Origin of the sequence: Brevibacillus panacihumi (assembly GCF_003710985.1) — a bacterium.
Taxonomy (GTDB): domain Bacteria; phylum Bacillota; class Bacilli; order Brevibacillales; family Brevibacillaceae; genus Brevibacillus; species Brevibacillus panacihumi.
In genome coordinates this window covers 114,515-172,185 of sequence record NZ_RHHT01000031.1, presented here as the reverse complement: position 1 = coordinate 172,185, position 57,671 = coordinate 114,515, and the positions used below count along the sequence as shown (strand labels likewise).

General features: G+C 50.3%; 59 protein-coding genes (2 of these 59 running past the window's edge). All 59 read left to right on the top strand.

From position 1 onward, the window contains the following. A protein-coding gene (gene dprA / locus EDM58_RS15840) for a DNA-processing protein DprA (protein ID WP_246000780.1) crosses the window boundary here: on the top strand, positions 1–570 show its 3' portion. It extends 675 nt beyond the left edge of the window; 570 of the gene's 1,245 nt are visible here — the last part of the coding sequence; the start codon falls outside the window, past its left edge; its stop codon occupies positions 568–570. Between the two features lie 106 nt (positions 571–676). Next, a complete protein-coding gene (gene topA / locus EDM58_RS15835) occupies positions 677–2,755 on the top strand; it encodes a type I DNA topoisomerase (protein WP_122914196.1) in 2,079 nt (692 codons plus the stop codon). A 33-nt stretch (positions 2,756–2,788) separates the two neighbouring features. After that, positions 2,789–4,090, top strand: a complete 1,302-nt coding sequence (gene trmFO, locus EDM58_RS15830) for an FADH(2)-oxidizing methylenetetrahydrofolate--tRNA-(uracil(54)-C(5))-methyltransferase TrmFO (RefSeq protein ID WP_122914195.1) — start codon at positions 2,789–2,791, stop codon at positions 4,088–4,090. Between the two features lie 73 nt (positions 4,091–4,163). Continuing rightward, positions 4,164–5,102: a tyrosine recombinase XerC gene (gene xerC, locus EDM58_RS15825; RefSeq protein WP_122914194.1), complete on the top strand. Its 939-nt coding sequence runs from the start codon at positions 4,164–4,166 to the stop codon at positions 5,100–5,102. 19 nt (positions 5,103–5,121) lie between these two features. After that, positions 5,122–5,664, top strand: a complete 543-nt coding sequence (gene hslV / locus EDM58_RS15820) for an ATP-dependent protease subunit HslV (RefSeq protein WP_023557166.1) — start codon at positions 5,122–5,124, stop codon at positions 5,662–5,664. A gap of 19 nt (positions 5,665–5,683) precedes the next feature. Then, positions 5,684–7,081: an ATP-dependent protease ATPase subunit HslU gene (gene hslU / locus EDM58_RS15815; RefSeq protein WP_122914193.1), complete on the top strand. Its 1,398-nt coding sequence runs from the start codon at positions 5,684–5,686 to the stop codon at positions 7,079–7,081. 46 nt (positions 7,082–7,127) lie between these two features. Then, positions 7,128–7,907, top strand: coding sequence for a GTP-sensing pleiotropic transcriptional regulator CodY (gene codY, locus EDM58_RS15810; RefSeq protein WP_122914192.1), 780 nt, complete (start codon positions 7,128–7,130; stop codon positions 7,905–7,907). Between the two features lie 376 nt (positions 7,908–8,283). Then, positions 8,284–8,697, top strand: coding sequence for a flagellar basal body rod protein FlgB (flgB, locus tag EDM58_RS15805; protein WP_122914191.1), 414 nt, complete (start codon positions 8,284–8,286; stop codon positions 8,695–8,697). A gap of 3 nt (positions 8,698–8,700) precedes the next feature. Further along, positions 8,701–9,159, top strand: coding sequence for a flagellar basal body rod protein FlgC (gene flgC, locus EDM58_RS15800; RefSeq protein ID WP_122914190.1), 459 nt, complete (start codon positions 8,701–8,703; stop codon positions 9,157–9,159). Between the two features lie 24 nt (positions 9,160–9,183). After that, positions 9,184–9,480, top strand: coding sequence for a flagellar hook-basal body complex protein FliE (gene fliE, locus EDM58_RS15795; protein ID WP_122914189.1), 297 nt, complete (start codon positions 9,184–9,186; stop codon positions 9,478–9,480). A 30-nt stretch (positions 9,481–9,510) separates the two neighbouring features. Further along, entirely contained in the window at positions 9,511–11,094 is a 1,584-nt protein-coding gene (gene fliF, locus EDM58_RS15790) for a flagellar basal-body MS-ring/collar protein FliF (protein WP_122914188.1), read from the top strand. A gap of 12 nt (positions 11,095–11,106) precedes the next feature. Continuing rightward, complete coding sequence (gene fliG, locus EDM58_RS15785) at positions 11,107–12,120, top strand: flagellar motor switch protein FliG (RefSeq protein WP_023557159.1); 1,014 nt, start codon at positions 11,107–11,109, stop codon at positions 12,118–12,120. Further along, the gene (locus EDM58_RS15780; RefSeq protein ID WP_122914187.1) at positions 12,104–12,922 is read left to right on the top strand and encodes a FliH/SctL family protein; all 819 of its coding nucleotides are present in this window, start codon (positions 12,104–12,106) and stop codon (positions 12,920–12,922) included. The genes fliG and EDM58_RS15780 overlap by 17 nt, the downstream gene beginning before the upstream one ends. Beyond that, a complete protein-coding gene (gene fliI, locus EDM58_RS15775; protein ID WP_122914186.1) occupies positions 12,919–14,238 on the top strand; it encodes a flagellar protein export ATPase FliI in 1,320 nt (439 codons plus the stop codon). The genes EDM58_RS15780 and fliI overlap by 4 nt, the downstream gene beginning before the upstream one ends. A gap of 1 nt (position 14,239) precedes the next feature. After that, entirely contained in the window at positions 14,240–14,686 is a 447-nt protein-coding gene (gene fliJ / locus EDM58_RS15770; protein ID WP_122914185.1) for a flagellar export protein FliJ, read from the top strand. Between the two features lie 11 nt (positions 14,687–14,697). Then, positions 14,698–15,606, top strand: coding sequence for a MotE family protein (locus EDM58_RS15765; protein ID WP_122914184.1), 909 nt, complete (start codon positions 14,698–14,700; stop codon positions 15,604–15,606). A 64-nt stretch (positions 15,607–15,670) separates the two neighbouring features. Then, positions 15,671–16,906: a flagellar hook-length control protein FliK gene (locus tag EDM58_RS15760; protein WP_122914183.1), complete on the top strand. Its 1,236-nt coding sequence runs from the start codon at positions 15,671–15,673 to the stop codon at positions 16,904–16,906. A 24-nt stretch (positions 16,907–16,930) separates the two neighbouring features. Further along, positions 16,931–17,326 carry a TIGR02530 family flagellar biosynthesis protein gene (locus tag EDM58_RS15755; protein ID WP_122914182.1) on the top strand — a complete coding sequence of 132 codons (396 nt, stop codon included), beginning with the start codon at positions 16,931–16,933 and terminating at the stop codon, positions 17,324–17,326. Positions 17,327–17,424: 98 nt separating this feature from the next. Continuing rightward, positions 17,425–18,246: a flagellar basal body rod protein FlgG gene (gene flgG / locus EDM58_RS15750; protein ID WP_031305828.1), complete on the top strand. Its 822-nt coding sequence runs from the start codon at positions 17,425–17,427 to the stop codon at positions 18,244–18,246. Positions 18,247–18,317: 71 nt separating this feature from the next. Further along, positions 18,318–18,539, top strand: coding sequence for a flagellar FlbD family protein (locus EDM58_RS15745; RefSeq protein ID WP_023557151.1), 222 nt, complete (start codon positions 18,318–18,320; stop codon positions 18,537–18,539). A gap of 14 nt (positions 18,540–18,553) precedes the next feature. Continuing rightward, positions 18,554–19,009 carry a flagellar basal body-associated FliL family protein gene (locus EDM58_RS15740; protein WP_023557150.1) on the top strand — a complete coding sequence of 152 codons (456 nt, stop codon included), beginning with the start codon at positions 18,554–18,556 and terminating at the stop codon, positions 19,007–19,009. A 39-nt stretch (positions 19,010–19,048) separates the two neighbouring features. Beyond that, positions 19,049–20,044: a flagellar motor switch protein FliM gene (gene fliM, locus EDM58_RS15735; protein ID WP_122914181.1), complete on the top strand. Its 996-nt coding sequence runs from the start codon at positions 19,049–19,051 to the stop codon at positions 20,042–20,044. Next, positions 20,037–21,383 carry a flagellar motor switch phosphatase FliY gene (fliY, locus tag EDM58_RS15730; RefSeq protein WP_122914180.1) on the top strand — a complete coding sequence of 449 codons (1,347 nt, stop codon included), beginning with the start codon at positions 20,037–20,039 and terminating at the stop codon, positions 21,381–21,383. Before fliM ends, fliY begins: the two co-directional genes overlap by 8 nt. 37 nt (positions 21,384–21,420) lie before the next feature. Continuing rightward, positions 21,421–21,783 carry a response regulator gene (locus EDM58_RS15725; protein ID WP_023557147.1) on the top strand — a complete coding sequence of 121 codons (363 nt, stop codon included), beginning with the start codon at positions 21,421–21,423 and terminating at the stop codon, positions 21,781–21,783. Beyond that, the gene (locus EDM58_RS15720; protein WP_122914179.1) at positions 21,783–22,460 is read left to right on the top strand and encodes a flagellar biosynthetic protein FliO; all 678 of its coding nucleotides are present in this window, start codon (positions 21,783–21,785) and stop codon (positions 22,458–22,460) included. The genes EDM58_RS15725 and EDM58_RS15720 overlap by 1 nt, the downstream gene beginning before the upstream one ends. Further along, positions 22,457–23,221: a flagellar type III secretion system pore protein FliP gene (fliP, locus tag EDM58_RS15715; protein WP_122914178.1), complete on the top strand. Its 765-nt coding sequence runs from the start codon at positions 22,457–22,459 to the stop codon at positions 23,219–23,221. The genes EDM58_RS15720 and fliP overlap by 4 nt, the downstream gene beginning before the upstream one ends. A gap of 28 nt (positions 23,222–23,249) precedes the next feature. After that, positions 23,250–23,519 carry a flagellar biosynthesis protein FliQ gene (gene fliQ, locus EDM58_RS15710; protein ID WP_023557144.1) on the top strand — a complete coding sequence of 90 codons (270 nt, stop codon included), beginning with the start codon at positions 23,250–23,252 and terminating at the stop codon, positions 23,517–23,519. Between the two features lie 3 nt (positions 23,520–23,522). After that, complete coding sequence (fliR, locus tag EDM58_RS15705; protein ID WP_122914177.1) at positions 23,523–24,299, top strand: flagellar biosynthetic protein FliR; 777 nt, start codon at positions 23,523–23,525, stop codon at positions 24,297–24,299. A gap of 2 nt (positions 24,300–24,301) precedes the next feature. Continuing rightward, entirely contained in the window at positions 24,302–25,399 is a 1,098-nt protein-coding gene (flhB, locus tag EDM58_RS15700; RefSeq protein ID WP_122914176.1) for a flagellar biosynthesis protein FlhB, read from the top strand. Positions 25,400–25,417: 18 nt separating this feature from the next. Beyond that, positions 25,418–27,460: a flagellar biosynthesis protein FlhA gene (gene flhA / locus EDM58_RS15695; RefSeq protein ID WP_122914175.1), complete on the top strand. Its 2,043-nt coding sequence runs from the start codon at positions 25,418–25,420 to the stop codon at positions 27,458–27,460. Further along, the gene (gene flhF / locus EDM58_RS15690) at positions 27,457–28,800 is read left to right on the top strand and encodes a flagellar biosynthesis GTPase FlhF (RefSeq protein WP_122914174.1); all 1,344 of its coding nucleotides are present in this window, start codon (positions 27,457–27,459) and stop codon (positions 28,798–28,800) included. Before flhA ends, flhF begins: the two co-directional genes overlap by 4 nt. Positions 28,801–28,802: 2 nt before the next feature. Then, a complete protein-coding gene (locus EDM58_RS15685; RefSeq protein ID WP_122914173.1) occupies positions 28,803–29,666 on the top strand; it encodes a MinD/ParA family protein in 864 nt (287 codons plus the stop codon). A 33-nt stretch (positions 29,667–29,699) separates the two neighbouring features. Continuing rightward, on the top strand, positions 29,700–30,824 hold the full coding sequence (locus EDM58_RS15680) for a protein-glutamate methylesterase/protein-glutamine glutaminase (protein ID WP_122914172.1): 1,125 nt from the start codon (positions 29,700–29,702) through the stop codon (positions 30,822–30,824). A 20-nt stretch (positions 30,825–30,844) separates the two neighbouring features. Further along, on the top strand, positions 30,845–32,896 hold the full coding sequence (locus tag EDM58_RS15675; RefSeq protein ID WP_122914171.1) for a chemotaxis protein CheA: 2,052 nt from the start codon (positions 30,845–30,847) through the stop codon (positions 32,894–32,896). Positions 32,897–32,912: 16 nt separating this feature from the next. Then, positions 32,913–33,389, top strand: coding sequence for a chemotaxis protein CheW (locus EDM58_RS15670; protein WP_122914170.1), 477 nt, complete (start codon positions 32,913–32,915; stop codon positions 33,387–33,389). Positions 33,390–33,394: 5 nt separating this feature from the next. Beyond that, positions 33,395–34,021 (top strand): chemotaxis protein CheC, encoded by a 627-nt coding sequence (locus EDM58_RS15665; protein ID WP_122914169.1) that lies wholly within the window; start codon positions 33,395–33,397, stop codon positions 34,019–34,021. Further along, on the top strand, positions 34,008–34,493 hold the full coding sequence (locus EDM58_RS15660; RefSeq protein ID WP_122914168.1) for a chemotaxis protein CheD: 486 nt from the start codon (positions 34,008–34,010) through the stop codon (positions 34,491–34,493). Before EDM58_RS15665 ends, EDM58_RS15660 begins: the two co-directional genes overlap by 14 nt. Before the next feature lie 2 nt (positions 34,494–34,495). Continuing rightward, complete coding sequence (locus tag EDM58_RS15655) at positions 34,496–34,894, top strand: hypothetical protein (protein WP_122914167.1); 399 nt, start codon at positions 34,496–34,498, stop codon at positions 34,892–34,894. Between the two features lie 17 nt (positions 34,895–34,911). After that, complete coding sequence (locus EDM58_RS15650) at positions 34,912–35,700, top strand: FliA/WhiG family RNA polymerase sigma factor (protein ID WP_122914166.1); 789 nt, start codon at positions 34,912–34,914, stop codon at positions 35,698–35,700. Positions 35,701–35,753: 53 nt separating this feature from the next. Next, the gene (locus EDM58_RS15645; RefSeq protein ID WP_425455624.1) at positions 35,754–37,169 is read left to right on the top strand and encodes a FapA family protein; all 1,416 of its coding nucleotides are present in this window, start codon (positions 35,754–35,756) and stop codon (positions 37,167–37,169) included. Between the two features lie 84 nt (positions 37,170–37,253). After that, the gene (locus tag EDM58_RS15640) at positions 37,254–37,550 is read left to right on the top strand and encodes a hypothetical protein (protein WP_246000778.1); all 297 of its coding nucleotides are present in this window, start codon (positions 37,254–37,256) and stop codon (positions 37,548–37,550) included. A gap of 55 nt (positions 37,551–37,605) precedes the next feature. Further along, positions 37,606–38,118 carry a DUF6115 domain-containing protein gene (locus EDM58_RS15635; RefSeq protein WP_122914163.1) on the top strand — a complete coding sequence of 171 codons (513 nt, stop codon included), beginning with the start codon at positions 37,606–37,608 and terminating at the stop codon, positions 38,116–38,118. After that, positions 38,111–38,719 carry a DNA polymerase III subunit gamma/tau gene (locus EDM58_RS15630; protein ID WP_122914162.1) on the top strand — a complete coding sequence of 203 codons (609 nt, stop codon included), beginning with the start codon at positions 38,111–38,113 and terminating at the stop codon, positions 38,717–38,719. The genes EDM58_RS15635 and EDM58_RS15630 overlap by 8 nt, the downstream gene beginning before the upstream one ends. Positions 38,720–38,913: 194 nt before the next feature. After that, positions 38,914–39,624 carry a 30S ribosomal protein S2 gene (gene rpsB, locus EDM58_RS15625; protein ID WP_023557127.1) on the top strand — a complete coding sequence of 237 codons (711 nt, stop codon included), beginning with the start codon at positions 38,914–38,916 and terminating at the stop codon, positions 39,622–39,624. Between the two features lie 165 nt (positions 39,625–39,789). Further along, entirely contained in the window at positions 39,790–40,677 is an 888-nt protein-coding gene (gene tsf, locus EDM58_RS15620) for a translation elongation factor Ts (RefSeq protein WP_023557126.1), read from the top strand. 156 nt (positions 40,678–40,833) lie between these two features. Further along, positions 40,834–41,559 (top strand): UMP kinase, encoded by a 726-nt coding sequence (gene pyrH, locus EDM58_RS15615; protein WP_122914161.1) that lies wholly within the window; start codon positions 40,834–40,836, stop codon positions 41,557–41,559. Continuing rightward, complete coding sequence (gene frr / locus EDM58_RS15610; protein ID WP_122914160.1) at positions 41,559–42,116, top strand: ribosome recycling factor; 558 nt, start codon at positions 41,559–41,561, stop codon at positions 42,114–42,116. Before pyrH ends, frr begins: the two co-directional genes overlap by 1 nt. 66 nt (positions 42,117–42,182) lie before the next feature. After that, positions 42,183–42,953 carry an undecaprenyl pyrophosphate synthase gene (locus EDM58_RS15605; RefSeq protein ID WP_122914216.1) on the top strand — a complete coding sequence of 257 codons (771 nt, stop codon included), beginning with the start codon at positions 42,183–42,185 and terminating at the stop codon, positions 42,951–42,953. A gap of 17 nt (positions 42,954–42,970) precedes the next feature. Then, positions 42,971–43,756: a phosphatidate cytidylyltransferase gene (locus tag EDM58_RS15600; protein ID WP_122914159.1), complete on the top strand. Its 786-nt coding sequence runs from the start codon at positions 42,971–42,973 to the stop codon at positions 43,754–43,756. 40 nt (positions 43,757–43,796) lie between these two features. Further along, the gene (locus tag EDM58_RS15595) at positions 43,797–44,954 is read left to right on the top strand and encodes a 1-deoxy-D-xylulose-5-phosphate reductoisomerase (protein ID WP_122914215.1); all 1,158 of its coding nucleotides are present in this window, start codon (positions 43,797–43,799) and stop codon (positions 44,952–44,954) included. A gap of 36 nt (positions 44,955–44,990) precedes the next feature. Beyond that, the gene (gene rseP, locus EDM58_RS15590; RefSeq protein WP_122914158.1) at positions 44,991–46,259 is read left to right on the top strand and encodes an RIP metalloprotease RseP; all 1,269 of its coding nucleotides are present in this window, start codon (positions 44,991–44,993) and stop codon (positions 46,257–46,259) included. 51 nt (positions 46,260–46,310) lie between these two features. Next, positions 46,311–47,381, top strand: a complete 1,071-nt coding sequence (gene ispG / locus EDM58_RS15585) for a flavodoxin-dependent (E)-4-hydroxy-3-methylbut-2-enyl-diphosphate synthase (RefSeq protein ID WP_023557119.1) — start codon at positions 46,311–46,313, stop codon at positions 47,379–47,381. Between the two features lie 58 nt (positions 47,382–47,439). Beyond that, the gene (locus tag EDM58_RS15580; RefSeq protein ID WP_148039333.1) at positions 47,440–49,185 is read left to right on the top strand and encodes a proline--tRNA ligase; all 1,746 of its coding nucleotides are present in this window, start codon (positions 47,440–47,442) and stop codon (positions 49,183–49,185) included. Positions 49,186–49,288: 103 nt separating this feature from the next. Further along, positions 49,289–53,599, top strand: coding sequence for a PolC-type DNA polymerase III (locus tag EDM58_RS15575; RefSeq protein ID WP_122914156.1), 4,311 nt, complete (start codon positions 49,289–49,291; stop codon positions 53,597–53,599). Between the two features lie 173 nt (positions 53,600–53,772). Beyond that, positions 53,773–54,231 carry a ribosome maturation factor RimP gene (gene rimP / locus EDM58_RS15570; RefSeq protein WP_122914155.1) on the top strand — a complete coding sequence of 153 codons (459 nt, stop codon included), beginning with the start codon at positions 53,773–53,775 and terminating at the stop codon, positions 54,229–54,231. Positions 54,232–54,273: 42 nt separating this feature from the next. Further along, positions 54,274–55,365, top strand: coding sequence for a transcription termination factor NusA (gene nusA, locus EDM58_RS15565; protein WP_122914154.1), 1,092 nt, complete (start codon positions 54,274–54,276; stop codon positions 55,363–55,365). Positions 55,366–55,367: 2 nt separating this feature from the next. Continuing rightward, entirely contained in the window at positions 55,368–55,658 is a 291-nt protein-coding gene (gene rnpM / locus EDM58_RS15560; RefSeq protein ID WP_122914153.1) for an RNase P modulator RnpM, read from the top strand. Further along, the gene (locus EDM58_RS15555; protein ID WP_023557113.1) at positions 55,655–55,954 is read left to right on the top strand and encodes a YlxQ family RNA-binding protein; all 300 of its coding nucleotides are present in this window, start codon (positions 55,655–55,657) and stop codon (positions 55,952–55,954) included. Before rnpM ends, EDM58_RS15555 begins: the two co-directional genes overlap by 4 nt. A 21-nt stretch (positions 55,955–55,975) precedes the next feature. Further along, a protein-coding gene (gene infB / locus EDM58_RS15550; RefSeq protein WP_122914152.1) for a translation initiation factor IF-2 crosses the window boundary here: on the top strand, positions 55,976–57,671 show its 5' portion. The gene runs 830 nt beyond the window's last position; the window shows 1,696 of its 2,526 coding nt (coding positions 1–1,696); the start codon lies at positions 55,976–55,978; the stop codon falls past the right edge of the window.

The window sequence follows — 57,671 nt, the reverse complement described above, 5'->3', positions numbered from 1 at the left end:
GATCAGATCTATCCGGCAGGACATAGGCACCTGTACCACAAAATGGAGTCGATGAACCTGCTCATCTCGGAATATCCTCCTGGTACTCGGGCGACGCCGGGGCTATTTCCGGAGCGCAACCGAATCATCAGTGGATTGAGTGCTGGCGTACTGATCGTGGAAGCAGCGGAGCGTAGCGGTTCCCTAATCACGGCAGACTGTGCGCTTGAGCAAGGGAAGGATGTGTATGCAGTCCCGGGACCGATTTTTTCAGAGTTGAGTGCAGGACCGCATAATTTGTTGAAGCAAGGTGCCAAGCTTGTGACAAAAGTCAGTGACATTCTGGAAGAGTGGGAGCATATTTTATCCCCATTCGGAGCAGATAATAATATAGAAGGAACACGAATCTTGTCGATGTCAAAGGAAGAGATGAGTGTATACCAGAGACTTACGGAAGAAGGCGTTCACACTGATGAGTTGCTGCTGGCAGTCCCCGTATCCGAGAGAGGAATGCTGCATCAGACACTTCTGATTTTGGAGGCGAAAGGGCATATTGCCAGTCTCCCGGGCGGGTATTATGCCCGCAGGTAGCTCCCCATTCTCATTCTGATGCGCTATTGCGCGTTCAAGTGTTTGACAAATCTAATTGGCATCATTAATAATAGGGGAGATTCCTTACTAAAAGGGGAGGAAAAAAATGGCTGACACGCTCGTAATCGTAGAATCCCCTGCGAAAGCGAAAACCATCGGGAAATACCTAGGCAGCAAATATATCGTAAAAGCATCAATGGGCCATGTGCGCGACCTTCCCAAAAGCCAAATGGGTGTGGACGTCACACGTGCTTTTGAACCGAAATACATAACCATTCGCGGCAAGGGTGACGTATTAAAAAGCCTGAAGGACGCTGCAAAAAAGGTAAAGAAAGTCTATCTGGCGGCTGACCCGGATCGCGAAGGGGAAGCAATTGCTTGGCATTTGGCGCAGTACTTGGGGCTGGATATGAGCCAGCCGTTGCGCGTCGTCTTCAACGAGATTACCAAGGATGCGATCAAAGAGGCATTCAAGCATCCGCGTCACATCAACATGGACCTGGTCAATGCGCAGCAGGCAAGGCGCATTCTGGATCGGCTTGTCGGATACAACATCAGCCCGATCCTATGGAAAAAAGTACGAAAAGGCCTGAGCGCAGGACGTGTACAGTCCGTTACTGTGAAGCTGATCATGGATCGCGAGCGGGAGATTCAGCAGTTTGTCCCGGAAGAATACTGGACAATCGCAAGCAAGCTGTTGAGCAACGGCAAAGAATTTGAGGCTAAGTTTTATGGCTATGGGGAAGAGAAGGTAGAGCTTTCCTCTGAAGATGATGTGAAGCAGGTCTTCGAACGAATCAAGGACCAGTCCTTTACCGTTCAGAAGGTGACCAAGCGGGAGCGCAAACGCAACCCGGCTGCCCCTTTCATCACCAGCTCGTTGCAGCAGGAAGCAGCCCGCAAATTGAACTTCCGTACGGCCAAAACCATGCGAATCGCGCAAGAGCTGTACGAGGGGATCGATGTCGGCGGCAAGGAAGGCGCAGTCGGTTTGATTACGTACATGCGCACCGACTCGACACGCATCTCCGAGACGGCACAAAAGGAAGCGAAAGAGTACATTCTTGAAAAGTATGGCCAAGACTACATCTTGACCGAACCTCGCGTCCAAGCCAAGAAAGAGAATACACAAGATGCGCACGAAGCGATTCGTCCTACATCTGTGAGTCGTACGCCGGATGAGATCAAACAATTCCTGTCCCGTGACCAGCTACGTTTGTATCGATTAATCTGGGAGCGTTTCCTCGCCAGCCAAATGGCTTCTGCCGTATTGGATACGATGAGCGTCGACATTGAAGCGGGAGGAGTTCTCTTCCGGGCTACGGGTTCCAAGGTAAAATTCCCGGGTTTTATGAAAGTATATATTGAAGGAAATGATGATGGCGCGGAAGAGGAAAGCTTCTTGCCGCCGATCGAGGAAGGACAGGTTCTGGAATGTCTTGAATTGGAGCCGAATCAGCACTTCACTCAGCCGCCGCCGCGGTATTCGGAGGCCCGACTCGTCAAGACTTTGGAAGAACTGGGGATCGGACGGCCTTCCACGTATGCGCCAACGCTAGAGACTGTTCAGAAACGTGGCTATGTCGCACTGGAAGAAAAGCGATTCGTCCCCACTGAACTTGGCGAAATCATCATTACGCTGATCGAGGAGTTCTTCCCGGAGATCCTCGACGTGGAATTCACGGCGAAGATGGAATCAGGTCTGGATGCCGTGGAGGAGGGGATCACGGACTGGGTAAAGGTTCTGGATTCGTTCTATGATGATTTTGCCAAGCGAGTCGCTTACGCAGAGGAAGAGATGAAGGAAGTCGAACTCAAGGATGAAGAGTCCGACGAGAATTGCGAGCTCTGCGGCAGTGTGATGGTCTACAAGCTTGGCCGGTTTGGAAAGTTTCTGGCATGCTCGGGCTTCCCGGATTGCAGAAATACGAAAGCAATTGTCAAAGAAATTGGCGTAAAGTGCCCGCTTTGTGAAACTGGATCCATTATTGAACGTAAATCTAAGAAGAGTAGAATTTTCTACGGATGCAATCGATATCCGGAGTGTGATTTCGTTTCTTGGGACAAACCGATTGCCCGTCCTTGTCCGAAATGCTCGCATATGCTTGTTGAGAAGAAACGCAAAAAACAGGGTGTCAGTATCGTATGTACGAATTGTGACTATCAGGAGGAAGCAGATTCCTGATGTGATTTTCAGTAGGCTTGGAGGAATGACAGCATGACACTAGCAGCGATAACCGTCGTCGGAGCCGGCTTGGCTGGGAGTGAAGCCGCTTGGCAGATCGCCCAGGCCGGGGTTCCGGTTCGCTTATATGAAATGAGACCAAAGACCCAGACGCCTGCGCATCATACAGACAAGTTTGCGGAATTGGTCTGCAGCAACTCACTGCGTGCCAATGCACTGACCAACGCAGTCGGAGTTTTAAAGGAAGAAATGCGTCGATTCAAATCTGTAATTATCGGTGCAGCCGATCGCTGTGCGGTCCCGGCAGGCGGGGCCTTGGCGGTTGATCGGCATGAATTTGCGGACTATGTGACCAATGCCGTCCGCAATCATCCTTTGATTGAAGTCATGACAGAGGAGATCACTCACATTCCAGACGGCATCGTCGTTATTGCGACAGGCCCGCTTACCTCTCCCGCATTGTCGGAGGAGTTGAAGCGTTTGACAGGTGAGGATTATCTGTACTTCTATGATGCCGCAGCCCCGATCATCGAAAAAGAATCGATCGATATGAACAAGGTTTTCATGGCTTCCCGCTATGACAAGGGAGAGGCTGCTTACCTGAACTGTCCGATGACGGAAGAGGAGTTCAATCGCTTTTACGACGAGTTGATCGCAGCAGAGGCAGTCCCGCTGAAGGAGTTTGAAAAAGAGATCTTCTTTGAAGGCTGCATGCCAATCGAAGTAATGGCAAAGCGAGGACGCCAAACCATGCTGTTCGGTCCGATGAAGCCTGTCGGATTGACCGATCCGCATACTGGCAGAAAACCGTATGCTGTTGTGCAGCTTCGACAGGACAATGGCGCAGCAACGCTTTATAACATCGTCGGTTTTCAAACCCACCTGAAATGGCCAGAGCAAAAGCGGGTCTTCTCTCTGATCCCTGGATTGGAGAACTGTGAAATCGTCCGCTACGGGGTAATGCATCGCAATACCTTTATCAACTCGCCGAAGCTGTTGAAGCCGACCTATCAATATAAGGATCGCGATACCTTGTTCTTTGCAGGTCAAATGACAGGGGTCGAAGGATATGTGGAGTCCGCTGCCTCCGGTCTCCTGGCTGGGATGAACGCAGCCAGACTGGCCAAGGGTGAGGAGCTGCTAGTCCTTCCGCCGGAGACAATCATGGGAAGTATGGCAAAGTACATCACCACCGCAGATCCGAACCATTTTCAACCGATGAATGCCAATTTCGGACTGGTCCCCGAGTGGCCGGAGCGGATTCGCAACAAACGGGAGAAAAACGAAAAACTCGCTGAGCGGGCGCTAGATACAATTCAGAATTTTACACAATAACGACACAATTTACATTGAAATCTGATTTTCCACTGTGTTACTATATAGGTGCTTCGAGGAGGGTGCATCCCATATGGACACTTCGCCGCAATTTCAAGCTGAGATCTTGATGTTTACTCGCTATTTGCGAATCGAAAAAAACGCCTCTCCTCATACGGTGAAGCAATACGTGGCAGATATCCGAGAATTTGTCGCTTTTATGGAACAGCACCAAATCACTGCATTTGCTGCTGTTTCTTATTTGCATGGTCGCTCCTTCCTAGCGCACTTGGCAAAAAAGGGGCTTTCCCGTCGCAGTATTGCCCGCAAGCTGTCCAGTTTGCGCAGCCTTTGTCGTTTTCTAATGCGTGAAGGTCAGTTGGAACAAAATCCATTTCAAATGGTCTCGACTCCAAAGATGGAGAAGAAGCTCCCTTCCTTTTTGTATCCACAAGAAGTGCAGGAGTTTTTTGATCTTCCCGACATGACTACTCCTTTAGGAATTCGTGATCGACTGATTTTTGAACTGCTTTATGCAAGCGGCATGCGCGTGTCCGAATTGGTCATGCTAACGATAAAGGATGTCAATCTCTCTATGGGAGTCGCCTTGGTGTATGGTAAGGGCGCAAAAGAACGATATGTTCCAATCGGAAGTTATGCTTGTGACATTCTTCGGCAATACCTAGAATATGGAAGAAATAAGCTGATGGCGGGCAAAGAAGACCACGGCAGACTGATCGTGAACTACCGGGGAGAGCCGTTATCGGATCGAAGTGTTCGCCGGATCGTGGACAAATATGTCGATACCTATGCGCTTCATCTGCGTGTATCGCCCCACACATTTCGTCACACATTTGCGACTCATATGCTGAATGGAGGAGCGGATCTTCGCGTTGTTCAGGAGTTGCTGGGGCACGTCAATATTTCGACAACACAGGTATACACACATGTGACCAAGGAGCGGCTTCGCGATGTATACGACACCGCTCATCCGCGCGCATCGATGCGCAATTCCGGTTCCACCAATACGTAATCGGGAGGAAGCCGATAATATGGAACAGTTTCATGCGACAACCATTTTTGCCGTGCATCACAATGGCTCCGTCGCGATGGCCGGGGATGGCCAGGTTACCTTTGGCCAAAGCACAGTCATGAAGCACGGAGCAAAAAAAGTAAGACGTCTCTATCGGGGCGAAGTTCTTGCCGGTTTTGCCGGATCTGTTGCAGATGCGATCACTCTCTTTGAAAAGTTTGAAGGCAAACTGGAGGAGTATCATGGCAATCTGCAGCGGGCGGCGGTCGAACTGACAAAGGAATGGCGAATGGATAAGGTCCTCCGCAGGCTCGAAGCAATGATGATTGTGGTCAACAAGGAGCACATCCTCTTGCTGTCGGGAAACGGGGAAATCATCGAACCGGATGACGGCATCTTGGCGATTGGCTCCGGAGGCAGTTTTGCGCTGGCTGCAGGTCGCGCTTTGAAAAAATATGCCCCGCATCTGAGTGCCCGCGAAATAGCAGAGGCGTCATTGCATACGGCTGCCGATATTTGCGTCTTCACGAACCATAATCTAGTAGTGGATGAGTTGAACTGATCAAAAGGGAGGTTTATCCGTGCGAAATGATGAGCAGTTAACCCCGCGAAAGATCGTCGAACATCTAGACAAATACATTGTCGGACAGGCGCAAGCAAAGAAGGCGATTGCCGTTGCGCTTCGCAATCGCTATCGAAGAAGCAGGCTGCCTGAGCAGATGAAAGACGATGTCGTGCCCAAAAATATTCTCATGATCGGGCCGACTGGGGTAGGGAAAACAGAGATCGCTCGCAGGATTGCCAAGCTGACGGGAGCTCCCTTTATCAAGGTGGAAGCGACCAAATTTACGGAAGTGGGCTATGTCGGCCGCGATGTGGAGTCCATGGTGCGCGACCTTGTTGAAGCCTCCATTCGCACAGTAAAGCAGGAAAAGATGGAAGAGGTAAAGGAAAAAGCAGAAAAGCTTGCGAACGAAGCGATCGTAAATGTTCTGGTTCCTTCTCGCAAGCAGCAAAATTCCTTTAAAAATCCACTTGAAATGTTTTTTGGCGGACAGCAGCAGCAACAACAAAACAATCCGGACCCGGATGAAGCGTCTGTGCAGCAACAAAAAAGGCAGGTTGCTTGGCAACTGGCCAACGGACAGCTGGAGGACCAGGTCATCGAGATCGACGTAGAGGACCAGTCACCCACGATGTTCGACATGTTTCAGGTTCCGGGCAGCGAGCAAATGGGCATGCAAATGCAGGATATGCTCGGCAACCTCTTGCCCAAACGGACGAAGAAACGAAAATTGCGAATTAAAGATGCCCGAAAGGTATTAATTCAGCAGGAAGCGCAAAAACTGGTGGATATGGATGAAGTAACGCAAGAATCCATTCGCCGCGCAGAGAATCACGGGATTATTTTCATAGACGAGATCGACAAAATCGCGGGAAAAGACGGACGCGGCCCGGATGTTTCCAGAGAAGGTGTGCAACGCGATATCTTGCCGATAGTGGAAGGCTCGACGATCATGACCAAGTATGGTCCGGTCAAAACCGATTACGTGCTGTTCATTGCCGCGGGAGCTTTTCATATTGCCAAACCGTCTGATTTGATTCCGGAGCTGCAAGGGCGTTTCCCCATCCGTGTAGAATTGACCAGCTTGCTCGTCGAAGATTTCGTCAGAATTTTGACGGAGCCCAAAAACGCCTTGCTCAAACAATACACGGCGCTATTGGAAACAGAAGGGGTACGTGTCGAGTTTACACCGGAAGCGATTCAGGAAATTGCGCGCTTGGCAGCTGAGGTCAACCAATCGACCGATAACATCGGTGCGAGAAGATTGCACACGATCCTGGAAAAGCTGCTTGAAGACTTGTCTTTTGAAGCGCCGGACATTCATCTCGAGGTTGTCCAAATCACGCCAGATTACGTTCAGCAAAAATTGGGAACGATTGCTGGAAATAAAGATTTAAGCCAATATATCTTGTAATAGCACGCTGGGCAGCGATGATCTGCCCATGGGAGGAAAAATACCAATGGATCTTTTATCAAAAACAAGAAGAATTAACCGCATGCTGCAGAAATCTGCAGGTCATGCCGTGAACTTCAATGAGATGGCACAAGTTTTGAGCGATGTCATTGAAGCCAACACATTTGTCGTGAGCAGAAAAGGAAAACTGCTTGGCTTTGCCATTCACCAGGAAATGAACAACGCGCGTATGCGCAAAATGCTGGAGGAGCGCCGTTTTCCAGAAGCGTACAGCCAAGGTCTGTTGAAGGTGGAAGAGACATCAGCAAACCTGGACGTCGACAGCCCGTACACGATTTTCCCGGAAGAAATGAAAGAAGTATTCCGTACCGGATGGACCACTCTCGTACCGATTATCGGTGGAGGGGATCGTTTGGGTACCCTGATTCTGGGCAGAATCAATGATCAATTTGTCGATGATGACATGATTCTCGCAGAAGTTGGGGCGACTGTAGTAGGCATGGAGATTTTGCGTGAGCGTTCGGAAGCGATCGAAGAAGAAGCACGCAGCAAAGCTGTTGTGCAAATGGCGATCGGCTCGCTTTCGTACAGTGAACTCGAAGCTGTTGAACATATCTTTGAAGAGTTGGAAGGCAAAGAAGGCTTGCTCGTAGCGTCTAAAATTGCAGACCGTGTCGGAATCACTCGATCTGTCATCGTCAATGCGTTGCGCAAGCTGGAGAGTGCAGGCGTGATTGAATCCCGTTCATTGGGGATGAAAGGTACTTTCATCAAAGTGCTGAATGAAAAACTGTTGCCTGAACTGGAGAAATTAAAAAGCTCTTAAATTGGAAGTCTAAAATAGAGATGTATCTTACCATAAGGACGTGGCAGCTCCGGCTGCCCCGTCTTTTTTACTGGGTATAAAGTCCTATACGAGAAAATGATATTACCTAAAAAATACCAAATTTCATAGATTTTACAGGATGATTTATCCTGTGAAAATCTGACAGTTGCAATGAACAAACTGGAAATAACGCAATTATGACAAGTGTTCACGCTGATTAGTCCCATTGAATCATTTTATGGAAGAACAAGAAATAGGGGCTTTTTGAATAATAGCGATTTTGCTATGATGGTTACGTAATAATGTCGAAAATAGAGGAATTATTGGTGCATTTGTGGAATTTGCACAAACGAGATCAGATTATGGGGGGAGAAACATGCTGAACAGCAATCATTTGCAGATCTTGGAACGATCATTGGATGCTGCAACACTGAGGCATCGGACAATCGCAAATAATATTGCGAACATAGATACCCCTCAATACAAAAGCAAACAAGTTGTGTTTGAAGAATTCTTGCAACAAGAATTGGCCGGGATTCAAGGAACACGGAAGCTTGAAGCGTATCGTACAGATGCGCGGCATATTCCATTTTCGAACAGCGGGTCAGGCTTATTGCCGCAGATCATATCCAACCCTGATCAGATTGTGCAGAATAATGGGAATGATGTCGACATGGAATCCGAGATGAATCAATTGGCAAAAAACACGATTTGGTACAACGGTTTGACCCAGCTTACAGCAGGTTCATTCCAAAAGCTGAAAAATGTGATTCAAGGTGGGGGGAAATAGGTCATGAACTTGTTTCACGGTCTTAACACCAGTGCCTCGGCACTGACGGCCAATCGACTTCGCCTGGACACCATTGCCGCCAACGTCGCCAACTATGAATCGACTCGAGCAAACTTTGTGGATGGGGCATGGCAGCCGTACAAGCGAAAAATGGTTGAGCTTTCTCCGAAGTCTCAACAAAGCTTCGACAATTTTCTGCAAGCAGCTGTAGGAACGGTTACGGGGCAAGGAACCGAGCAAGGAGTGCGCGTAACAGCCATTCGCGAGGACAATACGCCTTTCAAGCGGGTATATGAACCGACACATCCTGACGCGGATGCGGAAGGATACGTATTGAAGCCAAACGTTGACTTGATGAAGGAAATGGTAGACATGATCTCTGCTTCCCGCGCCTACGAGGCAAACGTTACGGTCCTCAATGCAACGAAAAGCATGATGATGAAAGCACTGGAAATCAGATAAGACTAAGGCAGGTGAAAAAGAAGAATGGACATCAACGCGCTCCCGCAAATTAGTCCGATCCGGACGCAATCGATGCAGAACCTCCAAACTCCTGCAGAGGTGACGAAAGGTTTTTCTGCGTTTCTTACAGATGCCCTGAATCAAGTCAATCAGGCTCAGGTCGACTCTGCCAATATGGCTGATCGTTTTGCTGCAGGTAATGTGGAGATCCATCAGGTTACAATCGCAAGTCAAAAGGCATCTGTCATGCTTGATTTGACCATGCAAGTGAGAAACAAGGTCATTGAATCCTATCAAGAGATCATGCGGATGTCTATTTAAGTGCTGTTGGTATCCTTCGAGAGGTGAATCATGAACGAGCGCATAGCTTTATACAGAGAAAAGCTGGGGGCAAAATGGAACCAGTTTTCAAAAAAACAAAAGTGGATGATCGCAGGGATTTCCTTGTTTTTGCTCCTGTCACTCGGACTATACATATTCATTGCTTCTCAACCAGTATACAAGCCCCTATACAATCAGCGGCTGAGTGAACAGGAAATCGGAGCAATCAAGGCAGAGCTGGATAATCAGAAAATCCCATACAAAATCACGGGCAACGGTACAGGCATTGAAGTGCCGGAAAAAATGGCGCAGGACGTGATCGTTGACCTGGCGGCACAAGGAATTCCGAGTGAAGCAGGCTTCAACACGGAATTGTTTTCCAGTACGTTGGGCATGACAGATCGTCAATTTGACGTCATGAAAAAAGAAGCCTTGCAGCAAGAATTGAAAAAATTGCTGGAGCGCGTGAAAGGCGTAAGAAGCGCGCAGGTAATGCTGACTCTTCCCCAGGAAAGCCTGTGGGTAACCCAAACGGCAGATACCGCCACAGCTTCTGTCGTCGTTGACGTAGAGCCAGGGACAACCCTGGATCAAAAGCAGATCAACTCGCTGTACTTGCTCGTCTCCCGAAGTGTTCCCAAGCTGCCGATGGAAGCAATTGCAATCATGGATCAATACTCCAATCCATTGGAGCGGACCGACGGGAATGACAATGAAGCGTCCATTAGCAATTTCAAGCAGCAAGAAGAGATCAAGGCGGAGATCGAAAAGAAAATCCAGCAGAATCTCTACAACCTGCTCGGCACGATTATGGGCAGAGACAAAGTGATCGTCCATACGTTTATTAATATGAACTTTGACAAGGAGAACCGCGTAGAAAATATCGTGGAGGCTCCTGATAAAGAAAATAACGAAGGACTTATCATCTCTTCCCAACGTTTATCCAAAGCGTTTTCCGGACAAGGCGCACCTCCAGGGGGAATTGCCGGTACAGGCGACAATGCAGTGCCGAGTTATCCTGGCGCCAACCCGCAAGGAACAAACAGTCAATACGAGGAACTGAACGATACCATCAACCGGGAAGTGAACCGGATCACCCGAAATGTTGTCATGAGCCCTTACAAGATCGACGACATTACTATCAACGTAGGTGTCGAACCCCCGGCTGGCGGACAACTGGATGATGCGACAATCGAAAGCATCAAGCAAGTTCTTCGCAATGTCGTGCGTGTTACGTTGAGCAACAGTGGATTGGAATTGACCCAAGAAGAATTAGATCAGCATATTTCTGTTTTGCCACGTGAATTCTCGGGTAAAGTCAATGTAGCGGATTCTACATCGCTCAATCCTGCTCTCCTTTGGACTGTAGGCGGAATCGCGGCTTTGGCTCTTGCGGCAGTAGCCTTTCTGCTTATTCGCAGACGGCGTCAGAATCAACTTCAGGAGGCTGATGATCCAGAACTGATGGATGCACAGCAACCTTTGGAAATCCCTGATTTGATGTATCAAGAGGATAATGATCAGGTTGTCGTCAGAAAACAGCTTGAGAAGTTGGCGCGAAGCAAGCCAGATGAATTCGTAGTACTGCTTCGTACATGGTTAGCAGAAGATTAAGGAGTGAAAGGTATGGCTCGCGGCGCTAAAGAGTTGACTGGACGACAGAAGGCGGCTATCCTGCTCATCTCGCTGGGGCCCGAAATCTCAGCACAGGTGTTCAAGCACTTGCGTGAAGATGAGATTGAACAATTGACGTTGGAGATTGCCAATGTCCGTAAAGTGGATACCGACGAGAAAGATAAGATCTTATCCGAGTTTCATCAAATCGCTGTCGCAAAAGAGGTTATTTCTCAAGGTGGTATTACGTACGCCAAGGAGATTTTGCAAAAAGCGCTTGGTGAAACCAAAGCAATGGATATCATCAATCGCTTGACGGCCAACTTGCAGGTAAGGCCGTTCGATTTTGCAAGGAAAGCGGACCCTGGACAAATTCTCAACTTTATCCAGAACGAGCATCCGCAGACGATTGCACTGGTGCTGTCCTATCTGGAAGCGCAGCAAGCTGCAATGATCCTATCCGCATTGCCGCAAGAGCGTCAGGCAGAAGTCGCCAAACGGATCGCCGTGATGGACAGCACTTCACCGGAAGTGATCGCTCAAGTCGAGCAAGTATTGGAGCAGAAGCTTTCTGCGACAGTGACGCATGATTATACGCAGGCTGGCGGTATCGAAGCAATTGTTGCGGTTCTCAACGGTGTAGACCGCGGGACAGAGCGCACGATTCTCGATTCCCTGGAAATTCAAGATCCCGAGCTGGCTGAGGAAATCAAGAAGCGTATGTTCGTCTTCGAGGATATTGCTACTTTGGACAATCGTTCCATTCAACGCGTCATCCGCGATGTGGAAAATGCCGATCTGCAGCTCTCCCTCAAGGTATCGAGCGAAGAAGTGCGTGAAGTCATTTTCCGCAACATGTCGAAACGCATGGCGGACACCTTCAAGGAAGAAATGGAGTTCATGGGGCCTGTCCGACTTCGTGATGTCGAAGAAGCGCAATCCCGCATTGTTGCGATTATCCGTCGCCTAGAAGAGGCGGGTGAAATCATCATCGCACGCGGTGGAGGAGATGATATCATTGTCTAGGATCATCAAGAGCGCTACGTATCAGCCCTCGGAAGATTCTGTTCTCCTCTCCGTGAAGCCTGTACTCTTACAGACGGAGATTGATCCGGAAAGGTTGCAAAAAAATCAACAAATTTTGCATCAAGCTGAAGAAGAAGCAAAAACAATCATTCAGGACGCGGAAGAATCCGCTCAAAATATTCTTCGACAGGCTGTTGAAGAAGCCGAGTCGCTCAAGCAGCAGGCGATGCAGGAGATCGAGGATTGGTGGCAGCAGAAGCGCGCCGAGGCAGATGCCCTGTTCCAGGATGTGCGCATGAATGCTTCCCGAGAGGGGCACGAAGAGGGGCGCATCGAAGGACGACGCCAAGCCTATGAGGAAGAGACTGCGGCTGTCATGCAGGCACGTGAAGTACTTGAAAAAGCGTTTGCCGAAAAGGACAGGGTCATCGCAGAGGCAGAGCCATTTTTGGTGGAGCTCAGCATGGAGGTAGCGCAAAAGGTTATCGGACTGGAATTGGAGCAAAAGCCCGACCACGTGGTGGAAATAGCCAAAAAAGTTCTGCGCCGATCAAGGGTACATGGAAATGTGACCATCTGTGTCAACCATCGCTACTTTGAACTCGTCCAGGATAGCCGCGCACAATTGCTCGCTTTGCTGGATGGACAAGCTGAGTTGTCCATCTACCCGGACTATACCGTACAGGACGGAGGATGCGTGATTCGGACTCCTCTCGGAAGTGTCGATGCAAGAATCGATACTCAACTCACTGAAATCAAACAGGTGCTTCTGGAGATCGCCCGAGGAAGTGAACAGAGATGACGATTCTCGATTTGTCCAGGTACAAGCAGGCATTGCAAGCGTTGGACCCGATGAGGGTGAATGGGAAAGTGACGCAGGTCGTCGGCCTGACGATCGAATCCGAGGGACCTGAAGTCAAGCTCGGAGAAATCTGCCACATCACCCCTCATCACAGTCAGGAACCGATCATCGCAGAGGTTGTCGGTTTCCGGGAGAACAAGGTGCTGTTGATGCCCCTCGGGGAACTGACGGAAATCGGGCCGGGATGTGATGTTGTTGCGACAGGACGTGCGCTGGACGTCAAAGTGGGCCCGGAAATATTGGGTAGGATTCTCGATGGTTTGGGACGGCCGTATCAAGGGGCGCTGCCATTTGGGCTGACCTCTTACCCGACGAACAATATGCCGCCCAACCCCATTCTTCGTCCGCGCATCAAAGAACCACTTAGTGTAGGCGTGAGAGCGATAGACGGACTCTTGACGATTGGGAAGGGACAGCGCGTAGGGATTTTCGCCGGTTCGGGGGTCGGAAAAAGTACGCTGATGGGGATGATCGCCCGCAATACCACAGCTGATATCAACGTGATCGCGCTGATCGGAGAGCGTGGCCGCGAGGTAATGGAGTTTATCGAGCGTGATTTGGGGGAAGAAGGCTTAAAGCGATCCGTTGTGGTTGTCGCTACCTCTGATCAACCTGCAATGATCCGGATCAAGGGTGCGATGATTGCGACTTCTATCGCCGAATATTTCCGCGACCGCGGGATGAACGTCATGCTGATGATGGATTCGGTCACCCGATTTGCCATGGCGCAGCGTGAGATTGGACTCGCGATCGGGGAACCACCAGCTACAAGGGGTTACACGCCATCGGTTTTTGCGCTTTTGCCCAAACTGCTGGAACGAGCAGGGACGGCGGACCGGGGCAGTATTACAGCTTTTTACACGGTGCTGGTTGATTCAGACGACATGAATGACCCTATCGCAGATGCTGTGCGCGGGATTTTGGACGGACACATCGTGCTGGACCGTAAAATTGCCCAAAAAGGTCATTTTCCTTCCATCGATATTTTGCAAAGTGTAAGCCGCGTTATGACCGAGATCGTGAGCGACGATCATCAGGAGGCGGCAAGGCAGCTGAAGCGGCATATGGCGACTTTCCGGGAAGCGGAAGATCTCATCAACATTGGCGCTTACAAAGCGGGAACAAATCGCGATATCGACGCCGCGATTCGCTATCGTGACATCATTCGCGACTTTACGGCTCAAGGCACCCATGAGCCATCTGATCTCGCAAGTACGATCAAGGCTTTGACAGCTCATTTTGGAGGAGTGAACTAAGATGAAAATGTTCCAGTTTCATCTCCAAAAGGTTCTGGATCTGAAAGAAAAAGAAAAAGAACAGGCGGAGTGGGCTTTTGGCAAGTCGATTCAGCAGAAAAACGAAGCAGAGTGGATGCTGTATCAAATGTACGAACACCACGATGCAATGACGTTAAAGCTTGAAGAGGTTCAAAATCAATCATGCAGTGCTGCTGAACTGATCATGATCAGCCAGTATAGGCAGTCCGTAGAACGCTCAATCAACCATCAGAAACAAACGCTGCGGGGTTGTGAGCAGGAAGTGGAACGCTGCCAATCCAGCTTGAGAGAGCGAATGAAGGAATCGGAGCTGTGGCAGCGACTGCGCGAACGTTCACTCACGCAATTCCTCGAGGCTCAAAAGCTGAAGGAACAAAAAGAGATGGACGAGATCGGCACCCAGCTCTATCTTCGCAGAAGCAACTGAGGAGGTACCACATGGAAGAGATCCAAGAAGAACGGGAATACAGCAGGTGGGAATGGTTCTTTTACATGATCGTCATCCCTGCATTGTTTGCCAGCCTCCTTGGTGGCGTGCTCCTCAGCTTTTTAGGTGTCAATGTGCTGGGGAACGTCCTCCAATGGGCAAATAAGATCCCGTACGTGGAGAAAATTGTGCCGGATGACTATGCGGCTCCCTCGAATGTGGATGAAAAAGAAGAGTTGAGCGAAAAAGTGGTCAGCCTGCAAGCTGAACAGGCAAATAAACACCAGGAAATCGCCGCTCTGCAGGGTGAGGCCGCCAAAAAAGATGCTGCAATCCAAGCCCTGGAAAAACAGGTGCAGGACTTAAGCAAGCTTTTGGAAGACAAACGGGCTACAGAGGCCGAACGCCAGCAGCAGTATCAGGATTTGGCGAAGGTTTACACGACGATGTCAGCCAAGAATGCAGCCGCAATCATTGAAAATTTGAGTTTGGATGAATCTGTCACAGTGATGACGAAAATGAAGCCCAATCAGCGGGCAGAGATTCTGGCCAAAATGAATCCGAAGCTGGCTGCCGATATATCGATCCTTTTGAAAGACTCAGTCGTGAACAAGGACGACGACATTGCAGCGTTGCAAGAACGCGTACAGCTTTTGACGAAAGCGCTGAGTGAAACGAGAGATGGAGCTGGCTCGAATAGCGAAGAAGACTTCGCCAAAACGTTTGCCCAGATGCCGGCTGAGGATACGGCAGCCGTCATCCGCTCCATGATGACTACTAACAAGAAAAAGGCCTTATCCCTCCTTTCGGCGATGCCGGAAGACAGACGCGCCCAAACCTTGTCAGCCATTGCCAAGGAAGACAAGAAAAGCAGTGATAATTTAGCGGCGCGTATCTCAGAGGAGTTGCTGCGACAATAGAGTGTCCCCTTGACACTCGAGTCGATTCTATAAGCAACCATACATAATCAGGGAGGTGAATGAAATGAATGTAGCCAATCTTTCCCTGCCGAACGGTGCTTCCGGCACTGTGACGGCACAGGTGGGAACGGCAGCGGGCAGTACCTCTGCCGCAAACGGTTTGGGGGAATTGTTTTCCCTGCAAATGGGCTTTGCTCTGCAAAACCTGCAGGGAGAAGAGAAGGATGCTTTATTGGGTCAAGGCATGAGCGAGGAAGAGATGAAAGCATTGGAAGAACTATTGGCTCTCATCCAGCAGATGTTCGCAGCACAAGACCAAGGGAATGAGGAGATGGAATCCTTCCTCGCGAACAACGGCAAAGCGATCGAGCAATTGATTCAGAAGGTTCAGGTTCCTCTGCCGCAGGTAGCCGTGGATGTGAAACAGCTCCTTGCCAAGCTTGACCAAAACGAGCCAGTATCCGACGAAATGCAAAAGCTTGCTGAGCTTCTCGCCAAGTTGAAAAATGAGCAGGCAGATCTCGGCAACAAGAGAAATCAATCATTGGTTCGCGGTGAAGCCTTTGCGGCAAAAGCATTGATTCAGGATGATTCGAGCAAAGCAATTCAACCGCTTCGCATCAGTCAAGGTTTGTCGGCCTATAAGGCAGAGGCAGGGATCCAGTCCCAAACCGTTCAAGCCAGTGTGCAAACATCCGGCATGATGTTGAATCAGGACAATAGCGAGAGTGGCAATCTGCCTCAATTCGGAGGACAAGCTCCAGTCGCAACGCCTGCTACTGTCCAGTCAGGACAACCATTCCAGCGTGCGGATGTGCCAACTCATCAGGTGACAGCCAATCAATTGCCCGAACAAGTGACGCAGATCTTTGTCAAGCAGATGAACTTGACACAAGTGAACGGCGTGCATACGGCAAAATTGATTCTGAATCCGCAATCGCTCGGGAAGGTAGACGTGACGATTACCTCCAAGAACGGCGTCATTACAGCCCAATTCGCTGCTGAGACGCAAGCGGGCAAGGACATGCTGGACAATCAGCTTGGAACGCTGCGTGCAGCTTTGAGCCAGCAGGGGTTGCAGGTAGAGCGTCTGGAAGTGACGGCGCATCAGCAGTCGGAAAGTTTTAGCTTCCAACAGCAGCGAGAACAGGCGAAGCAGCAGCAGGAGCAACAGTCACAGCAAAAACAACAGGATGAGCAAGCCGAATTTTCTCTGGAGGCCTTGGTTGAAGAGGCTGAAGCTGCCAACCAATGGAACAGACCGAATATGCCATCCCGCGAAATCGATGATATCGCCTAGGATTGGATGAAGGGAGGAAGCAGCATGAACCAATTTCATGTGGGGCAAACCTACTTTCCTCCGAAAACGAATCACGTACCAAAAGCTGCACCACAAGCTGCAACAGGAAGTGGCGTATCCTTTCAGCAGTATCTGACGGAATCGCTTGGCCAGACTGCGAGAAGCAAATCGCTGACTTTTAGCCAGCACGCCATGAACCGATTGCGTGAACGGGGCATATCGCTTGAGAGCCCGCAGCTAGAACGACTGGAATCAGCCGTACAAAAAGCGGCTTCCAAGGGAGCAAAAGAATCGTTGATCTTGATGGACAATGTGGCTTACGTCGTGAGCATCGTAAATCGGAAGATCATTACGGCTGTAGACGAAGGAAGCATGAGGGACAACGTGTTTACCAATATCGACAGCGCCATCTTTGTCTGATGAAAGATGGGATCGTACAGGCTGGACCACGATGATGGGGGCCTGCGGCTGCTGAATGACAGAAGCAGCCAAACCATTTGCAAAAGGAGGAAACACTCATGTTGCGTTCCATGTATTCCGGTATTTCCGGGCTTCGAGGATTTCAAACAAAATTGGATGTGATCGGCAACAACATCGCCAACGTCAACACGGTAGGCTATAAAAAAGGCCGTGTCATGTTTCAGGACATCCTCAGTCAAAACATTCAAGGGGCTGGCGCACCATCCGAGGATGGAGGAAAAGGCGGTACGAATCCGACTCAGATCGGTCTTGGTTCCTCCATCGCTTCCATTGATACCGTGTTTAACGCTGGAAGCCCGATGACGACCAACCTTCCTACGGATTTGTCGATCGAGGGTGACGCTTTCTTCATGGTGAGCCCGGATGAGGGAGAAACAATCTACTATACTCGTGCAGGAAACTTCACGCGTGACGCACAAGGCTTCCTGGTGAATCCGCAGGGACTCAAGCTTCTCGATTCCGGCGGAGGAGCGATCCAAATCAACCAGGCAGACGGCATCATCTCCTATTCGATCGGAAAAGACGGTTCCATCACCACTGTGGATGATACGGGCGCGCTCGATACGCCTTATACCATCGGTTTGATGACCTTCAACAACCCGGGCGGTCTGAAAAAAATCGGAAACTCTCTCTACGAGAATACCGTGAACGCCGGTCCGCGTGATGATGACCCGATGACGCCTACGACAGCAGCAGAAGCGCGTGTCAGCGTGATTGCAGGGCAATTGGAGATGTCCAACGTTGACCTGTCGGAGGAATTTACAGAGATGATCGTAGCTCAGCGCGGATTCCAGGCGAACTCCCGCATCATTACGACATCCGATACAGTACTGGAAGAATTGGTAAACCTGAAGCGTTAATCGGATAGTGGCTGAATAGGAGGAGGAGAGAGTCTCTCCTTCTCCACAGCCAGCAAAAAGGAGCTGTCAATGTGATCAAGTTGACGCGGTTTAACGGGTCTGTCTTTTATTTGAATGCGACGCATATCGAGACTGTCGAGGCGACTCCCGATACGGTAATCACACTCTTCAACGACAGAAAATACATCGTCAAGGATTCTGCGGAGTCTGTCGCGAACCGTGTTCAAGCGTTTTATCAAAATGTTCATCCGGCGACAGGAATACCCAGAATCCCGGATGATGCAAATGAATAGCGGGGGGCATTGCGATGTTTCAAAATCGGTTGTTTAACATGGCACTTATTATTATCATCGCGATTTCTCTTCTGGGTGTCATCTCTTTCGTACTTTGGCAAACGTTTCTTTCGCCTACCTCCCAGACAGCCAATCAGGATGTAAAGGAAGTAAAAGTGCTATCTGCGAAAGAAATGCAGGAATACTCAGTCGATACGGGAGAAATTACGACCAATCTACTCACCAATAACTACATGATTATCCGCTTTACCATTACGGCTGAGGACAAAAATGCCAAGGCAGAGCTGGAGCAGCGTCTCCCGCAAGTAAATCAGGTGATCATTAAGACATTGGCTGGATTGACGCCGGAAGACATCAAGGGGACGGAAGGCGTAAACAAGCTGGAGGCCAAGATCATGAATGAGATCAGCTCCTTGATGCAGGAAGGCAAGATTGTTCAAGTCATTACCACCAAACGTGTCTTGTCATAGAGATTCACGGATGTATACATAGCAAGGAGGTGACGATAGATGGCCGAGGTTCTCTCACAGAGTGAGATTGATGCGTTATTGGCTGCCCTTTCTTCAGGAGAAATGGACGCCAATGAGCTGAAAAAAGAAGAGACTGAGCGCAAGATAAAAGTATACGATTTTAAGCGAGCTTTGCGATTTTCTAAAGATCAGATTCGCGGTCTGACGCGTATCCACGAAAACTACGCGAGACTGTTGACGACATATTTTTCTGCTCAGCTCCGTACCTTCGTGCAAATTACGGTTGCCTCCGTCGATCAATTGCCGTATGACGAGTTTATTCGCTCCATTCCCAAGATGACGATCCTCAATATTTTCGAGGCACCGCCTTTGGAGGGCCGCATGGTTTTGGAAGTGAATCCGAACATCGCCTATACCATGCTGGACCGGCTTTTGGGTGGGCAAGGCGCCATCCCGGACAAGCTGGGGGCACTCACGGAAATTGAAACAACGGTGATGGAAAGAGTGTTTGGAAAGGCGTTGGACACCTTCCACGAGGCATGGAAACAAATCATCGAGTTGGATCCGTACCTGGAAGGCCTGGAGATGAACCCGCAGTTCATGCAGATTGTCTCTCCCAACGAAATTGTTGCGGTTATCTCATTCAGTACAAAAATTGGCGATACAACTGGCATGATCAATTTATGTCTGCCTCACGTCGTGCTGGAACCGATCATGTCCAAGCTTTCAGGACAGTACTGGTTCTCCAAACAAAAGAAGACGCGCGACGAAGAGGAGCGGCTTCGCGTGGAAGAGCGAGTGAAGACAGCCAAGCTGCCAATCATTGCAGAAATGGGAACAGCCACCATTACCGTAGGCGATCTTATGCAATTGCAAAAAGGCGATGTGATTCAACTCGATCAATCGTTGGATAACAAGCTGAAAATCAAGGTAGGCAGCCAATTGAAGTTCCTGGGTCAACCGGGAACGCAAAAAGGACGAATCGCCGTTCAGATCGATGAAGTCATAGAGGAGGGGGAGGAACAAAATGAGTAGAGACATGCTTTCTCAAGACGAGATTGACGCGCTTTTACGCGCAAACAACCTGGTTGAAGATGAAGAGGAAGCCGACGCTGCAGGCAGCACGGACGTCACCGATTATCTGTCCCCATTCGAGCAGGATGCCCTGGGAGAGATCGGAAACATCTCATTCGGGAGTGCTGCTACGGCCTTGTCTACCCTGTTGAGCAGAAAAGTAGACATCACGACCCCAACCGTATCGGTTGTGAACGTGAGTGAACTGGAAAATGAATTTCCGATCCCCCACGTAGCCGTTCACGTCGAATATACAGATGGATTCAAAGGTACCAATGTATTGGTAATCCGCATGGAAGACGCAGCTGTCATCGCCGACCTGATGATGGGGGGCGAAGGACGTCCGGAAAATACGGAGCTTACGGAATTGCACATTAGTGCCGTACAGGAAGCCATGAACCAGATGATGGGTTCCTCTGCTACGTCCATGTCCACGATCTTTAACCAGTTTATCAACATCACTCCACCAGGAATTGATGTGATGGATCTGGCACAAGGAAAGGGTGGGGACAGCTTTACAGAGGACGACAGTCCGCTAGTGAAGGTCTCGTTCCGTTTGAAAGTAGGCGATCAGGGCGAATTAATCGATTCCAACATCATGCAGCTTTTGCCCTTGCATTTTGCCAAGGACATGATTGAGAGGTTAGTGGGCGGGTCCGAGGAAGAAACGGCCGCGGCCGCACCTGTAGCAGAAATGGAGATGCCCGCAATTCCGATTCCTTCGCCACAGGCGGTTCATGCGCAGCCTGAGTCTTCACAAACACCACCTGCAGCACCGCCTAGCGCACCATCTTCGCCTGACCAGATGTACCAACAGCCGCCATCGGGGTATGCACAACCGCCAATGGGTTATCCCGGTCAACCGATGTATCCGGACGCGTATGCTGTTCCTCCCGGCTACGTGCCTTACCCGCCGCCGTATCAAGCGCCTCCTGCACCGCAGGCACCGCAACACTACGGCAATCCGATGGTGAACCAGGCAAATGTCAAACCAGCACAATTTGCCCCACTTGGAGGTGGTCCTATGGGTTACGCAGAAGAGCAGAATCTGAACTTGTTGATGGATATTCCGTTGCAAGTGACCGTTGAGTTGGGACGCACCAAGAAGCTGATCCGGGAAATTCTCGATTTGTCTGCAGGTTCCATCATCCAGTTGGACAAGCTCGCTGGAGAACATGTAGACATCCTGGTGAACAACAAGTTGATTGCCAAAGGGGAAGTTGTTGTCATTGATGAGAACTTTGGTGTTCGTGTGACGGATATCATTAGCCCGATTGATCGTGTTCAAAAGTTGCAATAAAACAAAATTCATTGTCAAGCATTAGGAGGAACGATCCATGTCTAACAAGGTACTAATTGTAGATGACGCTGCTTTCATGCGCATGATGATCAAGGAAATTCTGTCGAAAAACGGCTATACCGTCGTTGGAGAAGCAAGCGATGGAGCACAGGCTGTAGAAAAATACAAAGAACTTGGTCCTGACCTCGTAACCATGGATATCACCATGCCAGAGATGGACGGGATTGCCGCTTTGAAGGAGATCAAAAAAATGGATCCAAACGCTCGTGTCATCATGTGTTCCGCGATGGGGCAACAAGCGATGGTCATTGATGCGATTCAGGCGGGCGCAAAAGATTTCATCGTGAAGCCGTTCCAGGCAGATCGCGTCTTGGAAGCGATCAAAAAGACCTTGAGCTGATGAAACGAATCTGGATTATAGGGACGCGGCTATTTTGGGTTGTCTGTCTCACGATGCTACTCGTCGCCTCCCTTCCGACTTTGGCCATGGCTGAAGGAGGGACCGTATTCGATGAGATCAACAATGGAAAGTCGACATCGAGCAATGCGCCCGCCGGCGAAGTTCAACAGCCGGCGGCCATTCCCGGTAGCGAGACAGGCAGCATGCTTGGTTATCTCGTTCAGGTGATTTTTTCTCTCGGCTTCATCATTGTTTTGATCTATGGAGTACTGCGTTTTTTGGGAAAAAAGCAGCTTGGTCAGACACAAGGCCCCATTAAAATCATCAGTGCTGCGCCGCTCGGCAACGGAAAGACGTTGCAAGTGATCATGATCGGCGATCGGCTCTACATCGTAGGTGTAGGAGAGAACGTGCAATTGCTGAAAGAGATCGAGCCGGGAGAAGAAGCCGATGTCATCCTGGCAGATGCTGAAATCCCTCCGCTACGAAAGACATTTTCTTGGCTGCCATTCGGCAAAAAGAAAGACGTTGAGGAAGAAATGCTGTTTACCGGCCATATGGATGGAAAGTCATTTGAGGAATTACTGAATTCACAGTGGAACGATCAAAAGAAGCGCCCCGTTCAAAAAAAGGAGTGGGGAAGCGAGGAACCACAGGACAGAGGGGACCGGAGATGAAATTTTTTTGGCAGTTGCTGGTGGTTGCCGTTACCTTGCTGGCAATCCCGAATATGGTCTTGGCAGCTCCCGTGGGGACACCGCTTATTCCAACCATTGATTTGCAGATAGGGGGCGGAAACGGTACGCCACAGGAGACATCCTCAGCCATTCAGCTTTTGCTGATCTTGACGGTGTTGTCTGTCGCACCTGCAATTCTGCTCTTGATGACTAGTTTTACGCGCATCATAATCGTGCTCTCCTTCGTTCGCAATGCATTGGCGACGCAGCAGATGCCTCCCAACCAAGTGTTGATTGCGCTCGCGATGTTTATGACCTTTTTTATCATGGCTCCTACCTTTGCCAAAGTAAATGAAGTGGCTGTGCAGCCCTTTATGCAAGGCCAGCTTACGCAAGAGCAGGCGTTTGATGCAGCGGTCATCCCTTTTAAGGAATTCATGGCGAAACAGACCCGGGAAAAAGACTTGAAGCTTTTTCTGGAATATACGAAGGCGGAAAGGCCTACTACGATCGAGGATATTCCTCTTAGTGCGCTTGTACCGGCTTATGCAATCAGTGAATTAAAAACAGCTTTCCAGATCGGCTTTATGATTTTTATCCCGTTTCTCATGATTGATTTGATTATCTCCAGTATCTTGATGGGGATGGGGATGATGATGTTGCCGCCCGTCATGATTTCATTGCCGTTCAAAATCCTGTTGTTCATTATGGTGGACGGATGGTATTTAGTGGTGAAGTCGCTTTTGACGAGCTTTGGCTAATTTGTAAAGGGCAAGAGGAGGTAGAGGGATGACACAAGAACTGCTGATGCAAGTTGCCCAAAATGCTGTTTACACCATCCTTCTGGTGGCTGCCCCTGCACTCGGGATCGCCCTGTTGATCGGTTTGAGTGTAAGTATTTTTCAAGCAACGACACAAATCCAGGAGCAGACTCTCGCATTCATTCCAAAAATTGTGGGTGTCTTCGTTATCATCCTTGCAGTAGGACCATGGATGCTGCAGACCATGCTTGATTTTGCGATGGGTATTCTCGGGAATCTCCATCGGTTTGTAGGGTAGCGTATGGAACTGATTCTCATGCAATTACCTGCTTTCCTACTCGTTTTTGTTCGCATGACGGCGTTTTTTGTTTCTGCACCGTTTTTTAATCTGCGCAATGTGCCAGGCCAATTTAAAATTGCTTTGGGCTTTCTCATGGCGTTGATCAGCTATCAATTCGTACCGGCGATTGGACCTATTCCGATGGATCTGACTTTTGTGATCCATGTACTCAAGGAGGTTCTTGTCGGCATTATCCTCGGGTTAATCTGTGAGATGATGTACACAGCGATACGGGTAGCAGGCGGAATGATGGATTTGCAGATGGGCTTAGCGATGGCGAACGTCGTAGACCCGAATACCGGAGCGTATGTACCCGTTACGGGTAATTTCAAGAACATTCTAGCCACACTATATTTTTTTAGTATAGACGGACATCATATGTTGATTCGTGGGATTATCAGCAGCTACCAGGTTATTCCTCTGGATCGCATGTGGGCTCCGATCGGCAGTGAGCAGGTCATGATGACAGCCGTAAAAGTCTTTTTGCAAATGTTTTTGAGCGCCTTCATGATCGCAGCACCATTGGTCGTTGCCTTGTTCCTGGTCGATGTATCACTTGGGATTGTGGCGAAATCCGTACCGCAATTCAACATCTTTGTTGTCGGCTTGCCGATCAAATTGTTGGCTGGGTTTGCGCTTTTAGTCGTTCTGATGCCGGCATTTCTGCTTACGCTGAATGGCTTGTTTGAAAAAATGTTCCGCGGGCTTGCGGAGATGATGAAATGGCTCGGAGGATAAGCATGAAACGCATACAGTTTGCCTATCCTGTTGACTTGCAGTATTTCAATGGAGAAAAGACAGAAAAAGCAACCCCCAAGAAGCGGGATGACGCCCGAAAAAAAGGACAGGTTGCCAAAAGCTCAGATCTTTCTCCCGCGATTGCCTTGACTGCCTTTTTTGTCCTCTTGCTCATGACTGGCTCCTCCATGCTTGAGACGTTTCAAGGAATCATGCGGGAGTCGCTCGTTACATACAGCGGTTTGCAGCTTACGCCGGATAACCTGAGATTTATCGTCACGCATTTGATCTTTGAGGCTGTTAAGATCGTGGCACCCGTGATGGCAGTCTCTTTTCTTATCGCATTGATCGTCAATTACATGCAAGTGGGATGGTTGTTTACAACCAAACCTCTGGAATTGAAACTGGAGAAGCTCGACCCGATTAAAGGAGCGAAAAAACTATTCTCCCTGCGATCCATTGTTGAACTTTTTAAATCACTATTAAAAATCAGTGCCGGAATTTTTATCGCTTATCTTATTTTATGGGACGCAAAAGAAGAATTGGTACAGCTATCATTGCTCTCCCTTGGAGCTGTTTTGACCTTTGCCGCGGGAAAAGTGGTCAAGCTGGGTGTCTATATAGGTTTGCTGCTTTTCATTTTTGCGGTGCTAGATTACATATACCAGCGATACGAGCATGAGAAAAATCTGCGCATGTCCAAGCAGGACATCAAGGATGAACATAAGCAAGCGGAGGGTGACCCGTTAATTAAAGGAAAAATCCGCGAGAGACAAAGAAGCATGGCCGTCAGACGGATGATGCAGGATTTGCCCAAAGCGGATGTCATCATTACCAACCCTACTCACTTCGCCGTAGCGATACGCTACGATGCGAATGATATGAGTGCCCCTACGGTGATCGCCAAAGGGCAGGACTACCTTGCTTTGAAGATCAGGGAAGTCGCCAAGAAGCACCGTATCATTACAATGGAAAACAAGCCCTTGGCCAGGGCTCTTTATAGTCAGGTCGAGATTGGTCAACAAATTCCCGAAGAGTTGTTTAAAGCGGTCGCGGAAGTTCTCGCGTACGTCTACAAGCTGCAGGGGAAAGTGAAATAAGAGGAAGGAGGATCTACAGTGGGATTTCGTTATAAAGAGCTAGGAACCGTCTTATTTGTTATCAGTATTGTAGTCATGATGGTGATCCCACTCCCTTCAGAGCTGCTTGACTTGCTGCTGATTCTCAATATCTCCCTTGCGTTAACCATTTTGCTTGTTTCGATGTATACAAAGGAAGTTCTGGATTTTTCTATCTTTCCTACCGTGTTGCTCATTACTACACTCTTTCGCCTAGCACTGAACGTATCGACGACGCGCAACATTCTCTCAGAAGGAGAGGGTGGCAAGGTAATCGAGACCTTCGGAAGTTTCGTCGTCGGCGGTAACCAGGTGGTAGGCTTCGTTGTCTTTCTGATCCTCATTATTATTCAATTTATCGTAATCACCAAGGGCTCCGAGCGCGTCGCAGAGGTAGCCGCTCGCTTTACGCTCGATGCGATGCCAGGTAAGCAGATGAGCATCGATGCGGACCTGAATGCCGGAATGATTACGGAAGCGGATGCAAGGGCACGGCGCAAGAAGATCGAAAATGAAGCAGACTTTTACGGCTCGATGGATGGTGCGAGCAAATTCGTTAAAGGGGATGCGATTGCCGGAATTGTCATCTTTATTGTCAACATCATCGGTGGCTTTATCATCGGGATGCTGATTCATGGAATGAGCTTTGCAGAGTCGGCTTCTCGCTTCACCACCATGTCCGTCGGGGATGCTCTAGTCAGCCAGATTCCGGCGTTGCTGATCTCCACGGCTGCCGGTATTATCGTTACCCGCAATACATCGGGAGAAGGTTTGGGTGAGGATATTGCGAAGCAGATGTTTGGCTTCCCACGTTTGCTGTACATCGTATCGGGATGCATCCTGCTGCTTGGCTTGTTCACACCAATTGGCCTTTTGCCGGTCATACCCGTAGTCGGGATCATGGCTTTTGCAGGGTGGAAGCTCGCCAGTAAACAAAAAAACGAGCTGCAGGAATCGGCGGACCTGGTGGAAGAACAGCAGATCGAAGAAGTACGCAGCCCGGAAAGCGTCGTCAATCTTCTGCAGGTCGACCCGATCGAGTTCGAGTTCGGTTATGGCTTGATCCCCTTGGCTGATGTGCGGCAGGGTGGAGACTTGCTGGATCGCGTCATCATGATTCGACGCCAGATCGCCTTGGAGATGGGGATTGTTGTGCCGGTCATTCGGATTCGCGACAATATTCAGCTTCGTCCCAATGAATATATGATTAAAATCAAGGGCAACCAAGTGGCAAAAGGGGAGATCATGCTCGATCATTACCTGGCAATGAGCCCGGGAATCGAGGATGATTCCGTAATTGGAATAGAAACAGTGGAACCCGCGTTTGGATTGCCTGCATTATGGGTAACAGAAGAGAATAAGGAAATAGCTGAGATGTCTGGCTACACCGTAGTCGATCCTCCATCTGTGGTTGCGACCCACCTGACAGAAGTGGTGAAACGCCATGCTCATGAATTGCTGGGCAGACAGGAGACGCGCGCGCTTATCGACAATGTTCGAGAAACTGCGCCTGTGCTGGTGGATGAGCTGATCCCAAGTGCGCTTTCGATTGGCGATGTGCAAAAGGTTCTGCAAAAATTGCTGCGGGAAAAAGTCTCTATCCGCAATCTCCCTGTCATCCTGGAAGCGTTGGCTGATCACGCAATCTACACGAAGGATCCTGAGGTGCTGACGGAATATGTAAGACAGGCGATGTCCCGTCAAATCACCCTGCAGTATACGGAACCGGGGCAACCATTGCGCGTCCTGACCGCAGGGGCGGGTCTTGAGAAAGCGATTTCTGAACGCATCGAACAGTCTGAGCAGGGAAGTTATCTCGCGATGGACCCGGAAACGTCACAACGGATCTACCAGGTGATGTCATCAGAGGTGAGCAAGATGGTGAATTCCGGCCAGCAGCCGATTCTTCTCTCCTCACCAGCGATTCGCATGTATTTGCGCCAATTGCTGGATCGGATGATGCCGGACATCCCCGTGTTGTCGTACAGCGAACTGGAACCTCATGTTGAAGTGCAAAGTGTAGGGATGGTGAACATTTCGTGAGAGTGAAGCGGTACATAGTCGATTCCATGCCGCAAGCGATGGAAAAAATCAGAATGGATCTGGGGAGCGATGCCGTCATCCTGAATTCCAAGCCGATCAAGACGGGTGGCGTATTCGGGATGTTCGGCAAACAAAGAATCGAAGTAATAGCTGCTGTCGAGGAAAAGGCGGCAGAGGAGACAAGAACCCCTGCATTGAATCGGCAAGGTGATGTACCGTCTCACGCTATGGCAGGAACGTACACCGCCAAGCAAGCGTACGGTCGATCGGCGTCAACAGCTGCCGCTGTGCACACAGCAACAAGGACAGTACACCAGGAAGGGCAAACCGCAGCCATCGCGACACCTCCTAGAGAGGACCTTGCTGATAAGGCGGAACAAGCCGGACGAGAAGAGGGCCAGCAGTCTTCCCAACCTGCGGAAGCCGCTGCTCGCGCAAATCGGCAATTTGTACGTCAAGCTGACGCAGCAGCAACGGATCAATTAGCGAACGAAGTGCGGGACATGCGCAAAATGTTCGAAAAGCTGCTGGTTCACGATCTGAGTCAGCAGCTTCCTGAAGCTTTTCAAGCGGTGCGAGGAAGGCTGGTAGAGCAGGAAGTAATCGAGGAGTGGGCCGCCGAGATCATTGGGCGCATGATGGAGTCGACTTCACCCGGTCAAGTATGGACAGAGATGGAAGCGCGCAAGGCGAGCAAGACGATCATTGCAGAAATCTTGCAGAGCAGCGGACAACCTCAAGTCAAGCTAGACAAGCAAATCAAATACGCCTTTTTCTTCGGCCCTACGGGGGTTGGGAAGACGACGACGATCGCCAAGCTTGCCGCTAACAGCATGTTGAAGGACAAAAGAAAAATCGGCTTCATCACTGCCGATACTTACCGGATGGCTGCAGTCGAACAGTTGAAAACCTATGCGAATATCCTGAATGTTCCTTTGGAGGTAGTCTTTTCACCGAAGGAAATGACACAGGCGATGGAACGCCTCAGTGATTGTGATCTGATTTTTGTGGATACGGCAGGGCGCAATTTCCGCAATGATGAGTATGTGCAAGGGATCCGCGAGTTAATTCAACACGGAAAAAACAGCGTGAACTACTTGGTGCTCAGCCTGACATCCAAATACAGTGACATGAAGGCCATTATCCAAAATTTTTCAGAAGTACCCGTCAGTCAGATCATCTTTACAAAAGCGGATGAAACGCATAGCTATGGCAGCATGCTGAATGTAGCCAGGGAGACGGGATTTGCCCTCTCCTACATTACGACAGGACAAAACGTGCCGGATGACATTATGGCGGCCACACCTGAAATGATCGCTGCCATGATCATGGGAGATTGAGGATGCGCGACCAAGCAGAACAACTTCGTGAACGGATGCTACGGACTAACCAGCCGCGTACAACGAAACTGGTGACAGTGACGAGCGGAAAAGGTGGCGTTGGCAAATCCAATTTCAGCCTGAATTTCGGTCTTGGGTTAATAGAAAAAGGTCATCGGACAGTATTGTTCGACGTCGACCTGGGAATGGCCAATCTGGACGTCTTAATGGGAATCACACCAAAGAAACATCTTTTTCATCTGCTGGAGCCAGATACCACAGTATGGGATATTTTGGAAAAAGGGCCGGGAGATCTGGAGTTTATCGCGGGCGGCTCGGGCTTTACGCAAATCATGCAGCTTGAGGACGAGAAGCTGGATCGCTTGTTCTCTCAGCTCGATCCATTGCAGGGGTATGCGGACACGATCATTTTTGATACAGGTGCAGGGCTTTCCCATGAATCGATTCGATTCATGCTAGCATCGGATGAAGTGATTCTGGTGACGACGCCGGAACCACCTGCGATTACGGATGCCTACGCGGTCATCAAAATGCTGCACAGCCGCAATCCAGACATTACCATACGCCTTGTCATCAATCGGGTTACCTCGGAACGTGAAGGAATACAGACCATCGACAAGCTGGCGATGGTGGCAAAGCGTTTTTTGAACATGAACATCCAATCTCTTGGATACGTCACAGACGATCATCATGTATCCAAGGCAGTAAAGCAACAACGTCCGTTTCTCCTTGCATATCCGGATTCGCAAGCCTCGAAGAGCATTCGCAAACTGGTGGGACAATACCTGCACAATTCCCAGGGAGCGCCTGAGCAAACGAGTGGACTCAAGGGGTTTATTGCGAAATTGAAACACTTCATTCGATAGGGCAACAGGAGATAGGAAGGAGATACATAGGGTATGAGCAAAATTCGCGTTCTAGTCACAGATGATTCCGCATTCATGCGAAAAGTGATTTCCGATATCCTCGCTGAAAATCCGGATATCGAGGTCATCGATCGTGCGAGAAATGGCCTTGAATGTATTGAGAAATGCAACAAGCTGAAACCGGATGTGCTGACACTGGACATTGAAATGCCAGTCATGGACGGCTTGGAAGCACTCGAACGTTTGATGCGAGATAATCCCGTTCCTACCGTGATGATCAGCAGTCTGACGAGAGAAGGGGCTGATGCAACGATTCGGGCGTTGGAACTGGGCGCATTTGACTTCGTGACGAAACCCTCCGGTCCGATCTCGCTCGATATTCACAAGGTGGCGGAAAGGCTCGTCGAACGAGTAAGAGCTGCAGCTGCTTCCAAGCCGCGCAAACGAAAGCTTGCAGTAGAGGACACAAGAAGCGAGAAAGCGCCACAGAGTACGCCTCCTGAGGCGAGGGCAGCCAAGCCCCTTGTTTTTACCCCGCCTGCTCCTCCACCAACTCCAGTAACCAGACCGCCACTGCAACGGGGAAAGCAGAAGCTGGTGGTTTTGGGTACCTCGACAGGGGGACCGAAAGCTTTGCAGACAGTGTTGACGAGCTTGCCGGGCAACTTTGATGCTCCGATCGCAATTGTTCAGCACATGCCTGCCGGATTTACGAAATCGCTTGCGCAGCGCCTTAATTCTTTGTCCCAGATTCAGGTGACGGAAGTGAAGGACGGCGAATTCCTGGAGCCGGGAACGGCGTATATCGCACCAGGGGGATATCATTTTGAGGTTCATGCAAACAACGGGCGCTTGCAAGCACATTTACACCAGCAGGAACCGAGAGCCGGTCATCGTCCTTCTGTAGACGTTCTATTTGAATCAGCAAGCAGATTGACAAATGTCGACAAATGGGCAATCATCATGACAGGTATGGGAAATGATGGTACAAAAGGACTACAGCAGATGAAGCAGAGCGGGATCGTGACGAGCATTGTTGAGGATGAATCTACTTGTATCGTCTACGGCATGCCGCGAGCGGCCTTTCAAGCAGGTCTTGCTGATCATGTTGCTCCTTTGGAAAAGATACCAGAGCTGTTGTACAAGCTCTTGCACTGATTTTGGGAGGTGGACCACCTATGGATATGAATCAGTATTTGGACATGTTTATTGAAGAGTCAAAAGAACACTTGCAAGCGATCAACGAAAATCTCCTGATCCTGGAAAACGATCCTGCAAATATCCAGATTGTCAATGAAATTTTCCGATCCGCTCACACGTTAAAGGGAATGTCAGCGACCATGGGCTTCGAAGATATGGCGAGCTTGACACATGAAGCGGAAAATGTGCTGGATCTGATCCGCAATAACAAGCTGACAATCAACAGCGATATAATGGATGTTATTTTTCAGAGTGTGGATTTGATTGAGGGTATGGTCATCCATATTACGGAGGGCGGCGACGGATCGGCAGACGTATCTGATCCTGTCCGTAAGCTTCGCGCAATCGTGGCGGGTGATTTTACGGCGCAGCAGGAGGTAGCTGCAGCTGCTTCCGTAGCAGAGCCAGAGGTGCAGGCAGCGTCTGTCGGCAACGAAGCCGCCAAGCCGGATCTCGATCTGGATGATTATGCCCAAACTGTATTGAAGCAGTCCAAAGATTCGGGCAATAATCTCCTCTGGATCAAAGTGATCTTGAATGAAAACTGCTTGCTAAAGGCTGCCCGTGCGTACATGGTTTTTGATCAACTGGAATCGTTGGGCGAAGTGATCAAAACGACGCCTGCTGTGCAAGAGATTGAAAATGAGCGTTTTGATCTCTCCTTTGAAGTCGTGTTCGTCACGATGCATCCGATTGAAAAAGTACGCACAGCGATTCAGAACATCTCGGAGATTCAAGAGGTTCAGATCGATACGATTGATCTGAAGGCTCCTCAGGCAGAGCCCCCAGCCGTACAGCCCGAAGCGCCTGCCTCGAATGCTGCAGCTCCCAAAAAGGCAGAGACTGCACAGCCTGCCGCTACTCGCAAAGTCGCTGCTGGAGGAAAAACAATCCGCGTTGATATTGAACGCCTTGACATTTTGATGAATCTCTTCAGTGAGCTCGTGATCGACCGTGGGCGCTTGGAGCAATTGGCTCGGGAGATCGGTAAGAGCGAGCTGCAAGAAACAGTTGAGCACATGAGCCGGATCAGCGGGGACTTGCAGAATATTATCTTGACCATGCGAATGGTACCAGTCGAGCAGGTATTCAACCGTTTCCCAAGGATGATTCGCGACCTGGCGAAAGATCTGAATAAAAAAGTGAATCTGGAGATTTTCGGGGCGGAGACAGAACTGGACCGCACCGTTATTGACGAGATTGGCGATCCGCTCGTTCACCTGCTGCGTAATTCCCTCGACCACGGTATCGAATCCGTAACCGATCGCAGGAATGCCGGCAAGCCGGAGGAAGGGACAATTGAGCTTCGCGCCTTCCATAGCGGCAATCATGTCTTTATCGAAGTGAAGGACGATGGTGCCGGAATCAACAAGGAAAAAGTGCTGAAAAAAGCAATCGAGCGCGGCATCGTCTCCCAGGCGGCTGCCGAGACGATGACTGACAAGCAGATCCATGAGCTTTTGTTCGCTTCAGGGTTCAGCACCGCAGATGTCATTTCCGATATTTCCGGCCGCGGTGTAGGGCTGGACGTCGTAAAATCCAAAATCGTAGCGTTGGGCGGCAGTGTCAGTGTTGACTCAGTCCGCGGGAAAGGTACCACGTTCCTCGTGCAGCTGCCGCTGACTCTCTCGATTATCTCGGCGATGCTGGTTCAAGTGAAGAACGAGAAATATGCCGTACCGCTCAGTTCCATTATCGAGACGGCTGTATTCAAAAAAGACCAGATCATGATGGCTCATCGCCAAAAAGTCATCGACTTCCGCGGCCGTGTCGTCCCGCTCGTCTCGCTTGAGGAAATCTTCCAGGTGCCGAGCAATCAGGCAGAGACAGATGACGAGGTTGCAGTAGTCATTGTGCGAAAAGGGGAGAAAATGGCGGGTCTGGTCGTCGACTCCTTTATCGGACAACAGGAAATCGTCTTGAAGTCTCTCGGCAAGTATTTGGTGAATGTTTTCGCGATTTCCGGCGCAACCATTCTCGGGGATGGACAAGTAGCACTGATTATTGATTGCAACGCATTGATCAAGTAGAAGGAGGGGCAGCCACATGCTCGAGCAAAAAGCGATCGTAGGCGAAGTAAAAGTGATTGTCTTTCGGTTACAAGACGAGGAATACGGCGTGGAAGTGCAACAGGTAAAGGCTATCGAAAAGCTGGAACACATCACACGCGTCCCTCGCACTCCGAAGTTTGTCAAAGGAGTCATCAACCTGCGCGGGGTCGTGACTCCGATCATTGACCTGAGAAAGCGGTTTGAACTGGAGGAAAGCGAGTATTCGGACTCTACGAGAACGATTATCGTCGCGGTAGGAGATTTGGAAGTAGGTTTGATTGTAGATGCCGCCAATGATGTGATTGATATACCTGTGGATGCGATCGAACCGCCTCCAGAGGTAGTAGGTGGAGTAGAAGCTGCCTATCTGCGCGGCGTTGCCAAGCTTGACAATCGCCTGTTGATTCTGTTGAACCTCGACAAAGTGTTGAGCACAGAGGAAATCAATCAGTTGGACGCATTAGAGGGATAAGTAACATGGCCTACTTTACAAAATTCGGGGATTTCCAGTTCGACGTTTTGCGTGAGATCGGGAATATCGGTGCCGGACATGCGGCTACGGCTCTGTCGCAACTCATGCAGAAAGCGATCGACATGAAGGTGCCGCAAGTACGGATAATCCCGTTCGATGAAGTAGCTGACTGTGTGGGTGGAGCAGAGAATGTAGTTGTGACTGTCTTTCTTCGCGTGGAGGGAGACAGTCCCGGCAACATGTTCTTTATCCTTGACTTGGATTCAGCCAGACACCTCCTCACGCAGATAACAGGGATCAACAAAGAAGTGGAGGAATGGGATGAACTCCAGGTTTCCGCCTTGCGCGAGGTCGGGAATATCCTCACAGGTTCTTATCTCTCCTCGCTGGCTGATCTGACCAAGTTAAATCTTCAGCCATCTGTTCCTGGACTTGCCGTCGATATGGCAGGTGCGATTCTCAGCTATGGATTGTATGCTTTAGGACAGTCTGGAGATTTTGCGCTCACCATAGATACTGCTTTTTTTGAAGGAAACGAGCAAGTAAAAGGCAACTTCTTTTTGATACCAGATCCGGAATCATTACCGATACTATTTCGTTCACTAGGAGTTCCGTTCGATGGAGATTATTAAGATTGGAATGGCCGATCTCGGTGTGGCGAAACCACCCAGCCGGTTGCGTACCACGGGCTTGGGCTCATGCGTAGGCGTCGTCCTCTACGATCATGTCCACAAGGTCGCCGGTATGGCTCACGTAATGCTCCCTGAATCGTCGTTGGCAAAGGGCGGGGAGCTGTCAGTGGGAAAATACGCGGATACGGCAATTCCCTACTTGATCCAGCAGATGCAAAACGAAGGCGCAGCACCTCGGAATATGGTTGCCAAGTTAGCTGGAGGCGCCCAAATGTTCGCCTTTCTCGGGGGCAATGACATGATGCGAATCGGGCCGCGCAACGTAGAAGCCTGCAAAATGGCTTTACAGGCTGCACAGATTAAGGTTATTGCGGAAGATACGGGAGGAAATTGCGGTAGAACCATCGAGTTTGACTCGACGACAGGCGTCTTGCAGATCCGAACCGTAAATCAAGGTGTGAAGGAAGTATAGGTATGCTGGGAACCATGTGGATTAATACAGGATTGGCCCTTCTTGCATGTGTTGTTACATTCATTGTCGCTATGATGAGCAACGTCTGGCTAGTTTCCTTGGAGCGTGCCGGTTTTGCCTTTCTGCTGTTTTTCCTGGCTGCTTTCCCGATACGCTGGTTGTTTGGGATTATCACGCAGTCAGCAGCTCCAGCTTCAGAGGAAGAGAACATAGACGGAGTGGCGGCTGCGTCTCCCATGACTCCAGCGGGATCGGAAGAAGGGGTGGAAGGGACAGAGGTTTCGGATTCAGATGAGGAGGATTCCTTTACTCCGCTTACATTTTCCCGCCAGGATCACACTCATTTAGCTGAGGATCCCACCACCGTTGCAGAGGTTATTCGGCGCTTATCAGATGAGTAAAGGTTGGTGACTAATTCGTGGCACGGCTAACCAGTCAGGAAAAAGCAAAAGAATTTGATAAATGGGTAATGTGGAAAGAAGAAGGCAGTCGCGAGGCGGAAGTCGATCTGATTACGAAGTTTTTGCCTTTGGTCGACAAAGTGGCAAATCGCTTGGCGATCAACCTTCCTTCCAATGTGGACAAGGACGATTTGATCAGCTATGGGCGTTTTGGTCTATTGGACGCATTGGCCAAGTTCGATCATACGCGAGGTCTCCAGTTCGAAACGTATGCGATGTGGCGGATACGCGGTGCCATGATCGATGGACTGCGTGAGAACGACTGGATTCCGCGTACGGTTCGGGACAAGGCCAAGAAAATCGAAGAAGCATATACCTATTTGGAACAACAGTCACTGCGTATGCCGACCGATGAAGAAGTATCCACGTATCTGGGGATAAGTGAAAAAGAATTGCAGCAGGTGTTCTATGAAACCTCTCTGGCCACGATGGTCTCGATCGATGAGACGGTCGGAGATGAAGAGGAACAAAAAACAGCAAGGCATTCTTATATCGTTGACGAATTCACTCCAAGACCCGAAAATGTTGCTGAGGTATCCAGTTTAAAAGAAGTGTTGATAAATGTGATTGACAAGCTTCCCGAAAAAGAGAGAACGGTGGTTTCGTTGTTCTACTTCGAAGAGATGACCCTATCAGAAATCGCTGAGATCATGTGCTTGTCTCCATCCCGCATTTCTCAACTTCACTCCAAGGCTTTATTCCGACTGCGCTCTACATTATCCAGGTGGAAGTCACAGCTAATCTAACGCCCATGGGAACGACGAAGGATTCTTCCCACAGGCGAAGAGGGGGTAGAATGATGGAAGCGACAAGGCAATTTCAAATCGAAGTAAAAGTATCGCCCGATAAATTGGAAGCCGGAGTCATTCTAAGAGCGGAAGAAAAAGATTTGGAACGCATCCTGATTACGGAAAAGGACGTCTATCAGGCACTGGAACAACATCGGGTGACATTCGGCATCCGAAAAGACGCAATACGAGAACTTTGCTTGGCGCCCGCCAAGTTTGTAAATGCCATGCTGACAGTAGCATGTGGAGAGCCGCCCGTACCCGGGGAGGATGGTACGATTGAGTATCCGTACCTGGCTAGTGTGGGAGAAGAGAATGGCCCCAAGGAAATGGAAGACGGACGAGTTGATTTCTACAACCTGACGAATATCCCGAATGTTGCAAAAGGCCAGCTTTTGGCCCGGAAAAAACCGGCCACATCTGGCAAACCGGGTACGGCAGTTACCGGAGAGCCCATCGCGCCCAAAGCCGGAAAGGAACCCGTATTAAAGCCTGGCAAAAACGTCGTGCAAAATCAGGAGAGAACCATGATTTATGCGGCGATCGACGGCCAGGTCTCATTCACGGATAAGGACAAGCTGAATGTGTTCCCTATATTTGAAGTGAACGGGGATGTGGATTTCGGAGTAGGCAATATTGACTTCGTGGGAACGGTGGTCATTCGCGGGAACGTCCTCAATGGATTTCGGGTAAAAGCATCTGGCGATATCCGTGTACTCGGGAGTGTAGAGGGTGCTGAGCTGGAAGCCCAAGGCTCCATCGAGATCAAGAGCGGAATTGTCGCACAGGACAAGGGCTCGATCAAAGCCGGACACAATGTGCAAACCTCTTTTATACAAAACGCCAATGTCACTGCCGGCAACCAGGTGATCGTCTCGCAAAGCATCATGTTTTCCACTGTCCGCGCAGGCAAACAAATTATCTGCAATGGGCCGAAGGGCATTATTATCGGAGGTGTTCTCCAGGCAGGCGAGAAAATCGTCGCTCGGGTATACGGGAATTCAAATGCTACGCCGACCGTCCTGGAGGTAGGAGTAAAGCCGGAGCTCCGCCAAGAGCTTTCCACGATCCAAAAAGAGCTGCAGAACGTGTATGAAAATTTGCGCAAAACAGATCAGGGGCTTTCGGTCCTCAACCAGATTCTGCAGGCGAGCGGCGAGTTGTCAGCAGACAAGCGCATGATGCAAGTCAAGCTGAAGAATACCCGACTTGTGCTGGAAAAGGAAGTGAAAAACCTGGAGGCACGACGCAAAGAGGTGGAAGCGGAGCTGGTTGGAGATGGACCGGCTGTGATTGAGGTCTATTCAAACATGTATCCGGGAATTAAAATGACATTTGGGAAGCTGGTTCACTTTATCAAGCATGAGTACGGCCGAACGCGTTTTATCGTTTTGGATGGCGAGATTACTGGCGCAACACTGATGTAGCAAGCAAAGCTGGAACGTAACGGGAGAAAGGACTGTAGCCAGATGAGTTTGAAGGCGGTTGAGTTGCAGGTGGCAATACCTCGCATGACAGAAGTAGGCCGAATTCAAGAGCAACAGCAGCAGCGGCCCACTACGGAACAGCTTTTATTGCATGAAGAGCGCAAGCAATTGGACGAGCAGAATCGGCAGCGGCCGCATGTAGTCGATCAGACCGAGAAAAATCAGATACGTGAACGGGAGCAACAACAGAAGAAAAAAGACGAGCCTGCGGTCATCGTCATGTCGACAGAAGGATCAGAGGAGACGCCTGTAGAAAAGGCGAGAGATGCTGTTGATATGCGAGATCCAATGAGAGGCCGTTTTATCGATATTTCGCTATAGGTAAGGCGCAAACATTGTTCTTGATAACAGTTATGCCAAAGCAAGGGTGGCTAAAATGGATCTAGTGTATATCATCTTGATAGGGGCAGGACTTGCAATCATGCTGCTCGCTTTGTTCGTCAGACAAAAAGGGAATGGCAATGAGCCGGAGATCCGGACTCAGCGAAGCGCCCAGAGAGCAGAGCTGGAGCAAGGGATGCAGCGATTTGCCAAGCAGATCAAGCAGGAGCAGGCAGCGGCCTCTGCCAGGATCCAGCGGTCCAATGATGAACTGCTGCAGGAGCTCGAATTGCTCCGCAAGCGTGTCGAGGAGCTGGAGAATCAGCGTCATCTTGCGGCGCAAGCCAAAGCTGAACCCATTCCGGCAAGTGAAGAAGGCAAAGCGGCAAAAGGACCTGAAGAAATCGATATGCTAGCGTTGCGGGAGCGTTACCGCAGAGTGTTTGAATTGCAAGGGGAAGGGCTGTCTCCCGATGAAATCGCGAAGCGGTTGGGTGTCGGGCGTGGCGAGATTGACTTGATCTTCATGCTTGCCGCCAAGCATGAGGGGAGGCAGAATCATGCATAAACGAGAACTTTTGCTCGGCTTTGGTGCGGGGGTCCTGGTCGCTACAGCGGTCATTGGTCTGTTCGTGCCCAAGCCAGCTTCCGTTTCCACACCAATTACGGCGGAGCAGATGAAAGCAGCGGCAGACGGTATGGACATGGTCGTCCTTACAAAAGAAGAGTATGAGCAATTGCAGGGTGAGAAGAAGGTAAGCGTAAAACCTGCCGCTACCCCGCCAACAGCGCCCGAGAAGCCGGAGTCTGCAGATGTCGCAGAGCCAGTGGTGGATCCCGTGTCTGCTCCAGCTGTAACGCAGCCGAAGCATTCTGCCGCCGCCCAGGTGCCGGTTGTGGCTACCGCAGCACCAGCGCCGGCTCCAGCCGAAGCAGTAACACCGGAACAGCCAGTGTTGGCCTCTTTTACAATCCCGTACAAGGCAACAGCGGAAAGCGTGTCAAAGATCCTTGTGCAAGAAAAAATACTTCCGGAGAATAACGGTCTGGTAGACGAACTGCGCTCGCAAAACAAGCTGAATCGGATCCGGGTCGGGACGTATGAAATCGCGGTCCCGGCTACGGAAAAAGACATCGTCAAGCTGATCACAACGCCGCCGAAAAAATAGGCGGCTTTCATTTTGCGAAAAAAGGCATCCCTTTGTTGCAAATGAAAGACCCATATGATATATTCATTAACGGTGTTGAATTCGCACGTCCACCAATTCCAGCAATGGTGCTGCCTGAAGGGCAGTTTTGTCTGGGAGATGCGGTGAGGCGGAGGTAAGCATCACAAAAACCATTCTTGAAGGAGGTGTGAAATATGGCAGTAATTTCGATGAAACAGCTGCTCGAGGCTGGTGTTCACTTCGGTCACCAAACTCGCCGCTGGAACCCGAAAATGGCTCGCTATATCTTCACCGAACGTAACGGTATCTACATTATCGACCTGCAAAAAACCGTGAAAAAAGTGGAGGAAGCGTACAACTTCGTACGTGAACTCTCCCAAAACGGCGGAAAAGTGCTCTTCGTAGGTACGAAGAAACAAGCACAAGAATCCGTAAAAGAAGAAGCAGAACGCACAGGTCACTACTTCATCAACCAACGCTGGTTGGGTGGTACCCTGACAAACTTCACAACCATCAAAAAGCGTACATCTCGCTTGGCTGAGCTGAAACGCATGGAAGAAGATGGCACATTTGAAGTTTTGCCGAAAAAAGAAGTAATCGTTCTTCGCAAAGAAATGGATCGCCTGGAGAAATTCCTCGGCGGTATCGCTCATATGGATCAACTGCCGGACGCTCTGTTCGTCATCGACCCTCGCAAAGAGCGCATTGCTGTTGCAGAAGCTCGTAAATTGGGTATCCCAATCGTTGCGATCGTAGATACAAACTGCGACCCAGACGAGATCGACTACGTGATCCCAGGTAACGACGACGCTATCCGCGCGGTAAAACTGCTTACTGCGAAAATGGCTGACGCCCTGCTTGAAGGCAACCAAGGTACAGAGCAACAAACCACAACAACTGCGTAAGCAAGTGTAAGAGGGTGGACTGAGGGTGTCAGAAACCCCGTCCATCCTTTTTTTCTGAATCAGTCGGCAAGCTGGTTGGCTTTGGCCCAGACTGATGAAGGGTTTACCAGCTGGTTGTAAGGCAGACTATACTTAGAACGTAACTTTTCAAGGAGGTTTCACTCAATGGCAATTAGTGCACAAGCGGTTAAAGAATTGCGCGAGCGTACAGGTGCAGGTATGATGGATTGCAAACGCGCACTGGAAGAAACTGCAGGCGATATGGAAAAAGCAATTGATTTGCTGCGTGAGCGCGGGATCGCGAAAGCGGCGAAAAAATCGGGCCGCATCGCAGCAGAAGGTCTGACTGCAACTGCAGAAGCAGGCAACTTCGCTGCAATCGTAGAAGTGAACTGCGAAACAGACTTCGTAGGGAAAAACCCTGAGTTCCAACAACTGGTGAAAGACGTTGCTGAACACGTAGTGACCCAACGCCCAGCTACCGTTGAGGAAGCTTTGGAACAACCATTCAAAGGCCAAGGCGAAACCCTTGCACATGTCATCAACGAAAAAATCTCCACTATCGGAGAAAACATCACCTTCCGCCGCTTCTTCCTGAGCGAAAAATCGGATGCTGGCACATTTGGTTCCTACCTGCACATGGGCGGTAAAATCGGCGTTCTGGTGACTCTGGAAGGCACCAAAGACGATTCCCTGGCAAAAGACCTGGGCATGCATGCAGCCGCTTCCAACCCTCGCTTTGCAAACCGTGACGAGGTTTCCCAAGACGAGATCGACCGCGAGCGCGAAGTATTGAAAAACCAAGCGCTGGCTGAAGGAAAGCCTGCTAATATCGTAGAAAAAATGGTGGAAGGCCGCCTTTCCAAGTTCTTCGAAGAGTACGTGCTCGTTGAACAGCCATTTGTTAAAGATCCAGACAAGAAAGTGGCTACTCTGCTGAAAGAAGCGGGTGCGACGCTGAAAGAATTCGCTCGTTTCCAAGTGGGCGAAGGAATCGAGAAAAAACAAGAAGATTTCGCTGCTGAGGTTATGGCGCAAGTAAATAAGCAGTAATAAGGGAATAGGGAACACCTTCGTGTTCCCTATTTTCGAACTGAGAGTTTCACATAAAGTGAAACTCTCCTGTACGTAAAAAGCGATAGCGCCCGCGTGTGTCGGAAGGAATCCGGCAATACACAGAGAATGACTCATGAATGGAGGCCGTTTCACATGCCAATTCCTGCCTATAAACGCGTTGTGTTAAAGTTGAGTGGGGAAGCTCTAGCAGGAGATCTCGGTTACGGAATTGACCCGAAAGTCATTTTCTCCGTCGCCAACCAGATCAAGGAAATTGTAGAATTGGGCGTACAGGTAGCTGTAGTAGTCGGGGGAGGCAACATCTGGCGCGGACTTTCCGGCAGTTCCAAAGGAATGGATCGTGCTACGGCAGACTATATGGGGATGCTGGCCACGATCATGAACTCTCTGGCTTTGCAGGATGGTTTGGAACAGGTGGATGTACCGACCCGTGTTCAAACCTCCATCGAAATGAGGCAAGTGGCGGAACCATACATACGCAGACGGGCCATCCGACACTTGGAAAAAATGCGTGTCGTGATCTTTGCCGCAGGAACCGGCAACCCATACTTCTCGACCGATACGACAGCCGCGCTGCGAGCGGCAGAAATCGAGGCAGAAGTGATTTTGATGGCCAAAAACAAGGTGGACGGCGTCTACTCAGCTGACCCTAGTCTGGATCCGAATGCGAAAAAATACGACAACCTTACCTTCCTGGAAGTATTGAACAAGGGCCTGGGTGTGATGGACTCTACAGCGTCCAGCTTATGCATGGACAACAACATTCCGCTGATCGTCTTTAATATCTCTGAAGAAGGAAATATTCGTCGCGCCGTGATGGGCGAAAAAATCGGAACGATTGTGAAGGGGGAATCCTGATGCCACAAAGCGTAATCAAAGAAATGGAAGATCGCATGAACAAGGCGATTGCAAGCTTGAAAAAAGATCTGGCAAGCCTTCGTGCAGGACGTGCCAACCCAGCGATGCTGGATCGTGTCGTCGTCGATTACTACGGGACGCCAACGCCGATCAGCCAATTGGCGAATATCAGTGTGCCGGAACCGCGCATGCTGACCATCCAGCCTTGGGACAAATCAGCGCTTAAAGACATCGACCGCGCACTGCAACAATCCGATTTGGGCATTTCGCCTTCCAACGACGGGGTGATCATCCGACTCGTCATTCCGCCGTTGACGGAAGAACGCCGCAAGGAACTGGTGAAGCTGGCCGGAAAAAGCGGCGAGGAATCCAAAGTGGCGATCCGCAACATTCGCCGCGATGCCAATGACGAAATCAAAAAGCTGGAAAAAGCCGCTGCGATCTCTGAAGACGAATCTCGTCGCCATCAGGAAAGCATTCAAAAAACGACGGATAAATTTATTGCAGAAGTAGATAAAATCGTAAAAGATAAAGAGAAAGATATTTTGGAAGTGTAAGGAAGAAGAAATCCCCCTCTATGGAGGGGGATGTATGTCTATATCTCTCATTACGGGGGAACACTTATGTTAGAACATCTAGCGCGTAAATGGACCCGAAAGGAAAAGCAGCCAGAGTCAACCGAGATTGATCTGTCTGGCAAAATTCCCGTGCATGTTGCGGTAATTATGGACGGCAACGGGCGATGGGCCAATATGCGCAATCTGCCCAGAGTGGCCGGACATCGAGCGGGTATGAAAACAGTGAAAGAAGTCGTGAAAACGGCCGACGAAATTGGCATTCGCTACATGACCATGTACGCATTCTCCACCGAAAACTGGAAGCGCCCTCGTGACGAGGTTGATTTCTTAATGAAGCTTCCACAAGAATTTTTGTCGACAGAATTGGATGAATTGATTGAACGCGGCGTGCGTATTCGCATGCTTGGCAGCAAGGATGAGCTGCCGAACCATACCTTGCAGGCTTTATTGACAGCTGAAGAGAAGACTCGCGATAATACAGGATTGCAGCTTAATTTTGCGCTGAACTACGGGGCGCGCCATGAAATGATCAAGGCATTTTCCGAATTGGCAGAACGCGTGAAAGCGGGTGAACTCAACCCGGACGAAATTCAAGAAGAAGACATTTCCCGCTACCTGTACACAAGCGATATCCCGGACCCTGACTTGTTAATTCGCACGAGTGGTGAAATTCGTTTAAGCAATTTTATGTTGTGGCAATTGGCCTACACAGAATTGTGGTTTACGGATGTGCTTTGGCCTGATTTTACCCGTGAACATTTTTATCAAGCCATTGTGGAATACCAAGGCCGAGCTCGTCGCTACGGAGCGGTATAGCCGAGAGGTGGAATCAGTTGAAGCAACGGATTATAACAGGCGTGGTTGGAGGTATCGGCTTTCTTTTCCTGATCTATCTGGGAAGTGCATGGTACTCCCTGCTTGTCTTGAGTTTAGCCATTATAGGCTTGTATGAATTTTTGCGGATGGCAAAACTTCAATCGTTTATACCGGCAGGAATATTGGCGTATGTGTTGATGCTCGGCATTGTCTGGCCGTCGCTCGCATTTTCTGCCTGGGTAGACATCGGGACGCCGGATCTGATGTTGCCTGTCTTTTTCTTGCTGTTGATTTACTCCGTTTTACGGAAAAATCAGTTTCACATTGAACACATCGCTCTTACGATTGTGGGAGCGTTATACATAGGGTACGGTTTTACGTATATGGCTGCCGCACGCAATCTTCCGGACGGATTGATGCTGACGATTCTCGTTTTTCTGGGCATCTGGTCCACAGATTCGGGAGCCTATTTTATTGGCAAAGCCATTGGACGCCACAAGCTATGGCCCGAGATCAGCCCGAACAAGACCACAGAAGGGGCTGTGGGTGGTCTGTTCACGTCGCTTGTGATCGTTTTGGCGGTCAACACGTTGTTCGGAGGGATTCCGACTTCCCAGGCCTTGCTGATTGCCCTGGTGACAGGGATCATGGGCCAGTTGGGCGATTTGGTGGAGTCTGCATTCAAGCGCCATTACGGGGTGAAGGATTCCGGTCAGATCATACCTGGACATGGAGGGGTATTGGACCGATTTGACAGTATGATTCTCGTCTTTCCGGTTCTGCATCTGTTAGGTATTGTCTGAGCATGCTTGCATATAGAAAGAGATATAGAGGGTGAAACTCGTGAAACGAATAGCGCTCTTGGGCTCCACAGGCTCAATCGGAACCAGCACACTGGATGTAGTGGCACAGCATCCGGAACAGTTTGCGGTTGTCGCACTCGCTGCGGGAACCAATGTGGAGCTTTTGGCAGAGCAGGTAAAGACGTTTCGGCCGCAGTTGGTTTCGGTCGCAACGGAGGGGGCAGCGTTTGACCTGCGGGCCAAGGTGGGTCCCGGCCATCAGCCAGAGATCGTTGTGGGAAGCGACGGGATGGAGCTTGTAGCCCGTCATCCGGAAGCTGAATTTGTCATGACGGCCGTGGTTGGAAGTGTCGGGGTTGCACCTACATTGGCAGCGATTGAAGAGGGGAAGACGATTGGACTCGCGAACAAGGAGACCTTGGTATGCGCAGGTCCTGTCGTGATGAAGGCAGCACGCGAAAAAGGAGTGGCTATCATTCCGGTCGACAGTGAGCATTCCGCGATTTACCAATGCCTGCAGGGCGAAAGGCGCGAAGAGCTGTCACGGGTGATCATTACTGCGTCGGGCGGTTCCTTTCGACACCTGACGCGAGAAGAGCTTTCCCACGTAACACTTGAACAAGCTTTGGCTCATCCCAATTGGAGTATGGGCGCAAAAATTACCATCGACTCTGCCACCATGATGAATAAGGGTTTCGAGGTGATCGAAGCCCATTGGCTGTTTGATCTGCCATATGATCAGATTGAGACGATCTTGCACTACGAAAGCATTATTCATTCGATGGTGGAGTTCCAGGATCGTGCGGTCATGGCGCAGCTCGGCACACCCGATATGCGGGTGCCAATCCAGTACGCATTAAGCTATCCGCATCGAATGCCATTGCTGACTGAACCGCTCGATTTGGTAAAATTGGGTACGCTGCATTTTGCTGGCATGGATTTTGGGCGCTATCCTCTGTTACAATTGGCCTATGAATGCGGAAGGGCTGGAGGTACCTACACGGCTGTATTGAATGCGGCCAATGAGGTTGCCGTTGATCTGTTTCTGAAAGGCTCCATTGGATTTTTGGCGATTGAAACCATCGTACGCAAAACCTGTGAAGTCCATCAGGGGATTTCCAATCCTACGCTGGATGAGATTTTTGCTGCTGACCAATGGGCACGCTCGCAAGCCAGAGCGTTTATGCAAGACGGTTAAGGCAGTACGAAACTGGAATGAAAGGTGGCTGCTCAATTGCCTTTACCCAATTTAGATTCCGTCGAATCCATTGTCGCGATTGTAGTCGTGTTTGGCGCTCTCGTATTTTTTCACGAATTGGGTCACTTTCTTTTAGCCAAAAGGGCGGGGATTTTATGCCGCGAGTTCGCCCTGGGCATGGGACCCAAAATTTTTAGCGTGAAGCGTGGAGAGACGGAGTATACACTTCGACTGCTGCCCATCGGTGGAATGGTGCGCATGGCTGGCGAAGATCCCGAAATGGATATGCTGCAACCCAATATGGAAATCGCCATTGAGCGCGATGCAGTCGGGAAAGTAACCCATCTTTTGCTGGACGGCGTCCAGGGAGCGTCTGCCAGAGCGATCACGGGAACCGTGATTCGCTACGATCTTGAACACGCGCTTACCTTGACGCTTGAGGTAGATGGAGAGCAACGCAATTTTTCGGTGCATCCCCAAGCACAATTGGTGAAGGATGGGCGTGAAGCCCAGATCGCACCATTGAATCGGCAATTTAAAGGGAAGACGGTCTCCCAGCGCTTTTGGGCGATTTTTGCCGGGCCTGCAGCCAACTTTTTGCTAGCTTTCGTGCTCTTCGTAGCACTTGGCCTCTCCTTTGGCGTGCCGAATGATGTTCCTTACATCGGCGAGGTAAAAGCCGGAGGTCCTGCTGCTGAGGCTGGACTGCTCAAGGGAGACAAGGTAATCTCGATTGAGGGAAGAAAAGTTGCTACCTGGCAGCAAGTTGTGGAAATCGTCAGCAGTTCCCCCAACAAAGAACTGCTTTTTGAGATCGAGCGAGATGGACAAATCTCCAAAGTACCGCTGAAGGTGGTCAGCGACGAAAACAATGTCGGGAAGATTATGGTCACGCAGTCCCTTACATCTGCACCTGGAGAAGCGCTGAAATTCGGCGCAACCTCTACGTACAAGTTCACCGTAATGATCCTGAAAGGGTTGGGGATGCTGTTCACGGGAGGGGTTGGCCTTGATGATCTGAGCGGACCGGTGGGAATCTTCAAGATGACCGGAGAGTTCGCCCAACAAGGTCTTGCGGTCCTCATGCAGTGGGCTGCTGTCCTGAGTATCAACTTGGGATTGTTCAACCTCTTGCCTCTGCCGGCGCTAGATGGCGGACGACTGGCTTTTTTGGCTGTAGAAGCGCTGCGAGGACGTCCAGTCGACCCGCATAAAGAGGGCATGGTCCATTTCCTTGGATTTGCCTTCTTGATGCTGTTGATCCTGGTCGTGACCTGGAATGATTTGCAACGGTTGTTTGCATAGAAACGTAATAACAGATAACTCAAGACAGACAAAGAAAAAGGATGGTGCAAAATGTACAAGCGCGAGGAGACGAAACCGGTATTTGTAGGAGGAGTGCAGATCGGAGGCCAAAAAAGTGTGGTCATCCAATCCATGACAACCGCAGATACGCGCGATGTAGAAAGCACACTGGCCCAGATTCAACGACTGCATGATGTCGGTTGTCAAATTGTACGCCTGGCTGTGATCAATGAAGATGCAGCCCGCGCCATCAAACAAATCAAGGAACGTTCGCCGCTGCCGCTTGTGGCCGATATTCACTTCGACCACAAGCTGGCCTTAATTGCCCTCGAGAGCGGTATTGATAAAATTCGGATCAACCCCGGAAACATCGGCTCCAAAGAAAAAACCAAGAGAGTCGTCGAGGCGTGCCGGGAGCGTAATGTACCGATTCGCATCGGGGTCAACTCCGGTTCTGTAGAAAAACGCCTTTTGGAAAAATATGGATACCCATCTCCGGAAGCAATCGTAGAGTCTGCGATGGACCATGTGGAGATCCTGGAAGATCTCAATTACGACAACATCGTGATTTCTTTGAAATCTTCTGATGTGCCGACAATGATTCAGACATACTCGCTGATGGCTCAAAAGCGCAATTACCCGTTGCACGTCGGTGTGACCGAGGCTGGAACCCAATTTTCCGGCAGCATCAAATCGGCCGTCGGGATCGGTACCGTTCTTTCGATGGGGATTGGCGATACCATCCGTGTATCGCTGACAGCAGACCCTGTGGAAGAGATCAAGGTAGCCAAACAGATCCTGCGCAGCCTCGACATCGTCAACAACGATCCGGTCGTGATCGCGTGCCCGTCTTGCGGACGCTGCGCCATCGACCTGATCGGGCTGGCAACGCGTGTAGAAGATGCCGTCTCTACGCTCAAAGTACCGTTGAAAGTGGCGGTCATGGGCTGTGCCGTCAACGGTCCTGGAGAAGCGCGCGAGGCAGACGTGGGTGTTGCAGGCGGAAACGGCGAGGGCCTGATCTTCCGCAATGGCGAGATTGTGCGAAAAGTGAAGGAAGACGAACTGTTTGAAGAGTTGATGAAGGAAATCGACGAAATCGTAAAAGAACAGGTCAAATAGTGCACCGATTCGATAAAGAAGTTGATTGCTGTATAGGCATAAGGAGGACACGCACGTGTTGAAGCAAAGTCAAATGTTGATTCCTACCTTGCGGGAAGTTCCTGCTGACGCGGAGATTGCCAGCCACAAGCTGCTCTTGCGCGCCGGCATGGCACGCCAGTTGGCCTCGGGGATTTATACCTATCTCCCTCTGGCGATCCGCACCTTGCATAAAATCCAAGCAATTGTGCGTGAGGAGATGAACCGTGCAGGCGCACAGGAGCTGTTGATGCCTGCGATGCAGCCTGCCGAGCTGTGGCACCAGACGGGGCGCTGGGATGTGTACGGACCGGAGCTGGTCCGCTTGCAAGACCGTCATGAGCGTCCTTTTGCGCTGGGTCCAACCCATGAGGAAGTCATTACCAGCCTGGTACGCGACGAGATCAATTCCTATAAAAAGCTTCCGATCAACCTTTATCAGATTCAGACCAAATTCCGGGATGAAGTAAGACCGCGCTTCGGTTTGATTCGCTGCCGCGAGTTTATCATGAAGGATGCGTATTCCTTTGACACGACGCAAGAAGGATTGGATCGCAACTTCCAGGCGATGTACGACGCCTATACTCGCATTTTCACCCGTGTCGGCTTGAATTTCCGCGCAGTAGAGGCAGACGCAGGAGCGATCGGCGGAAAAGGCACTTATGAATTCATGGCATTGTGTGAAATCGGGGAAGACACGATCGCCTATTCTGAAGAGGGCGATTTTGCTGCCAACCTGGAAAAGGCAGAAGTGGTGTACAAGCCGTCCGCGAAGCCAGAAGAAGAAGTGCCTGCAGCGCAAAAAGTTCATACGCCTGACGTAAAAACAATCGATCAATTGACCCAGGCGTTGAACGTCGAAGCCAAGAAGATTATCAAAAGCCTTATCTACCGCGTGGATGACAAGCTCGTGATGGTCCTCGTTCGCGGGGATCACGAATTGAATGAAGTGAAACTGAAAAACCTCTACGATGCCACACATGTTGGCATGGCTTCTGAAGCCGAGCTGCGTGAGTTGACAGGGGCTCCGGCAGGTTTTGTCGGTCCTGTCGGTCTCGACGCCGAGAAAGTGGAGATCATTGCGGATCAATTCGTGCAGGATGTGTACGATGGCATCGTCGGAGCCAATGAAACCGACTATCACCTTATCCATGTCGTTCCTGGCCGCGACTTTACCGTGTCCCGTTATGCTGATCTGCGCAATATTACCGAAGGGGACACATGCCCGCGTACAGGGGGAGCAATCAAGTTCGCCCGCGGCGTAGAGGTAGGCCACGTATTCAAATTGGGTACCAAGTACTCCCAGGCTATGGGAGCTACCTTCCTCGATGAAAACGGAAGAAGCCAGCCGATGATTATGGGCTGCTACGGAATTGGCGTATCCCGGACGATCGCGGCTGTCATCGAGCAAAACAACGATGAGGATGGCATCATCTGGCCAGTGGCCGTTGCGCCTTTCCATGTACATGTCATCCCGGTCAATGTGAAAGTGGACGATCAGCGCCAGGCGAGTGAACAGATCACGGAGCAATTGCAACGCGCGGGGCTCGAAGTGCTGTTCGACGATCGTCCTGAGCGGGCGGGCGTGAAGTTCAAAGACGCGGATCTGATCGGACTGCCGCTGCGCATTACCGTCTCTGACAAGGCAGCGCAAGAAGGAACCGTCGAAGTTCGCGTTCGCAAAAATGGGGATACCCATGTTGTCAAGCTGGATGAGCTTGTATCGACGGTAAAAGCTCTGCTTGCAAGCATTGACCACACGGGGCAGGAACTGTTTGGCGAATAAATGACAAGCAGGAAATAAGCCGTTTTTTGTCGAAATATACGGGGTACTTCCCTGATGCCAAGGGAGTACCTCTTTTTCTTGTTAAAGGGAAGGTGGGAGTATCGTGGATCGTTCACAAGAGCAAAAACAACGCTTCTCCCTTTTGGTCAAACAGATGGGTATTCCTGACGAATGGGTGGAGCGTTTTTTCCTTGACGGCCAAATTGATAAACTGGAGCTCTTCAAGCAAAACAAAAAATGGGTGTTTCATTTTACATTGCCATCCCTGCTGCCAGGACAGGTATTCCAGGCGTTCATGCAGCGCTTGACGAAAAGCTTCTCTCATCTGGCCGACGTAGATGCGACTTTCCGCTACCGTCAAACACCCCCACTGGATATGGTGATCGAGGAGTACTGGGGGATTTTGCTGACGCGCTTGGAACCTAGCCTGAATTCCTTGGCTGTGACGATGCGCAATGCAAGAAAACAGGTCGATGTGCAGGAAGTGAAGGTGTACCTGCCGACTGAAATGACGGTCGAGATGGTCAAACGAAAGAAGGCGGACAGCGAATTGATCGCTGCCTTCGAACAGACGACCGGCTGCTCTCCGCGTTTCTCTTTTCACGCTGAGGAGAGCGATGAGGCTTACAAAGCATTTGCCGAACAAAGAGATGAGGAAGAACGGGCGTTGGTAGAAGTCGTCATGACGGCTGTCCAGCAGGATCGGGAGAGCAAGAACGGCGACAAGGCTGAAGCGATTACCTCTATGATGATCGGATATGAAATTAAGGACGCTCCTATCCCGATCCAGGAGATTCAGGAAGAAGAGCGGCGCGTGACGATTCAAGGGGCGGTGTTCAACGTCGAATTGAAGGAGCTGCGCAGCGGACGTCATTTGCTGACCTTCTGTGTGACGGACTACACGGATTCCCTGACTGTAAAAATCTTTTCGCGTGATAAAGAAGATGTAAAAATGCTTGAAGTGCTGAAGGATGGCATGTGGGTGAAGGTGCGAGGCAGCGTGCAGCACGATACGTTCATCCGCGAACTGGTCATGAATGCCAATGACTTGAATCAGATCGAGCAGGTGATTCGCAAAGACAAGGCGGAGCAGAAGCGCGTCGAGCTTCACTGCCATACGCCGATGAGTGCAATGGATGCGGTTGCTTCCGTCAAATCTCTTGTCTCCACCGCTGCGAAATGGGGGCATCCCGCCATCGCGATTACGGACCACGGAGTCGTACAGGCTTTTCCGGAAGCTTATTCGGTAGCCAAGAAAAACAACATCAAATGCATTTTGGGCATGGAAGCATACGTTGTGGAGGATGGCATTGACATCGTCTACAATCTTACGCAAGAAAGCAACCGTCTGATCGATGAACATACCGAATACGTCGTTTTCGATACGGAAACCACGGGTTTGAACGCGGCTGAGCATACCATTATCGAGATTGCTGCCGTCAAAATGAAGGGGTCCGAAATCGTAGACCAATGGACCGAATTGATCGATCCGCAGCTGGAAATCGGGCCGAAGACGACAGAAATTACGGGAATTACCAATGAAATGCTGCGAGGGAAGGAGACGTTGGACGTCGTCCTGCGCAAGTTCAAGGATTTTACCGGAGATGCTGTCCTGGTAGCCCACAATGCCGAGTTTGACAAGGCTTTTATCAATGCCTGCGCCAAACGCATCGGCATGGAGCCATGGAGTAACCCGTTTCTTGATACCCTTCCACTTGCTCGCATGATGTACAAGGGGATGCGCAACTACCGTCTGGGAACGCTGGCGAAAAAGTTCAATGTTGAGCTGGTCAACGCCCACCGTGCCTTGGACGATACGGTCGCTTTGGCTCACGTCTTCCAACAGATGCTCAAGGATATTCGCGAGGCATCGATCCAGTCTCTGGCTGAATTGAACGAAAAGAGCAACGAGGATGCCGATTACAAAAGCAGCCGTCCTTTCCATGCGACGATTCTGGTGCGCAACAAAGAGGGGTTAAAGAACCTCTACAAGCTGGTCAGCCGTTCGCACGTCGAGACCTTCTACCGTTGGCCGCGGATTCAACGCAGTCAGTTGAACAAACACCGGGAAGGGTTGTTGATCGGTACGGCCTGCAAAGAGGGTGAGCTGATGCAGGCTATTCTGCGCGGGAAGTCACCGGAGGAACTCAAAGAGGTCGCCTCCTATTACGATTTCCTGGAGCTGCAGCCTGTTTACCAATACTCGCCCCTTTTGCGCAATGAGGAAATACCTTCTCTGGAGACGATGAAAGGCTATCATCGCATGATCGTGGACCTTGGGAAAGAGCTGGACAAACCTGTGGTTGCTACAGGAGATGTCCATTTTCTCAACCCGGAGGATCACATCTTCCGCGACGTGTTCCTGCTCTCCAAGGGGGATCCGACAGCAGGCAACCAGCCGCCTCTTTTTCTGCATACGACAGACGAGATGCTGGAAGCCTTCTCCTTCCTGGGAGAAGAGACGGCGCATGAGGTAGTAGTCGCCAACACGAACCTCGTAGCGGACATGATCGAAGAGGTAAGCCCGATTCCCGACAAGCTGTATACGCCGATCATCGAGGGTGCGGATGAGGAGTTGCGGCAAATGTGCTACGACAAGGCTACCTCCTTGTATGGAGACCCGCTGCCGGAGATTGTGGAAAAACGTCTGGAAAAAGAATTGAACAGTATCATCAAGCATGGATTCGGGGTTATTTATCTGATTTCGCAGCGCTTGGTGACCAAATCGCTCCAGGACGGCTATCTGGTCGGATCGCGGGGGTCGGTCGGTTCTTCTTTCGTGGCTACCATGTCTGAGATTACCGAGGTAAACCCGCTGCCGCCGCACTATCGCTGCCCGGAGTGCAAGCATAGCGAATTCATTACGGACGGTTCAATCGCTTCGGGGTTTGACCTGCCAGACAAGGATTGTCCATCATGCGGCACACGGCTTGCAAAGGATGGACAGGACATTCCTTTCGAGACGTTCCTGGGCTTCAAAGGGGACAAGGTGCCGGATATTGACTTGAATTTCTCCGGTGATTACCAGCCGCGAGCCCATAAATACACACAGGAGCTGTTCGGAGCCGACTATGTGTACCGTGCGGGAACGATCGGCACTGTGGCCGAAAAAACCGCTTATGGATATGTGCGAAAGTATGCGGATGAGCGGGGTCTTACCCTGCGAAATGCAGAAATTGCCCGTCTTGTGAACGGCTGCACGGGTGTAAAACGAACCACCGGTCAGCATCCCGGCGGCATTATCGTCGTTCCCGATTACATGGAAATTGAAGACTTTTGCCCGATCCAATTCCCGGCAGATGACAATGAATCCGAGTGGCGCACGACGCATTTCGACTTCCATTCGATTCATGACAACCTGCTGAAGCTGGATATTCTCGGACACGACGATCCGACAGTCATTCGGATGCTGCAGGATTTGACGGGGATGGACCCCAAAACCATTCCGCTAGACGACAAAAAAACGATGTCGATCTTCAGTTCCACCGAGGCATTGGGTGTGACGCCGGAACAAATTGGGACCAATATGGGGACGCTCGGAATTCCAGAATTCGGTACAAAATTTGTGCGACAAATGCTGGAGGACACCAAGCCGACAACCTTCGCCGAGCTCGTCCAGATTTCTGGACTGTCTCATGGTACCGACGTTTGGCTGAACAACGCGCAGGAATTGATTCGCAACGGTACGTGCAAACTTCCGGATGTAATCGGTTGCCGCGACGACATCATGGTTTACTTGATCTATAAAGGTCTGGAGCCATCGCGGGCGTTTAAAATCATGGAGTCGGTGCGTAAAGGAAAAGGCGTTCCCGAAGAGGATCAGGAAGAAATGCGCAAAAACAATGTACCGGACTGGTACATCGAGTCCTGCCAACGGATCAAGTACATGTTCCCGAAAGCGCACGCTACCGCTTACGTCATGATGGCTGTGCGGATCGCCTATTTCAAGGTGCATCGTCCTCTGGAGTTCTACGCCACCTACTTCACCGTGCGTGCGGACGACTTCGATATTCCGCTCATGGTCAAAGGCTCTGCGGCGATCCGGCAGAAGATCGAGGAGATCGAGGGCAAGGGACATGACGCCCAACCGAAGGAAAAAGCTCTGCTAACTGTTTTGGAAATGGCGCTGGAAATGGTCGAGCGCGGATTCTCTTTCGCCAACGTGGACCTCTACAGATCGGATGCAACACGATTTTTGATCGAGGGGAATTCCCTGCTGGCACCTTTCAATGCGCTGCCAGGTCTGGGCACCAATGCCGCGCTCAACATTGTGAAAGCAAGAGAAGAAGGCGAATTCCTCTCCAAAGAAGATCTGTTGTCCCGCTCCCGCATCTCGAAGACGATTCTGGAGTACCTAGAAGAGCAGGGAGCATTGCAAGGGCTGCCTGAATCCAATCAGCTTTCCTTGTTCTAAAGCACGCTGTCAGGGTCTGCGTTATCCAAAGGTTGTCAGCGAAGGGCTGTTATGCTATAATTTTTTTGGAAATACTGGTTTTATACGCATGACAGATCGAGAGTGGGGAAACCCACTCTTTCTTTCTGGCTAGACCTCATGCTTCATTTCAAACCTGATAAGGAGGTACTTGCTTGAGCAAGGTAACGGACATTGTCACAGAACTGGTCACGCCCATTGTGAACGAGATGGGGCTGGAACTGGTTGACATCGAGTACAAAAAAGAAGGAAGCAACTGGTTTCTGCGCGTGTTCATCGACAATGAAGTCGGCAATATTGACATCGAAGACTGTGCCCTTGTGAGCGAGAAATTAAGCCAGAAACTTGATGAATCAGACCCGATTCCTACTGCATATTTCCTGGAAGTCTCGTCACCGGGCGCTGAACGTCCGTTGCGCAGCGAAAAGGACTTCAAGAAAGCTGTCGGCCGACATGTTCACATTACGACCAAAGAACCGATAGAAGGAGCTTCTGTCTTCGAAGGCGAACTGGTTTCTTTCGAGGATGGCAAGCTTACAGTCAAGGAAGCGAAAAAAACGTACGTCATTTCCCACGAACAAATAGACACGGCCCGTATGGCAATCGTCTTTTAATAGACAGGGTTGGTGGTAGTAAAGGAGGAGGCAACGAAAGTCATGAACGGCGATTTTATTGAGGCTTTAGAAGCCATTGAGAGAGAGAAAGGCATCTCCAAAGATATACTGATCGAGGCCATTGAAGCAGCTCTTATCTCTGGATACAAAAGAAACTTCAACTCTGCTCAAAACGTGCGAGTTGATGTGAATCGTCATTCTGGACTGGTACGCGTATTCGCGCGTAAGAACGTGGTGGAGGAAGTGCTTGACCCGAGACTGGAGATTTCCCTCGAAGCAGCACAGGAGATCGATCCGAACTTCCGCCTGGAGGACATCGTCGAAATCGAGGTAACTCCACGTGATTTTGGCCGTATCGCTGCGCAGACTGCGAAACAGGTCGTCACACAGCGCATCCGCGAGGCAGAACGCGGCTTGATCTACAGCGAGTTCATCGAGCGCGAAGATGACATCGTTACAGGTGTCGTACAGCGCATGGATGCACGCAATTATTATATTGATCTGGGAAAAGCTGAAGCAGTCATGCCGATCACAGAAAAGATGCCTTCCGAGGACTTCAAGTCACAGGATCGTGTCAAAGCGTACATTATCAAGGTGGAGAAGACCACGAAAGGTCCACAGATCGTCGTATCCCGCACACATCCAGGCCTGTTGAAGCGCCTGTTTGAACTGGAAGTGCCAGAGATTTACGATGGCGTCGTAGAGATCAAGTCCGTGGCTCGTGAAGCTGGAGACCGCTCCAAAATCGCTGTTCATTCCATCAATCCAGACGTAGATCCTGTTGGTGCCTGTGTGGGGCCAAAAGGAATGCGCGTCCAGACGATTGTGACGGAATTGAAAGGTGAGAAAATCGACATCGTGCGTTGGTCCGAAGATCCGTCTGAGTACGTCGCGAATGCACTCAGCCCGGCGAAAGTCCTGCATGTCGAAGTGAATGCCGCAGATAAGGTAACCCGTGTCATCGTCCCTGACTATCAACTGTCTCTGGCGATTGGCAAACGGGGTCAAAACGCCCGCCTGGCTGCCAAATTGACCGGCTGGAAAATCGACATCAAGAGTGAATCCCAAGCAGAACAAGAAGGCATCGTCTATCCGAGAGAGGCAGAAGACGGTGAAGGAGCGGACAACGAATAATCATGAAGCAAAAAAAGATCCCTTTGCGTAAATGCATTGTCTGCCAAGAAATGTTTCCGAAAAAAGAATTGATCCGCGTAGTCCGGACTCCAGCAGAAGAGATTGTCATCGATCTGACTGGCAAGGCTGCGGGGCGCGGTACCTATGTGTGTCGGCAGGATAGCTGCCTGAAACCGGATGCGTTTGCATCGGGAAAATGGAAAAAAGTGCTGGAACGCGCCTTGAACATCACCATTTCTCAAGAGAAGTACGATACCTTTCGTAACCAGTGGATGGAGATGATGGGTCAATGAACCCGAAGGCAGCGCAGCTACTCGGATTGGCAATGCGGGCAAGGAAAATTATTACCGGAGAGGAATTGGTCCTGCAGGCTGTTCGCAGCGGTCAGGCCCGACTGGTGTTGCTCGCGGCTGATGCATCTGGGAATACCGCCAAAAAAGTACAAGACAAATGTTCCTACTACGGTGTTGCATGTGTAACCACGACAGACCGATATTCACTGGGACACGCGATCGGAAAAGATGGGCGAGTAACCGTGGCGGTAACGGATGGGAAGTTGGCGGAAAGCATTCAGCGTCTGCTCACCTAACTTACGAAAGGGTGAAGTTCATTGAAGACACGTGTGTATGAATATGCCAAACAACACAACATGAGCAGTAAGGAAATCCTTAATTTGCTTAAGCGTTTAAATATCGAAGTGGCAAACCATATGAGTATCATGGAAGAAGGGACGATCAAGAAGATCGAGGATCACATGGCGAAGCTGAGAGCAGGGGCCGCAAAATCGGAACCGCGCACAGCGCCAGCATCTGAGACGAAAGCAAAACAAGACGATCAACGACGCCCCAGTGACTCCAGAGGACAACAAGCTCGTTCACAGCAAGCAGGTCAAGGCTCGTCTTCGCAGCCTGCCAAGGCAGATCGTCCAGCAGATCGCGACCGCAACAATGGCAACAGCCAGCGTTCCGATTCGCAACGTCCTCAACAGGGGAAAAATCAGGGGAAGAATCAGGAGAGAAAACCAAACCATATGAGAAGTCAACCCGCAAAACAGACTGACCGCAAGCCACAGACACCGAACCAGCAAAAACCGCAAAACCAGCGGCCTCAAAACCAGAATCGTCCTCAAAATCAGCAGCGGCCGCAAAACCAGAACGCAGAAGCACAAGTTGAAGGCCGCATCGGTGATGAGTTTGAGGATAAAGTGAAGCTTCCTTCCAACGTCGGTTTGGAAAAACGGGAGAAGATCAAGAAGGCTCCCCCGACCAAGAAGACGTTTGAGGAAAATAAAAAGAATCAACCATTCCGCGGCGGAAACAACCGCAACCAAGGACGCAACCGCCATAGCGGACGTGGTCAGCAAACACCTCGTCCCGTATTGGAACCACCTGCAAAGATTACCTTCCAGGACTCGCTTACCGTAAACGAGTTGGCGGTAAAACTGCGCAAGGAACCGGCGGAAATCATTAAAAAGTTGTTTAATTTGGGTATTATGGCAACGATCAACCAGTATTTGGACAGCGATGCCATCCAATTGATTTGTGCAGAATACAATGTCGAGGTCGAAGAAAAAATCGTCATCGACGAAACGAACTTCGAAACGCTGGAAGAAGTGGACGAACCGGACAAACTGCAGGAGCGCCCTCCAGTCGTAACGATCATGGGTCACGTAGACCACGGGAAAACAACGTTGCTGGACGCCATTCGTTCCACGAATGTAGTGGCAGGAGAAGCAGGCGGCATCACGCAGCATATCGGTGCGTATCAAGTTGAGATCAAAGGGAAGAAGATTACCTTCCTGGATACACCTGGTCACGCGGCCTTCACGACAATGCGTGCACGTGGTGCGCAAATCACGGATATTACCATTCTGGTCGTTGCTGCAGACGACGGCGTTAAGCCGCAGACCGTAGAAGCGATCAGCCATGCCAAGGCAGCAGGCGTGCCGATCATCGTGGCGGTCAACAAGGTAGATAAGCCTGAGGCAAATATTGACCGCGTCAAGCAGGAGCTGACCGAGTACGAACTGGTCGCAGAAGAGTGGGGCGGCGACACCATCTTCTCGCCTATTTCTGCAAAACAACGCATCGGCATCGAGGAGCTGCTCGAATACATTTTGCTTGTTTCCGAGGTTCAGGAGCTGAAAGCAAATCCAGACAAACGCGCTCGCGGTACCGTTGTCGAAGCAGAACTGGACAAAGGACGCGGTCCTGTCGCTACCATTCTGGTTCAGCATGGGACATTGCGTGTAGGTGATCCGATCGTTGTCGGTTCCGCACATGGCCGTGTGCGTGCGATGGTCAATG

Bases quoted from the DNA above. Each gene is read 5' to 3' on its own strand.
- fliQ (WP_023557144.1), top strand. From the start codon at position 23,250: ATGACACAAGAACTGCTGATGCAAGTTGCCCAAAATGCTGTTTACACC.
- EDM58_RS15655 (WP_122914167.1), top strand. From the start codon at position 34,496: ATGCTGGGAACCATGTGGATTAATACAGGATTGGCCCTTCTTGCATGT.
- rnpM (WP_122914153.1), top strand. From the start codon at position 55,368: ATGAAGCAAAAAAAGATCCCTTTGCGTAAATGCATTGTCTGCCAAGAA.
- nusA (WP_122914154.1), top strand. From the start codon at position 54,274: ATGAACGGCGATTTTATTGAGGCTTTAGAAGCCATTGAGAGAGAGAAA.
- EDM58_RS15725 (WP_023557147.1), top strand. From the start codon at position 21,421: ATGTCTAACAAGGTACTAATTGTAGATGACGCTGCTTTCATGCGCATG.
- flhB (WP_122914176.1), top strand. From the start codon at position 24,302: ATGAAACGCATACAGTTTGCCTATCCTGTTGACTTGCAGTATTTCAAT.
- fliM (WP_122914181.1), top strand. From the start codon at position 19,049: ATGGCCGAGGTTCTCTCACAGAGTGAGATTGATGCGTTATTGGCTGCC.
- EDM58_RS15630 (WP_122914162.1), top strand. From the start codon at position 38,111: ATGCATAAACGAGAACTTTTGCTCGGCTTTGGTGCGGGGGTCCTGGTC.
- trmFO (WP_122914195.1), top strand. From the start codon at position 2,789: ATGACACTAGCAGCGATAACCGTCGTCGGAGCCGGCTTGGCTGGGAGT.
- EDM58_RS15635 (WP_122914163.1), top strand. From the start codon at position 37,606: ATGGATCTAGTGTATATCATCTTGATAGGGGCAGGACTTGCAATCATG.
- EDM58_RS15755 (WP_122914182.1), top strand. From the start codon at position 16,931: ATGAACCAATTTCATGTGGGGCAAACCTACTTTCCTCCGAAAACGAAT.
- tsf (WP_023557126.1), top strand. From the start codon at position 39,790: ATGGCAATTAGTGCACAAGCGGTTAAAGAATTGCGCGAGCGTACAGGT.
- fliY (WP_122914180.1), top strand. From the start codon at position 20,037: ATGAGTAGAGACATGCTTTCTCAAGACGAGATTGACGCGCTTTTACGC.
- EDM58_RS15680 (WP_122914172.1), top strand. From the start codon at position 29,700: ATGAGCAAAATTCGCGTTCTAGTCACAGATGATTCCGCATTCATGCGA.
- EDM58_RS15765 (WP_122914184.1), top strand. From the start codon at position 14,698: ATGGAAGAGATCCAAGAAGAACGGGAATACAGCAGGTGGGAATGGTTC.
- frr (WP_122914160.1), top strand. From the start codon at position 41,559: ATGCCACAAAGCGTAATCAAAGAAATGGAAGATCGCATGAACAAGGCG.
- EDM58_RS15605 (WP_122914216.1), top strand. From the start codon at position 42,183: ATGTTAGAACATCTAGCGCGTAAATGGACCCGAAAGGAAAAGCAGCCA.
- fliF (WP_122914188.1), top strand. From the start codon at position 9,511: ATGAACGAGCGCATAGCTTTATACAGAGAAAAGCTGGGGGCAAAATGG.
- fliJ (WP_122914185.1), top strand. From the start codon at position 14,240: ATGAAAATGTTCCAGTTTCATCTCCAAAAGGTTCTGGATCTGAAAGAA.
- EDM58_RS15675 (WP_122914171.1), top strand. From the start codon at position 30,845: ATGGATATGAATCAGTATTTGGACATGTTTATTGAAGAGTCAAAAGAA.
- EDM58_RS15555 (WP_023557113.1), top strand. From the start codon at position 55,655: ATGAACCCGAAGGCAGCGCAGCTACTCGGATTGGCAATGCGGGCAAGG.
- flgG (WP_031305828.1), top strand. From the start codon at position 17,425: ATGTTGCGTTCCATGTATTCCGGTATTTCCGGGCTTCGAGGATTTCAA.
- fliR (WP_122914177.1), top strand. From the start codon at position 23,523: ATGGAACTGATTCTCATGCAATTACCTGCTTTCCTACTCGTTTTTGTT.
- EDM58_RS15760 (WP_122914183.1), top strand. From the start codon at position 15,671: ATGAATGTAGCCAATCTTTCCCTGCCGAACGGTGCTTCCGGCACTGTG.
- EDM58_RS15660 (WP_122914168.1), top strand. From the start codon at position 34,008: ATGGAGATTATTAAGATTGGAATGGCCGATCTCGGTGTGGCGAAACCA.
- fliE (WP_122914189.1), top strand. From the start codon at position 9,184: ATGGACATCAACGCGCTCCCGCAAATTAGTCCGATCCGGACGCAATCG.
- rpsB (WP_023557127.1), top strand. From the start codon at position 38,914: ATGGCAGTAATTTCGATGAAACAGCTGCTCGAGGCTGGTGTTCACTTC.
- EDM58_RS15720 (WP_122914179.1), top strand. From the start codon at position 21,783: ATGAAACGAATCTGGATTATAGGGACGCGGCTATTTTGGGTTGTCTGT.
- flgB (WP_122914191.1), top strand. From the start codon at position 8,284: ATGCTGAACAGCAATCATTTGCAGATCTTGGAACGATCATTGGATGCT.
- fliG (WP_023557159.1), top strand. From the start codon at position 11,107: ATGGCTCGCGGCGCTAAAGAGTTGACTGGACGACAGAAGGCGGCTATC.
- hslV (WP_023557166.1), top strand. From the start codon at position 5,122: ATGGAACAGTTTCATGCGACAACCATTTTTGCCGTGCATCACAATGGC.
- topA (WP_122914196.1), top strand. From the start codon at position 677: ATGGCTGACACGCTCGTAATCGTAGAATCCCCTGCGAAAGCGAAAACC.
- EDM58_RS15645 (WP_425455624.1), top strand. From the start codon at position 35,754: ATGGAAGCGACAAGGCAATTTCAAATCGAAGTAAAAGTATCGCCCGAT.
- EDM58_RS15685 (WP_122914173.1), top strand. From the start codon at position 28,803: ATGCGCGACCAAGCAGAACAACTTCGTGAACGGATGCTACGGACTAAC.
- fliI (WP_122914186.1), top strand. From the start codon at position 12,919: ATGACGATTCTCGATTTGTCCAGGTACAAGCAGGCATTGCAAGCGTTG.
- xerC (WP_122914194.1), top strand. From the start codon at position 4,164: ATGGACACTTCGCCGCAATTTCAAGCTGAGATCTTGATGTTTACTCGC.
- ispG (WP_023557119.1), top strand. From the start codon at position 46,311: ATGTACAAGCGCGAGGAGACGAAACCGGTATTTGTAGGAGGAGTGCAG.
- codY (WP_122914192.1), top strand. From the start codon at position 7,128: ATGGATCTTTTATCAAAAACAAGAAGAATTAACCGCATGCTGCAGAAA.
- fliP (WP_122914178.1), top strand. From the start codon at position 22,457: ATGAAATTTTTTTGGCAGTTGCTGGTGGTTGCCGTTACCTTGCTGGCA.
- EDM58_RS15780 (WP_122914187.1), top strand. From the start codon at position 12,104: ATGATATCATTGTCTAGGATCATCAAGAGCGCTACGTATCAGCCCTCG.
- pyrH (WP_122914161.1), top strand. From the start codon at position 40,834: ATGCCAATTCCTGCCTATAAACGCGTTGTGTTAAAGTTGAGTGGGGAA.
- flgC (WP_122914190.1), top strand. From the start codon at position 8,701: ATGAACTTGTTTCACGGTCTTAACACCAGTGCCTCGGCACTGACGGCC.
- EDM58_RS15740 (WP_023557150.1), top strand. From the start codon at position 18,554: ATGTTTCAAAATCGGTTGTTTAACATGGCACTTATTATTATCATCGCG.
- EDM58_RS15665 (WP_122914169.1), top strand. From the start codon at position 33,395: ATGGCCTACTTTACAAAATTCGGGGATTTCCAGTTCGACGTTTTGCGT.
- EDM58_RS15670 (WP_122914170.1), top strand. From the start codon at position 32,913: ATGCTCGAGCAAAAAGCGATCGTAGGCGAAGTAAAAGTGATTGTCTTT.
- EDM58_RS15640 (WP_246000778.1), top strand. From the start codon at position 37,254: ATGACAGAAGTAGGCCGAATTCAAGAGCAACAGCAGCAGCGGCCCACT.